This window comes from Nocardia sp. NPDC003482, from assembly GCF_053588115.1.
Window position 1 is genome coordinate 1 of sequence record NZ_JBSFPI010000033.1, and the last position, 57,180, is coordinate 57,180.

General features: G+C 69.0%; 51 protein-coding genes and 4 tRNA genes. 22 read left to right on the top strand and 33 right to left on the bottom strand.

What is annotated here, in order from left to right; genetic code table 11:
• Nucleotides 1–49: 49 nt before the first annotated feature.
• The 5 genes from ACWDSJ_RS34275 to ACWDSJ_RS34295 all read right to left on the bottom strand — a co-directional run bounded on the left by ACWDSJ_RS34275 (nt 50) and on the right by ACWDSJ_RS34295 (nt 2,092).
• Nucleotides 50–123, bottom strand: a tRNA-Phe gene (locus ACWDSJ_RS34275).
• 33 nt (nt 124–156) lie between these two features.
• Nucleotides 157–230: transfer RNA gene (locus ACWDSJ_RS34280), tRNA-Asp, on the bottom strand.
• 27 nt (nt 231–257) lie between these two features.
• A tRNA-Glu gene (locus tag ACWDSJ_RS34285) sits at nt 258–330 on the bottom strand.
• 113 nt (nt 331–443) lie between these two features.
• A complete protein-coding gene (locus ACWDSJ_RS34290) occupies nt 444–1,103 on the bottom strand; it encodes a TetR family transcriptional regulator (RefSeq protein ID WP_387367729.1) in 660 nt (219 codons plus the stop codon).
• A 916-nt stretch (nt 1,104–2,019) separates the two neighbouring features.
• A tRNA-Lys gene (locus ACWDSJ_RS34295) sits at nt 2,020–2,092 on the bottom strand.
• 543 nt (nt 2,093–2,635) lie between these two features.
• On the opposite strand from ACWDSJ_RS34295, the gene ACWDSJ_RS34300 reads away from it, so the two are divergent.
• From ACWDSJ_RS34300 to ACWDSJ_RS34320, 5 genes are all read left to right on the top strand, one after another.
• Complete coding sequence (locus ACWDSJ_RS34300) at nt 2,636–3,607, top strand: acyl-ACP desaturase (RefSeq protein ID WP_387367726.1); 972 nt, start codon at nt 2,636–2,638, stop codon at nt 3,605–3,607.
• A gap of 52 nt (nt 3,608–3,659) precedes the next feature.
• A complete protein-coding gene (gene dusB, locus ACWDSJ_RS34305; protein ID WP_387367724.1) occupies nt 3,660–4,808 on the top strand; it encodes a tRNA dihydrouridine synthase DusB in 1,149 nt (382 codons plus the stop codon).
• Nucleotides 4,809–4,925: 117 nt separating this feature from the next.
• Nucleotides 4,926–7,220 (top strand): LCP family glycopolymer transferase, encoded by a 2,295-nt coding sequence (locus tag ACWDSJ_RS34310; protein ID WP_450036938.1) that lies wholly within the window; start codon nt 4,926–4,928, stop codon nt 7,218–7,220.
• 51 nt (nt 7,221–7,271) lie between these two features.
• Nucleotides 7,272–7,943, top strand: coding sequence for a phosphate signaling complex protein PhoU (gene phoU, locus ACWDSJ_RS34315; RefSeq protein ID WP_387367718.1), 672 nt, complete (start codon nt 7,272–7,274; stop codon nt 7,941–7,943).
• 333 nt (nt 7,944–8,276) lie between these two features.
• Complete coding sequence (locus ACWDSJ_RS34320) at nt 8,277–8,708, top strand: hypothetical protein (RefSeq protein ID WP_450036940.1); 432 nt, start codon at nt 8,277–8,279, stop codon at nt 8,706–8,708.
• A gap of 79 nt (nt 8,709–8,787) precedes the next feature.
• On the opposite strand, the gene pstB is transcribed toward ACWDSJ_RS34320, so the two are convergent.
• The 6 genes from pstB to ACWDSJ_RS34350 all read right to left on the bottom strand — a co-directional run bounded on the left by pstB (nt 8,788) and on the right by ACWDSJ_RS34350 (nt 14,568).
• A complete protein-coding gene (gene pstB / locus ACWDSJ_RS34325; protein WP_387367712.1) occupies nt 8,788–9,564 on the bottom strand; it encodes a phosphate ABC transporter ATP-binding protein PstB in 777 nt (258 codons plus the stop codon).
• Between the two features lie 19 nt (nt 9,565–9,583).
• Nucleotides 9,584–10,486 carry a phosphate ABC transporter permease PstA gene (gene pstA / locus ACWDSJ_RS34330; protein ID WP_450036942.1) on the bottom strand — a complete coding sequence of 301 codons (903 nt, stop codon included), beginning with the start codon at nt 10,484–10,486 and terminating at the stop codon, nt 9,584–9,586.
• Nucleotides 10,486–11,466 carry a phosphate ABC transporter permease subunit PstC gene (gene pstC / locus ACWDSJ_RS34335; protein ID WP_450036943.1) on the bottom strand — a complete coding sequence of 327 codons (981 nt, stop codon included), beginning with the start codon at nt 11,464–11,466 and terminating at the stop codon, nt 10,486–10,488. Before pstC ends, pstA begins: the two co-directional genes overlap by 1 nt.
• Before the next feature lie 88 nt (nt 11,467–11,554).
• On the bottom strand, nt 11,555–12,676 hold the full coding sequence (pstS, locus tag ACWDSJ_RS34340; protein WP_450036945.1) for a phosphate ABC transporter substrate-binding protein PstS: 1,122 nt from the start codon (nt 12,674–12,676) through the stop codon (nt 11,555–11,557).
• Nucleotides 12,677–12,892: 216 nt separating this feature from the next.
• Nucleotides 12,893–13,801 (bottom strand): mycothiol synthase, encoded by a 909-nt coding sequence (mshD, locus tag ACWDSJ_RS34345; protein WP_450036946.1) that lies wholly within the window; start codon nt 13,799–13,801, stop codon nt 12,893–12,895.
• Nucleotides 13,798–14,568, bottom strand: coding sequence for a winged helix-turn-helix transcriptional regulator (locus ACWDSJ_RS34350; protein WP_387367698.1), 771 nt, complete (start codon nt 14,566–14,568; stop codon nt 13,798–13,800). The genes mshD and ACWDSJ_RS34350 overlap by 4 nt, the downstream gene beginning before the upstream one ends.
• A gap of 217 nt (nt 14,569–14,785) precedes the next feature.
• Between ACWDSJ_RS34350 and ACWDSJ_RS34355 the strand changes: the two genes are divergently transcribed.
• The 6 genes from ACWDSJ_RS34355 to ACWDSJ_RS34380 all read left to right on the top strand — a co-directional run bounded on the left by ACWDSJ_RS34355 (nt 14,786) and on the right by ACWDSJ_RS34380 (nt 18,778).
• Nucleotides 14,786–15,586, top strand: a complete 801-nt coding sequence (locus ACWDSJ_RS34355) for an LmeA family phospholipid-binding protein (protein WP_450036948.1) — start codon at nt 14,786–14,788, stop codon at nt 15,584–15,586.
• The gene (locus ACWDSJ_RS34360) at nt 15,583–16,035 is read left to right on the top strand and encodes a thioredoxin family protein (RefSeq protein ID WP_387367692.1); all 453 of its coding nucleotides are present in this window, start codon (nt 15,583–15,585) and stop codon (nt 16,033–16,035) included. The genes ACWDSJ_RS34355 and ACWDSJ_RS34360 overlap by 4 nt, the downstream gene beginning before the upstream one ends.
• A gap of 264 nt (nt 16,036–16,299) precedes the next feature.
• Complete coding sequence (locus ACWDSJ_RS34365; RefSeq protein WP_450036949.1) at nt 16,300–16,788, top strand: DUF4395 domain-containing protein; 489 nt, start codon at nt 16,300–16,302, stop codon at nt 16,786–16,788.
• 30 nt (nt 16,789–16,818) lie between these two features.
• Nucleotides 16,819–17,652 (top strand): sulfurtransferase, encoded by an 834-nt coding sequence (locus tag ACWDSJ_RS34370; RefSeq protein WP_387367686.1) that lies wholly within the window; start codon nt 16,819–16,821, stop codon nt 17,650–17,652.
• Nucleotides 17,653–17,657: 5 nt separating this feature from the next.
• The gene (locus ACWDSJ_RS34375; protein WP_387367683.1) at nt 17,658–17,963 is read left to right on the top strand and encodes a DUF1416 domain-containing protein; all 306 of its coding nucleotides are present in this window, start codon (nt 17,658–17,660) and stop codon (nt 17,961–17,963) included.
• A gap of 158 nt (nt 17,964–18,121) precedes the next feature.
• Entirely contained in the window at nt 18,122–18,778 is a 657-nt protein-coding gene (locus ACWDSJ_RS34380) for an FABP family protein (RefSeq protein WP_450036951.1), read from the top strand.
• 3 nt (nt 18,779–18,781) lie between these two features.
• Here ACWDSJ_RS34380 and ACWDSJ_RS34385 read toward each other — a convergent pair whose 3' ends face one another.
• The 6 genes from ACWDSJ_RS34385 to ACWDSJ_RS34410 all read right to left on the bottom strand — a co-directional run bounded on the left by ACWDSJ_RS34385 (nt 18,782) and on the right by ACWDSJ_RS34410 (nt 26,475).
• Entirely contained in the window at nt 18,782–19,363 is a 582-nt protein-coding gene (locus ACWDSJ_RS34385; protein WP_387367677.1) for a Uma2 family endonuclease, read from the bottom strand.
• 322 nt (nt 19,364–19,685) lie between these two features.
• Nucleotides 19,686–21,272, bottom strand: coding sequence for an ATP-binding cassette domain-containing protein (locus ACWDSJ_RS34390; protein ID WP_450036952.1), 1,587 nt, complete (start codon nt 21,270–21,272; stop codon nt 19,686–19,688).
• The gene (gene cydD, locus ACWDSJ_RS34395) at nt 21,269–22,942 is read right to left on the bottom strand and encodes a thiol reductant ABC exporter subunit CydD (protein WP_450036954.1); all 1,674 of its coding nucleotides are present in this window, start codon (nt 22,940–22,942) and stop codon (nt 21,269–21,271) included. The genes ACWDSJ_RS34390 and cydD overlap by 4 nt, the downstream gene beginning before the upstream one ends.
• Before the next feature lie 2 nt (nt 22,943–22,944).
• Nucleotides 22,945–24,024 (bottom strand): cytochrome d ubiquinol oxidase subunit II, encoded by a 1,080-nt coding sequence (gene cydB / locus ACWDSJ_RS34400; protein WP_450036956.1) that lies wholly within the window; start codon nt 24,022–24,024, stop codon nt 22,945–22,947.
• A gap of 11 nt (nt 24,025–24,035) precedes the next feature.
• A complete protein-coding gene (locus ACWDSJ_RS34405) occupies nt 24,036–25,484 on the bottom strand; it encodes a cytochrome ubiquinol oxidase subunit I (RefSeq protein ID WP_387367665.1) in 1,449 nt (482 codons plus the stop codon).
• Between the two features lie 109 nt (nt 25,485–25,593).
• A complete protein-coding gene (locus tag ACWDSJ_RS34410; protein ID WP_387367662.1) occupies nt 25,594–26,475 on the bottom strand; it encodes an aminodeoxychorismate lyase in 882 nt (293 codons plus the stop codon).
• Between the two features lie 203 nt (nt 26,476–26,678).
• Between ACWDSJ_RS34410 and ygfZ the strand changes: the two genes are divergently transcribed.
• From ygfZ to ACWDSJ_RS34430, 4 genes are all read left to right on the top strand, one after another.
• Nucleotides 26,679–27,794: a CAF17-like 4Fe-4S cluster assembly/insertion protein YgfZ gene (ygfZ, locus tag ACWDSJ_RS34415; RefSeq protein WP_450036958.1), complete on the top strand. Its 1,116-nt coding sequence runs from the start codon at nt 26,679–26,681 to the stop codon at nt 27,792–27,794.
• Nucleotides 27,791–28,468: an MOSC domain-containing protein gene (locus tag ACWDSJ_RS34420; RefSeq protein ID WP_450036960.1), complete on the top strand. Its 678-nt coding sequence runs from the start codon at nt 27,791–27,793 to the stop codon at nt 28,466–28,468. Before ygfZ ends, ACWDSJ_RS34420 begins: the two co-directional genes overlap by 4 nt.
• 107 nt (nt 28,469–28,575) lie before the next feature.
• The gene (locus ACWDSJ_RS34425) at nt 28,576–29,538 is read left to right on the top strand and encodes an asparaginase (RefSeq protein WP_450036989.1); all 963 of its coding nucleotides are present in this window, start codon (nt 28,576–28,578) and stop codon (nt 29,536–29,538) included.
• Between the two features lie 175 nt (nt 29,539–29,713).
• Nucleotides 29,714–29,926, top strand: a complete 213-nt coding sequence (locus ACWDSJ_RS34430; RefSeq protein WP_387367650.1) for a DUF3073 domain-containing protein — start codon at nt 29,714–29,716, stop codon at nt 29,924–29,926.
• 235 nt (nt 29,927–30,161) lie between these two features.
• Here ACWDSJ_RS34430 and purM read toward each other — a convergent pair whose 3' ends face one another.
• Nucleotides 30,162–31,253: a phosphoribosylformylglycinamidine cyclo-ligase gene (gene purM, locus ACWDSJ_RS34435; protein WP_387367647.1), complete on the bottom strand. Its 1,092-nt coding sequence runs from the start codon at nt 31,251–31,253 to the stop codon at nt 30,162–30,164.
• Between the two features lie 168 nt (nt 31,254–31,421).
• On the opposite strand from purM, the gene ACWDSJ_RS34440 reads away from it, so the two are divergent.
• Together ACWDSJ_RS34440 and ACWDSJ_RS34445 are read left to right on the top strand one after the other, a co-directional pair.
• On the top strand, nt 31,422–32,288 hold the full coding sequence (locus ACWDSJ_RS34440) for an alpha/beta fold hydrolase (RefSeq protein ID WP_450036962.1): 867 nt from the start codon (nt 31,422–31,424) through the stop codon (nt 32,286–32,288).
• Complete coding sequence (locus ACWDSJ_RS34445) at nt 32,275–32,877, top strand: TetR/AcrR family transcriptional regulator (protein ID WP_450036964.1); 603 nt, start codon at nt 32,275–32,277, stop codon at nt 32,875–32,877. The genes ACWDSJ_RS34440 and ACWDSJ_RS34445 overlap by 14 nt, the downstream gene beginning before the upstream one ends.
• Before the next feature lie 170 nt (nt 32,878–33,047).
• Here the strand turns inward: ACWDSJ_RS34445 and ACWDSJ_RS34450 are convergent, their stop codons facing one another.
• The 5 genes from ACWDSJ_RS34450 to purF form a co-directional block, all read right to left on the bottom strand.
• The gene (locus ACWDSJ_RS34450) at nt 33,048–34,808 is read right to left on the bottom strand and encodes an ABC transporter ATP-binding protein (protein ID WP_450036966.1); all 1,761 of its coding nucleotides are present in this window, start codon (nt 34,806–34,808) and stop codon (nt 33,048–33,050) included.
• Nucleotides 34,801–35,790: an ABC transporter permease gene (locus ACWDSJ_RS34455; RefSeq protein WP_450036968.1), complete on the bottom strand. Its 990-nt coding sequence runs from the start codon at nt 35,788–35,790 to the stop codon at nt 34,801–34,803. The genes ACWDSJ_RS34450 and ACWDSJ_RS34455 overlap by 8 nt, the downstream gene beginning before the upstream one ends.
• Nucleotides 35,790–36,800, bottom strand: coding sequence for an ABC transporter permease (locus ACWDSJ_RS34460; RefSeq protein WP_387368038.1), 1,011 nt, complete (start codon nt 36,798–36,800; stop codon nt 35,790–35,792). Before ACWDSJ_RS34460 ends, ACWDSJ_RS34455 begins: the two co-directional genes overlap by 1 nt.
• Before the next feature lie 86 nt (nt 36,801–36,886).
• Complete coding sequence (locus ACWDSJ_RS34465) at nt 36,887–38,470, bottom strand: ABC transporter substrate-binding protein (protein WP_387367633.1); 1,584 nt, start codon at nt 38,468–38,470, stop codon at nt 36,887–36,889.
• Between the two features lie 166 nt (nt 38,471–38,636).
• Nucleotides 38,637–40,241, bottom strand: coding sequence for an amidophosphoribosyltransferase (gene purF, locus ACWDSJ_RS34470; protein ID WP_387367630.1), 1,605 nt, complete (start codon nt 40,239–40,241; stop codon nt 38,637–38,639).
• A 112-nt stretch (nt 40,242–40,353) separates the two neighbouring features.
• Here purF and ACWDSJ_RS34475 point away from each other — a divergent pair, with 112 nt between their 5' ends.
• Nucleotides 40,354–41,673: a YhgE/Pip domain-containing protein gene (locus ACWDSJ_RS34475; RefSeq protein ID WP_387367627.1), complete on the top strand. Its 1,320-nt coding sequence runs from the start codon at nt 40,354–40,356 to the stop codon at nt 41,671–41,673.
• A 6-nt stretch (nt 41,674–41,679) separates the two neighbouring features.
• On the opposite strand, the gene ACWDSJ_RS34480 is transcribed toward ACWDSJ_RS34475, so the two are convergent.
• The 4 genes from ACWDSJ_RS34480 to purL all read right to left on the bottom strand — a co-directional run bounded on the left by ACWDSJ_RS34480 (nt 41,680) and on the right by purL (nt 47,038).
• On the bottom strand, nt 41,680–42,066 hold the full coding sequence (locus ACWDSJ_RS34480) for a sterol carrier family protein (protein WP_450036971.1): 387 nt from the start codon (nt 42,064–42,066) through the stop codon (nt 41,680–41,682).
• Nucleotides 42,067–42,129: 63 nt separating this feature from the next.
• A complete protein-coding gene (locus tag ACWDSJ_RS34485) occupies nt 42,130–42,819 on the bottom strand; it encodes a CPBP family intramembrane glutamic endopeptidase (RefSeq protein ID WP_450036973.1) in 690 nt (229 codons plus the stop codon).
• A 112-nt stretch (nt 42,820–42,931) separates the two neighbouring features.
• Nucleotides 42,932–44,689, bottom strand: coding sequence for an alpha/beta hydrolase (locus tag ACWDSJ_RS34490; RefSeq protein WP_450036975.1), 1,758 nt, complete (start codon nt 44,687–44,689; stop codon nt 42,932–42,934).
• A 57-nt stretch (nt 44,690–44,746) separates the two neighbouring features.
• Nucleotides 44,747–47,038, bottom strand: a complete 2,292-nt coding sequence (purL, locus tag ACWDSJ_RS34495) for a phosphoribosylformylglycinamidine synthase subunit PurL (protein ID WP_387367615.1) — start codon at nt 47,036–47,038, stop codon at nt 44,747–44,749.
• A 68-nt stretch (nt 47,039–47,106) separates the two neighbouring features.
• Between purL and ACWDSJ_RS34500 the strand changes: the two genes are divergently transcribed.
• Nucleotides 47,107–48,444: a glycosyltransferase 87 family protein gene (locus tag ACWDSJ_RS34500; protein WP_450036977.1), complete on the top strand. Its 1,338-nt coding sequence runs from the start codon at nt 47,107–47,109 to the stop codon at nt 48,442–48,444.
• Between the two features lie 219 nt (nt 48,445–48,663).
• On the opposite strand, the gene ACWDSJ_RS34505 is transcribed toward ACWDSJ_RS34500, so the two are convergent.
• Nucleotides 48,664–49,944, bottom strand: coding sequence for a M18 family aminopeptidase (locus ACWDSJ_RS34505; protein ID WP_450036978.1), 1,281 nt, complete (start codon nt 49,942–49,944; stop codon nt 48,664–48,666).
• A gap of 316 nt (nt 49,945–50,260) precedes the next feature.
• Nucleotides 50,261–50,698, bottom strand: a complete 438-nt coding sequence (locus tag ACWDSJ_RS34510) for a MarR family winged helix-turn-helix transcriptional regulator (RefSeq protein WP_387367606.1) — start codon at nt 50,696–50,698, stop codon at nt 50,261–50,263.
• A gap of 47 nt (nt 50,699–50,745) precedes the next feature.
• Here ACWDSJ_RS34510 and ACWDSJ_RS34515 point away from each other — a divergent pair, with 47 nt between their 5' ends.
• Nucleotides 50,746–51,816 (top strand): substrate-binding domain-containing protein, encoded by a 1,071-nt coding sequence (locus ACWDSJ_RS34515; RefSeq protein ID WP_450036981.1) that lies wholly within the window; start codon nt 50,746–50,748, stop codon nt 51,814–51,816.
• Nucleotides 51,817–51,871: 55 nt separating this feature from the next.
• Here ACWDSJ_RS34515 and purQ read toward each other — a convergent pair whose 3' ends face one another.
• Nucleotides 51,872–52,549, bottom strand: coding sequence for a phosphoribosylformylglycinamidine synthase subunit PurQ (purQ, locus tag ACWDSJ_RS34520; RefSeq protein WP_450036982.1), 678 nt, complete (start codon nt 52,547–52,549; stop codon nt 51,872–51,874).
• The gene (gene purS / locus ACWDSJ_RS34525) at nt 52,546–52,779 is read right to left on the bottom strand and encodes a phosphoribosylformylglycinamidine synthase subunit PurS (RefSeq protein ID WP_387367597.1); all 234 of its coding nucleotides are present in this window, start codon (nt 52,777–52,779) and stop codon (nt 52,546–52,548) included. The genes purQ and purS overlap by 4 nt, the downstream gene beginning before the upstream one ends.
• Before the next feature lie 87 nt (nt 52,780–52,866).
• Here purS and ACWDSJ_RS34530 point away from each other — a divergent pair, with 87 nt between their 5' ends.
• The gene (locus ACWDSJ_RS34530; RefSeq protein WP_450036984.1) at nt 52,867–53,511 is read left to right on the top strand and encodes an MBL fold metallo-hydrolase; all 645 of its coding nucleotides are present in this window, start codon (nt 52,867–52,869) and stop codon (nt 53,509–53,511) included.
• Here the strand turns inward: ACWDSJ_RS34530 and ACWDSJ_RS34535 are convergent.
• Together ACWDSJ_RS34535 and ACWDSJ_RS34540 are read right to left on the bottom strand one after the other, a co-directional pair.
• Complete coding sequence (locus ACWDSJ_RS34535) at nt 53,508–54,878, bottom strand: M20/M25/M40 family metallo-hydrolase (RefSeq protein ID WP_450036985.1); 1,371 nt, start codon at nt 54,876–54,878, stop codon at nt 53,508–53,510. The genes ACWDSJ_RS34530 and ACWDSJ_RS34535 overlap by 4 nt on opposite strands.
• Nucleotides 54,879–55,076: 198 nt before the next feature.
• Complete coding sequence (locus tag ACWDSJ_RS34540) at nt 55,077–55,964, bottom strand: LysR family transcriptional regulator ArgP (protein WP_450036986.1); 888 nt, start codon at nt 55,962–55,964, stop codon at nt 55,077–55,079.
• Between the two features lie 73 nt (nt 55,965–56,037).
• Between ACWDSJ_RS34540 and ACWDSJ_RS34545 the strand changes: the two genes are divergently transcribed.
• Complete coding sequence (locus tag ACWDSJ_RS34545; RefSeq protein WP_450036988.1) at nt 56,038–57,000, top strand: LysE/ArgO family amino acid transporter; 963 nt, start codon at nt 56,038–56,040, stop codon at nt 56,998–57,000.
• Nucleotides 57,001–57,180 lie beyond the last annotated feature (180 nt).

Genomic DNA, 57,180 nt, shown 5'->3' on the forward strand with positions numbered 1-57,180 from the left:
TATGAACGCGAAAATCCCCCCGAGCTGCATGTTCGCCGAGGGGATTACGTGGCCAAGGCCGGGATCGAACCGGCGACCTTCCGCTTTTCAGGCGGACGCTCGTACCAACTGAGCTACCTGGCCGGGGCACCCGAACCGAATGCCTAGCATACCGTGCGACCCTGACGGGACTCGAACCCGCGACCTCCGCCGTGACAGGGCGGCGCGCTAACCAACTGCGCCACAGGGCCTTGCTCTGCTCCACGGTGTCGCCACCGTACCCCCTACGGGATTCGAACCCGCGCTACCGCCTTGAAAGGGCGGCGTCCTAGGCCGCTAGACGAAGGGGGCCCGCCGGATGTCTCCGGTTCGTTTCTCAACGACTTCCGTTGGGAGCCCGCATAGCTTATGACAGCCGCCGCGGGAAACCCAAATCGGCTGGTCAATGGACCGAATGGGGTGGCCTACACGCTGAGGTCCTCCATCCGGGCGCCGGCCCGCCAGCCGGTGCGGCGGAACTCGTCGAGCCACTCGGGGGTGGCCATGGATTCGATGATGACCTCGAGCGCCTCGGTGAACCGGGTGCGCAGATCCACGCCGGGGCCGAGCAGGTCCACGATGTAGCGCTGACCCGCGAGCGCCGCGGTGAGGGTGCGGGTGAACCGGTCCGGATCGGCGTCCGGGCGCAGTTGCTTCTGCTCGATGGCCCGCACGGCCAGCTGCCGCGCGGCCCGCCCGAGGATGCGCCCGCCGCCGGCCTGGACGTCGCGGTAGAACTCCGGCTCGATGATGAGGCGGAACTCGGCCTGGATGATGATGTCGTTCTCCAGCCGCAACGCGACCTCGTCGACCAGCCCGCGCAGCGCGTCGAGCGGGCCGAGATCGGTTCGGGTGAGCCATCTTTCGGTGGTCGCCCGGTAGCGCTCGACGGCGGCCTCCAGCACCGCCCGCGCCAGGTCCTCCTTGGAGTCGAAGTGGAAGTACATCGCGCCCTTGGTGGCGCGCGACCCCTCCAGTATGCGGTTCAGCGATGCCGCGGCGTAGCCGCTCTTCCCGAATTCAACGGCGGCGGACCTGATGATCGCCGCACGTGTCCGGCGGGCCCGCTCTTGCTGCCGTGCCATGCTCGAAACGCCTCCGAAGCTACTTGCCGCCGCAGACCCCCTGGCAGGAACGGTCGTCGGCGCGAAGTTATGAGATTTTCAATTACTTCCACTCGGGCTACCGCCCGGTTTTCAAACTTTTGGTACGAAAAATGACGAGAAACCTGAAGCACACCAAGTGGTATAGTTCTCGACGCCCGGGTGCGCTGCAGGGGGTGCGCACCCGGGCGTTTTCTTCGTCTCGGATCTGCCTCCTGCGACACGGTCTCCAGGGCATCGCGAGCGGCCAGACCGGTCGCGACACGTTCGGGCACATCAATCATCGGCCGAATCCCGCCCCACCGACGCACACTCGGTTCCGTCGGAATTCACCGAGCGGTCACCGTACCTCGATTCACCGCGCGCCGTAGGGCGTACCGGCAAGTCAGTTCGCTGGATTGCGTTTCATCCCTTATGGCAAATAGCTCGCAACCGCGTGGGCGATTGGCGCCTTTCGCGAATTCCCGCGCGCCCCAGCGCCGTTCATCCCCGCCCGATCCGGCGGCGGTCCACCCGCCCCGGACCACCCTCGACCATCCCGTTCCCCACCGCCTCCGGGACCGCTCCTGCGACACTGTCATCCTCCGCTACCAATTGCGTTGCCACGCATCGTCTTTGAATGATATTTACAGTTAAAGCCACGAAACAAATTGGAGCCCCGGAGAATCTGCGGCCGCTCGCCGCGGCGAGGTTCCACCGGGTGTTCCGAAGCCCTATCGTCGGAAGCGGCCTTCGTGTATCGCCCGGCGCGCGGTTGCCGCGTGTCGACTCGCCGGGGAAGTGCCGCGGCGGCCATTACCGCGCGGAAATTGATCGATTGTCCGGCAGATATATGGCGAGCGCCACCGGTAGGGGTTCACGGATCGGCGCGGCGCACACGGCGTTCCGCGCGAGCGGGTGCCCCCACCAGGGCTCGAACCTGGGACCCACTGATTAAAAGTCAGCTGCTCTACCAACTGAGCTATAGGGGCTCGGCTGGGTCAGACTACAACACAGCCCCCGTATACCCCACATCGGACGCGACGCGCGCGGACGACGGTCGCGGGACAGACCCCTGTTCCCGGGGACAGCGAAATTTGGGCAATCTTGTTGCCACCCAGCACGTTCCGCGAACCGCCGCGGCGTGTCGCCGCGTGGCGGGCCCGGCTTCCGATCTTGCCGCAACCCCCGGGCAGTGCCGCCGCGCGGACGACGGGGCGGGGTGACCGGTCACAGCGGATGGTCTCGAAACGCTGTGAACTACCCGTTTGCCCTTGGCAGAGGCGGTTTTTCACAGGCAGGCTAACGTACAGCGGTGATGAGCGATACAACCGCGGTGCGGATCTCGCGCCTACACTCGGTATCGAACGGAATCGCCGCCGAGGAGGCCGTATGAGTTCCGTCACGGATACCGTCCGGTCGCTCGGATGCGTTTCGCATCACACTTACGGTGCCGTAAGGTATGAGGCCGCGACCGAACGGTCACAGGGGGTCGACGAGCAAGATCGCACGACAACAGCGAAGGGCGCACTTATATGGCAAGGGATCTGACTCAACTCGAACTGCTGACGGAGTTGGAGCCGGTTGCCGAACAGAACGTCAACCGCCACCTCTCCATGGCCAAGGAATGGCATCCGCACGACTACGTGCCGTGGGACGACGGCCGCAACTTCGCGGCCCTCGGTGGGATCGACTGGGATCCGTCCCAGTCCCGGCTGAACGAGGTCGCCAAGGCGGCCATGATCACCAACCTGCTCACCGAGGACAACCTGCCCTCCTACCACCGCGAGATCGCCGAGAACTTCTCTCAGGACGGCGCCTGGGGCACCTGGGTCGGTCGCTGGACCGCCGAGGAGAACCGGCACGGCATCGTCATGCGCGACTACCTCGTGGTGACCCGCGGCGTGGATCCGGTCGCCCTCGAGCAGGCCCGGATGATCCACATGACCAACGGCTTCGCCTCCCCGGCCGAGGCCGACGCCGGCTTCCTGCACTCGGTCGCGTACGTGACCTTCCAGGAGCTGGCCACCCGCGTGAGCCACCGCAACACCGGCAAGGTCTGCGAGGACCCCATCGCCGACCGGATGCTGCAGCGCGTGGCGGCCGACGAGAACCTGCACATGATCTTCTACCGCAACATGTGCGGCGCGGCCCTGGACCTGGCTCCCGATCAGGCGCTCGACGCGATCACCCTGATCCTGGAGAACTTCCAGATGCCCGGCGCGGGTATGCCGAACTTCCGGCGCAACGGCGTGCTGATGGCCAAGCACGGCATCTACGACCTGCGTCAGCATCACGAAGAGGTCGTCATGCCGGTGCTGAAGAAGTGGCGCATCTTCGAGCGCGACGACTTCACCGCGCGCGGCGAGGCGACCCGGGAGCGGCTGGCCCTGTTCCTCGAGAAGCTGAGCAAGGACGTCGTGAAGTTCGAGGAGCAGCGCGACCGCATGCTGGCCCGCGAGGCCGCCAAGCGGGAGCGCGAGTTCGCCGGATCCACCGCGGGCTGAGTCGGACCGGCGTGATTCCGGGCACTCCCGCGGCAATGGGAGACTGGAGTTCATGACCGTCGCGCTCGAGACCGGAAACGACCTGCGGATCGGCCCCTATCGGGTCGATCCGCCGGTCGTTCTCGCCCCGATGGCGGGGATCACCAATGTCGCCTTTCGCACGCTGTGCCGGGAGTTCGGCAGCGCGTCCTCGATCTACGTCTGCGAGATGATCACGGCCCGCGCGGTGGTCGAGCGGAACGAGAAGACGCTGCACATGATGTCGTTCGGGCCGGACGAGTCGCCGCGCTCGATGCAGCTGTACGGCGTCGATCCGAAGACCATCGGCGAGGCCGTGCGGGTGATCGTCGGCGAGGGCTGGGCCGATCACATCGATCTGAATCTGGGCTGCCCGGTGCCCAAGGTGACCCGCCTCGGCGGCGGCGCCGCGCTGCCCTACAAGCGGCGGCTGTTCGAGGCGATCGTGCGCGCGATGGTGAGCGCGGCCGAACCCGCGGGCGTGCCGATCACCGTGAAGTTCCGGATCGGCATCGACGACGAGCACATCACCTATCTGGACGCGGGCCGCATCGCGGAATCCGAGGGCGCGGCCGCGGTGGCCCTGCACGCCCGCACGGCGGCGCAGCGGTACTCCGGCGCGGCGGACTGGTCGGCCATCGCCCGGCTCAAGCAGGCCGTCACCACGATTCCCGTGCTCGGCAACGGCGATATCTTCGCCGCGCGCGACGCGGTCCGCATGATGGCCGAAACCGGTTGCGACGGAGTCGTTGTCGGCCGCGGCTGCCTGGGCCGCCCGTGGCTGTTCGCCGAACTCCAGGCGGCCCTGCGCGGCGAGCCGGTGCCCGCGGGCCCGAATCTGGGCCGGGTCGGGGAGATCCTCTACCGGCACGCCGCCCTGCTGGCCGAGCACTACGGCGAGGACAAGGGCATGCGCGATCTGCGCAAGCACATGGCCTGGTATCTCATGGGCTTCCCGGTCGGCGCCGAACTGCGGCGCTCCTTCGCCGCGGTGTCGACCCTGAGCGAATTGCGGGATCTGATCGGGCAGTTGGATCCGGCCGCGCCCTTCCCCGCGGACGCGGAGGGCCCCCGGGGTCGGCAGGGGTCGCCCGGTAAGGTCAGCCTCCCCCACGGTTGGCTCGACGATCCGGAGGATCGAGCGGTCCCGCTGGCCGCCGATGTCATGCATTCGGGCGGCTGAGGCGCGCTCGTCCGACGTGTCCGGTGGCCCCTCGTGGCTCAATCGTTATCATTGCGAAGGGCGCTGCCGTTGAACCGGCAAGCCGATCCCCGAGAGTGAGCAAAGCGAGGTTCGTTGGTGGGTGACGACGATCGGCGTGGGCAGCCGCCCGGGCCCGGAGGTCGCGCCCCCTGGGAGCGCTACGCCGCAACCGAGAGCGACCGGCCGTCCCGCCGCAACCGCCACGCCGAGGAGACCCCGTCCGCCGCGGGCCCGGTCACGGTGCACGATCTGGTGCAGAAGGTGGACAGCGAGCGCATCGCCGACCTCCCCACCGACAGCACCCTCCCCGCCCAGTCCACCGGAACCGATTCGGCCCCAACACGTTCCGCGTACCGCGCCCCCGCCTCCAACGAGCCGGCGGCTCCCCGTTCCGCGCACCGCGCCCCCACATCGGACGAACCAGCCGCCCCACGGGCCGGACGACGCGCGCCCACGGCCGACGATCCGGCCACCTCGCGGGCCGGGCATCGCGCACCGGCACCGGATGAACGAGCCGGGCATCGCGCGCCCGCATCGGATGAGCCAGCCAGCTCGCGGGCCGCACACCGCACGCCCGCATCGGATGAACCGGGCGCCCCACGGGTCGGACATCGGGCCCCCACATCGGACGAACCAGCCGCCCCACGGGTCGGGCATCGCGCCCCCGCATCGGATGAACCCGCTGCACCACGGGCCGGGCATCGGGCGGCCGGGGCCGACGAGGCCGGGGGTCAGCGGGGCGGGGCGCGCACGGCGTTGGTGGATCAGCCGACCGATATCCTGCCGTTGGCGGATCCGGACGAACCGCCGCCGGGGGTGGCGCGGGGGCGGGGGAAGGCCGAACCCGCGGTGGTCGGGAAGGCCGCGATGTCGCGGCTGGCGGCGAGCAGGCAGCGGCGGGTTCGGCGGGTTCGGTTGATCGCTCGGGGGACTACCGCGGCGGTGGCCGTGTTCGCGCTGGTGTTGACCGGGGTCGGCTGGAACTATCTGCGGGCCACCGACGGTGGTTTCAGCCGGGTGTCGGCGGTGGACGAGAACTCCAGCGACATCGTCAATCCGGCCGGTCAGCTCGGCGACGAGAACTTCCTCATCATCGGCAACGACACCCGCGCGGGCGCCGACGGTCAGATCGGCGCGGGCACCACCGACGACGCCGAGGGCGCGCGTGCCGACACCGTCATGCTGGTGAACATCCCGGAGAACCGGCAGCGCGTCGTGGTGGTCTCCTTCCCGCGCGATCTGGACATCTCCCGCCCGACGTGCGAGGGCTGGGACAACGAGAACCGCCGCTACACCGGCACCACGTTCCCGCCCGCGATCGGCGACAAACTCAACGCCGTCTACGCCCTCGGCGGCCCCAAATGCCTCACCTCGGTGATCTACAAACTGTCCGGCCTGAAGATCAACCACTTCATCGGCCTGGACTTCAGCGGCTTCCAATCCATGGTCGACACGGTCGGCGGCGTGGAGGTCTGCACGTCCAAACCGCTGGTCGACGACGAACTCGGGACCATTTTGCCCACGCCGGGCAAGCAGATCATTAACGGCTCGACCGGACTGGACTACGTGCGCGCCCGGCACGTACAGGGCGAGTTCCGCAGCGACTACGACCGCATCAACCGGCAGCAGCGGTTCATGTCCTCGCTGCTGCGCAGCGCGCTGTCGAACAAGACGCTGTTCGATCCGGGCAAGATGAACGCCTTCATCAACGCCTTCTCCGGCCACGCCCTGATGGACAACGTGAAGGTCAACGACCTGCTCACGCTGGGCCGCTCGCTACAGAAGGTCGACGCCGGGGCCATCACGTTCCTCACCGTTCCCACGGCCGGAACCACGTCCTACGGCAACGAGATTCCGCGCGAGTCCGATATCAGGGCGATCTTCAACGCGATCATCGACGACCAGCCGCTGCCGGGCGAGAAGAAACCGCTCACCCCGCCGCCGACCACCGAGGCGCCCGCTCCCAAGCGGCTCACCGCGGTCGATCCGAGCACGGTCTCGGTGCAGGTCTCCAACGGAACGAGCGTCGGCGGCACCGCGGCCACGGCCGCGAACAAGCTGGCCAATCAGGGCTTCCAGATCTACAACGTCGGAAACTATTCGGGCGCACCGGTTTCCACGACGAAGGTGCGCTACTCCGCCGGGCACGAGAGCGAGGCGGCGACGGTCGCCTCCGCGATCCCGGGCGCGACGCTCGAGACCACGTCGAGTCTGGGCAGCATCGTGGACGTGGTGCTCGGCACGGACTACGCGGGCACGGTCCGCGCGCCGGTCGCCTTCGGCGAGCCGCTGCCCGACGTGCCCACCTCCGCCGGTGGCTCGCCGGAGACCCCGGCGCCGCTGCCGTCGGATCTCGAACATGTCAACGCCGCCGATGACCTGTGTAAATAGTTCACTCACCGTTCGTGACTCGGTCAGTGTGAGGAACTACTGTTGGGTTCCATGCGTGTCATCTACAACGAACAAATGGCTGATCTCGCCAACCTCCTGGGCGAGATGGCGGGCCTGGCCGGCTCGGCCATGGAGCGCGCGACGCAGTCGCTGCTGCAGGCCGATCTGACGCTCGCCGAGCAGGTGATCACCGAATACGACCGGATCGCCGAGATGAACACGCTGGCCGAGGAGAAGGCCTTCGCCCTGCTGGCGTTGCAGGCGCCGGTGGCCGGGGACCTCCGGCAGGTGGTCAGCGCGATCCAGATCGTCGCCGACGTCAACCGCATGGGCGCGCTCGCGCTGCACGTGGCCAAGGTCGCGCGGCGACGGCATCCCAATCACGCCCTGCCCGAGGCCGTCAACGGCTACTTCGCCGAGATGGGCCGGATCGCGGTGAGCATGGGCGCGTCGGCCAAGGAGGTCCTCGAGACGCGCGACCCCGAGCGGGCCGCGCAGCTCACCGAGGAGGACGAGGCGATGGACGACCTGCATCGCCACCTGTTCACCCTGCTCATGGATCGCGAGTGGAAGTTCGGCGTCGCCGCCGCCGTGGACGTCACCCTGCTGGGCCGCTACTACGAGCGCTTCGCCGACCACGCCGTCGAGATCGGCCGCCGCGTGGTCTTCCTGGTGACCGGTGTGCTGCCGTCCGAGGTCGACGCCGAGGCCGAGCGCATCTAGTCCCGCCCGGGGTTCGAGCGCCCCGCCACGCCGATGAGGAGTGCGCTCGAATTCCCTCGCGAGCCGAAAACATGTTGCGAGACCAAGGTTTTGGGGTATTGTGTTGTTGTCCCGGTAATCGGTGATATGAGTCTGTTGGACGGGCTCGGAGTCTGGAGGGGATGGGGGGAAGCAATTCCAGTGCGGCGTTCGCCGCATTATCGGCAGTGAAAACGCCGATCTGACAGCGCATTTCGCATCTCCAGGCCGCACCGAACGATTTCCGATCGATCGGTGCCATACCGATGCCAGCGTGTGCGCGCATCGTCGAAATTCATGGGAGGGATTCGAAGTATGAGCATCGCACGAGGTTTCGCCGCATTCGGCGCCGTCGCGGCTGCGGCGATCGCGATCGGGTCGGCGGCGACCGGAACGGCCGGGGCCAGCCCCGTCGTCGGTCAAAAGTTCGGCGACTGCGCGTGGAGCGCCGACGTCATCTCGCTCGCCGGTGTGCCGATGGACGGCTACGCCAACACGTGGTACATCAAGACCGGACGAAACGACAACACAGAGAAGCCCTGCAGTTTCAATGTGTCGGTCCAGTTCAAACTGAAGGGCAGCGGGGCGATCAAGACCGCGAATTTCGGTAGTACGCGACCCGCGCAGGACATGCTGTTCGACGAGGGTCCGGCGCGCCCGATTTCGGTCAGTTTGCAGGTCTGCCAAGAAGGCGTCGGTTGTTCGGCGTGGGCGAGCCAGCACAGTACCTGGCCCGACGACCACTGACGAATTCGCGGGTATGACGAATGGTCCCGGATCACCGTGGTGATCCGGGACCATTCGTTTCCCGGCCGAAAGGGGAAGGTTAGCCGAACCGGCCGGAGATGTAGTCCTCGGTCTCCTTGCGGGCCGGGTTGGAGAAGATCTTCTCCGTCTCGTCGATCTCGATGAGCTTGCCGGGCTTGCCCTGGGCCTCGAGGTTGAAGAAGGCGGTCTGATCGCTCACGCGCGCGGCCTGCTGCATGTTGTGCGTGACGATGACGATGGTGAACTCCTTCTTCAGCTCGGCGATCAGATCCTCGATCGCGAGCGTGGAGATGGGGTCCAGTGCCGAACAGGGCTCGTCCATCAGCAGCACGTCGGGCGAGACCGCGATCGCGCGGGCGATGCACAGGCGCTGCTGCTGACCGCCGGACAGGCCGCCGCCCGGCTTGTCGAGGCGGTCCTTCACCTCGTTCCAGAGGTTCGCCCCGCGCAGCGAGCGCTCGGCGACCTCGTCGAGCTCCTTGCGGTTGCGCACGCCCTGTAGCTTCAGCCCGGCCACCACATTGTCGCGAATGGACATGGTGGGGAACGGGTTCGGGCGCTGGAACACCATGCCGATGGTGCGCCGCACGCCGACGGGGTCCACGGCCGAGCCGTAGATGTCCTCGCCGTCGAGCAGCACCGCGCCCTCGACGCGGGCGCCCGGGGTCACCTCGTGCATGCGGTTGAGCGAGCGCAGCACCGTGGACTTACCGCACCCGGAGGGACCGATGAAGGCGGTGACGCTGCGGGGCAGCACGGTCAGCGCGACATCGGCCACGGCGTGGAACTTGCCGTAGTAGATGTTGAGGTCTTTGACGTCGATCCGCTTGGCCATGTCGAATATCCGTTCGCTTCTATCGGTTTCGCGTGAGCAGCTTGTTGACGGCCGCCGCCGCGAGGTACAGCAGGGCGATCAGCAGAATGAGGGTGAGCGATGCGCCCCACACGCGCATGCGGCCCGCGGGTTCGGAGTTGGACAGTTCCTGATAGATGAGCAGCGGTAGCGACGCCATATTGCCATTGAAGATGTCGTAGTTGATCGACTTGGAGTAGCCGACCAGCACGAGCACCGGCGCGGTCTCGCCCATCACGCGGGCCACCGCGAGCAGCATGCCGCTGATCATGCCCGGAAGCGCCGTCGGCAGAACGATCCGCACGATGGTTTTCCATTTCGGGATTCCCAACGCGTACGACGCTTCCCGAAGCTCGTCGGGCACGAGCTTCAGCATCTCCTCGGTACTGCGCACCACCACGGGCAACATCAACAGCACCAATGCCAGCGACACGGCGAACGCGCTCTGCGGATAGCCGAGGGTGGCGATCCACAGCGCGAAGATGAACATGGCCGCGACGATCGACGGAACACCGGCCAGAATGTCGACCATGAACGTGGTCGTGCGGGCGAGCCGACCCCGGCCGTACTCGACCAGATAGATCGCCGCCATGATGCCCAGCGGCACCGCGATCACGGCGGCGACGGCGGTCTGCGTGATCGTTCCGTAGAGCGCGTGGTAAACGCCGCCACCGACCTGCTCGGGCAGCACGCCCTTCTGCGACCTGGTGAACCACCCCGTCCGGGTGATCGCCTCGAAACCCTTGCCCACCACCAGAACCAGCACCCAGCCGAGGGGGACGATCGCGATGGCGAAGCAGAGCCACATGACGAAGGTGGCGATGTTGTTGCGAATTCGACGGCCGGTACTGAGCTGTCGGAAGGCGGGCGCCTTGACCGGACGATCGAGCGTCGTGGAGGACATCAGCCGTTCACCTTTCCACCGGCCGCGATGCGAGCCAGCGCGTTGACGATGAAGGTCAAGGCGAACAGCACGAAGCCCGCGGCGATGTAGGCTCCGGTCTTCAAGGGCTCGCTGAATTCGGAGTACGCCGACGCGATCTTCGACGCGAAGGTGTAGCCGCCGTCGAACAGTGACCATTGACCGGGTTTGGCAGAGGTGTGCAGCACGACCAGAACCGCGATCGTCTCACCCAACGCGCGACCGAGGCCCAGCATCGAACCGGCGATGACACCGCTGCGACCGTAGGGGAGCACCGTCATCCGGACGACTTCCCATTTCGTCGCGCCGAGCGCCTGAGCCGCCTCGATGTGCGCGCGCGGCGTCAGATGGAAGACCTCGCGGCTCACCGACGTGATGATCGGCAGGATCATCACCGCCAGCACGACACCGGCCGTGAAGATGGTGCTGCCGCCGGAGATCGACACGTTTCCGGTGTCGAACAGGAAGAACCACCCCAGGTTCCGATTCAGGAACTGCTGCAGTGGATCGAGCTGTGGCGCCAAGACCAGCAGACCCCACAGACCGAACACGATCGAAGGCACCGCGGCCAGCAGATCCACCAGCATGGAGAACGGCCGAGCGAGGACCTTAGGCGCGTACTGCGTGAGGAACAGCGCGATGCCCACACCGATCGGAACAGCGATCACCAGGGCGAACACCGAACTCAACACCGTGACCATGAACAGGTCACGAATACCGAATCGAAGATGACCGGCATCGCGGGTGTTGAACTCCGCACTCGTGAAGAAGTTCGCCTCGTTCGCGGTGATCGAGGGCCAGGCCCGGATCAACAGGAACAAGGCGATCAACGCGATGGCGGCGACGATGATCGCACCGGCCGCGGTGGCCAGGTAGCGGAAGAGGGCCTCGGCCCGCTTGCTGTGGACCCTCTCGCTCTCGCGTTCGATCCGGCCCGGCCCGGTCTTGCTGTCGCTCGGCATGGAGGCAGTATCTCCGCCCGCCCGCGGGCCGGTCGAGTCCGACTGGCCCGCGGTGACTTCGTCGTGAACGGTCATGTGAGTTCCGCGATCAGGAGATGGCGTTGATGGCGGTGGTCAGCTTGGTCTTGAAGGAATCCGGGATCGGCACGTAGCCGGCCTGGTCCAGACCGTTCTGACCGTTGTTGATCGCCGAGGTGAGGAACGCCTTGACGGCCTTGCCGGTGTCGGCGTCGCTGTACTTCGAGCAGACGATCTCGTAGGTCGCCAGCATGATCGGGTAGGCGCCCGGATCGGTCGGCTTGTAGAACGAGCTGGTGTCGATGACCAGGTCGTTGCCCTGCCCGCTGATCTTCGCCGCGGCGACGGCCTTCTGGGCCGAGTCGACGGTCAGCTCGACCGGCTTGACGGCGGCATCGGTGAGGATGCGCGCGACCGACAGGTTCTGCGACTTGGCGAACGACCACTCGTTGTAGGTGATCGCACCCTTGGTGTTCTTGATCGCGGCCGAGGTGCCCTCGTTGCCCTTGGCGCCCTCACCGATACCACCGGCGAACGCCTTGCCCGCGCCCTTGCCCCACGCGCCGTTGCTCGCGGCGTCCAGGTATTTCTGGAAGTTGTCGGTGGTGCCCGACTCGTCGGAGCGGAAGATCACGTGGATGTCGGAATCCGGCAGCTTCGACGCGCTGGCCGTGTTCAGCTTCTGGATCTCCGGCGCGTTCCACTTGGTGATCTGGCCGTTGAAGATCTTGGCCGCGGTGGGACCGTCGAGCGCGAGATCGGTGATGCCGTCCAGGTTGTAGGTCACGGCGATCGGGCCGAACACGGTCGGCAGGTTCCAGGCGGGCGCGCCACAGCGGGCGGCGGCCTTGTCGGTCTCCCCCTTCTTGGCGTCCAGCGGGGAGTCCGAACCACCGAAATCGGTTTGGCCGCCGACGAATTCGTTCACACCCGCACCGGAGCCGCTGGAGGTGTAGTCCAGGTTGAAGCCGTCGCAGTTGGACTCGTAGGCGTTGACGAAGCGGTCCATGGCGTTCTTCTGCGCCGAGGAACCGCTGGCCTTCAGCGACTTCTTGCCGCCGCAGGCGACGCTGACCTTGCTGCCATTGTCGCCGCCCGAGTTCGAGTTGTCGTCGCTGCCACACGCGGACAAGGTCAGGGCAGCGCTCGCGGCCAGCACGCCGACCAGGGCGCTGCTGCGCTTGAGATTCACCTAATTCCTCCGGGAATCATCGGTACGCGCCCGATCCCTCAACGACCGGGCGGGTGCTGTGGCGCGCGCGTTCGCGGGGAACTTGCGCACCAGGCAGCGGAGAGCCGCCCACAGCCAACCTAGATTCGACCGGTTGACAGTTGGACCAGGGTAAGTGAACGCGGGGTGAACAACCCGGCGCGATTGCGTCTTATATGTGTGACATTTGCCGCAGAGTTACTGGCGGGCGGCATAAGCCACGTCGACATGGGCCGGTTCGAAGCCGAGCCGGGTGTAGGTGCGCACGGCCGCGGTGTTGTCGGCCTCGGTGTAGAGCAGCACCTCGGCCAGGCCGCGCTCGCGCAGGTGGTGCAGGCCCGCCAGGGTGAGCAGGCGGCCCAGCCCGCGCCCCTGCGCACCTGGGTCGATCGCCACGACGTAGACCTCGCCGACGGGCGGATTCTCGTCGTCGTGCACCTTCGTCCAGTGGAAGCCCAGCAGCCGGTCCGGCTCGGCCGGATCGAAGGCCAGGAACAGGCCCTTGGGATCGAACCAGGCGGCCTCCCGGCGGACCGCGATCTCCGATTCGCTCCAGCCCCCTTGTTCGGGGTGCCAGTCGAAGGCGGCGTTGTTGACGCGTAACAGTTCGGCGTCGTCCTCGGGCCCGGCGTAGGTGCGAATCGTGATGCCCTCGGGCACCGCCAGTTCCGGTAGCTCGGGCGTTGCCAGCGAGCGTCGCATCTGCCACAGCTCGCGCGCGACGGTCAGCCCCAACCGCCCCGCGACGGCCCGCGCCGGGGCGAGATTCCCGTGCGCCCACACCCGCGCGCCCGGCCCGCCCGCGGCCAGCACCGCCGCCACGAGCGCGGCCCCGATGCCCCGCCCGCGCGAACGCGGATCCACCACGGCCTCCGCCATCGCGGGGTGATCCCCGTGCGCCGCAACGAGATTCGCGTATCCGGTCACCACGCCGTCGCGCTCGACCAGCAGATGCCGGGCGGCGGCCGGGCGGGTCAGCGAGAGGATCGCCTGTTCGGAAACGGGTGCGACGCCGTCGGCGGCGGCGGCCCGCTCGACGGTCTCGGCGACGCGGCGCGCGGTCTCGGGGGCGACCTCGTCGGACCAGCCGGTCAGCGGCGCGGTCACGACAGCGACCCGTTGACCTGCGTCAGCTGCGAATCGTCGGTGCCGTCGGGATTGTCGTCCTCGTCCGGAAAGGCCGGGGCCGCATCGCCTTTCGCCGAGCGCGCCGGGCGCACGGCCTTGTACCCGACATTGCGGACCGTGCCGATGAGCGATTCGTATTCGCTGCCGAGCTTGGCGCGCAGCCGCCGCACGTGCACGTCGACCGTGCGGGTGCCGCCGAAGAAGTCGTAGCCCCACACCTCCTGCAACAGCTGGGCGCGGGTGAACACCCGGCCCGCGTGCTGGGCGAGGTACTTCAGCAGCTCGAATTCCTTGTAGGTCAGATCGAGCGGGCGGCCGCGCAGCCGGGCGGTGTAGGTGCCCTCGTCGATCACCAGTTCGCCCAGGGTGATCTTGCCGCTGTTCTCCGGGCTCGCGGCCCCGCCGTTGCGCGCCACCAGCAGGCGCAGCCGGGCGTCGAGTTCGGCGGGCCCGGTGCCGGGCAGCAGGATGTCGTCCAGACCCCAGTCGGCGTTCACCGCGACCAGACCGCCCTCGGTCAGCACGGCCACCACCGGAACCGACGAGCCGGTGCTGCCGAGCAGTCGGCACAGCCCGCGCGCGGCGGCCAGGTCGGTTCTCGCGTCCACCAGCGCGACGTCGGCCGTCCCGGCCTCGAGCAGCGAGGCCACCTCGGTCGGCGCGGGCCGGACGTTGTGCGGCAGCAGCGACAACGACGGCAGCACCGACTCCGGATTCGGGTCGGAGGTCAGCAGGAGCAGCTCCATCAGCTCTCCTCCCAATCTCGGCATGTCCGCGGCAACCTCGGTGTCATTCGCGATTCCATGCTCGTTCGCACAGGTAATCCGTGCCTACATTAGCGCGTGCACGCCATCGACCACGCATTCCGGGCAACCGACGCACCCCGCGGGCTCGAGCCGCGCTCTGTACCAACCGATATCGTGCGTGCATGCGTTGTTCACCCGGAATCGAGGGCCGTCGTCCATGCGCAAGGTGATCGTCGGGGTGCTGCTGGTGCTGGCGCTGGCGGTGGTGGCCGATTTCACCGCGGCGGCCTACACCGAGTACCGGGTGTCGCGGGCCCTGCGCGCGGGCGGCGATCTGAGCGCCGACCCCGAGGTCACCATCCACGGTTTCCCGTTCACCGTCCAGAGCTGGCGCGGCGACTACCGCAACGTCGAGATCCGGGCGCGCGCCAATCATCCCGAGATTCCGGGCGAGATCCTGGTCGAGGCCACCCTCAACGGCGTGCACATCCCGGTCGACGACCTGGTCGGCGGCAATCTGCGGGCGGTGCCGGTGGATCGGGTGGCCGGGCGGATGCGCATCGACTCCCTGGAACTGGGCCGCTTGCTCAACATCCCCAACCTCTCGCTGACCGGACCGCCCGCCGACAAATCCGACGGCACCGGCGGCTCGGGCGGCACGGGAATGACCACCCAGGGCAATACCTATCTGCTGACCGGGACGATCGCGCTCGGCCCGGAGGCACGCAGCACCGCGCGGGTCAGCGTCAAGGTGAACCTGCTGCTCGACGGCGACCAAGTGCGCGTGGTCGCCACGGATATCTATCGTGGTGAGGAGGCCGACACCACGACCGCCGCGCTGAACAGCCCGGATCTGGACAAGACCGCGGTGCTGGCCCGTTTCACCAGGACCATCGACACCCGGGATCTGCCGTTCGGCGTGCATCCCACCAAGGTCCAGGCGCTCGGCGGCGACATCATCGTCGAGGGCGAAGGCGAGGACATGACGATCGATATGAACAGGTTTGCCCGATCATGACGCAGATCACGATTCTGGTGCTGGTACTGGCCGCCGGGCTCGCGGTGGGCCTGGCCTACCGCCTGCGCGAGGGCCGCGTGCGCACCTCGTCGCGGCGCATCGAGACCTCCGACGACACCCGGACCGAACTGCTCGCCGCGGTCGGCGTGCGGGGCGAGGCTCCCGCAGTGGTGCACTTCTCCGCCGAGTGGTGCGGCCCGTGCGCGGCGGTCCGGCGGGTGGTGGCCGGGGTGGTCGCCGATCTGTCGCAGACCCCGCAGCCGCCGCAGGACGTCGAGGTCGACATCGACGCCGAACCCGCGCTCGCCAAGGAACTCAACGTCCTGTCGCTGCCGACGACCTTCGTCTTCGACGCCCGCGGCCGGGAGCGATTCCGCATCTCCGGGGTGCCGAAGGCGGGTGACCTGCGCAGCGCGCTCAGCCCGCTGACCGTGCCCGAAGCCGCTTAGGTACGCGAGTTCCGGACCCCGGGTCCAATTCCCGCGCCGAACCGGGTAAACTGCTTCTCGTGCAAACCCGCCGAGAGCTGATGCTCACCCGACGCCGCACGGTCGATCTGTGCCGGCTCGGCGGTTGTTGCTGCCTGTGCATCTAGCCGGTCGGCCTTTCGCACCCTCCTTCTGACGCCGACCGGTTTTTCCACCGTCCGATGATCCCGTTCTTCCACCGGATCCGTTGACAGCCGAAATCGATTGCAGCGCAGGAGTTTTCCGATGTCGGAGCACACCGCTACCCCCTTATCCCGAATCCCCGAGGGCCACGTCGACGTGCGCGGCCCCCGCTTCGCGGCCTGGATCACGACCGGCGTGCTCGTGCTGGTCCTGATCGCCGCCGCGTTCTCGACCCCGCTCGCCGCGGTCCTGATCGGCGTGCAGACCGTCGTCTTCGCGCTCGGCGCGCTGAACGGTCCCCGGCGCAGTCCCTACGGATGGCTGTTCGCCAAGGTGGTCGCGCCGCGCCTCGGCCCGGCGCCGGAGACCGAACCGGCCGCGCCCGTGCGGTTCGCCCAGCTGGTCGGCTTCGTGTTCGCCGCGATCGCCTTCCTGGGCTTCGCGTTCGGCAGTGGCCTGGTCGGTACGATCTTCACCGCCTTCGCCCTGTTCGCGGCGTTCCTGAACGCGGCCTTCGGCATCTGCCTGGGCTGCCAGCTCTACCCCTTCGTCCAGCGGCTGATCCCCCGCCCCACCGACTCCCCGTCCTAGCCCGGCAAGTCACATCTCGAAAGGAACAACATGGCTCGCTCCGATGTCCTGGTCTCCGCAGACTGGGTCGAAGAGAACCTCAACACCCCCGGCGTCGTGATCGTCGAGGTCGACGAGGACACCTCCGCCTACGACACGGGTCACATCGAGGGCGCCGTCAAGCTCGACTGGAAGCAGGACCTGCAGGACTCGGTGCGGCGTGACTTCGTCAACCGCGAGCAGTTCTCGGATCTGCTGTCGGCGCGCGGCATCTCCAACGACGACACCGTCGTCCTCTACGGCGGCAACAACAACTGGTTCGCCGCGTACGCGTACTGGTACTTCAAGCTCTACGGCCACCAGAACGTCAAGCTGCTCGACGGCGGCCGCAAGAAGTGGGAGCTCGACGGCCGCCCGCTGTCGCAGGACGCGGTGAACCGCCCGGCCACCACCTACAAGGCCGGCGACCAGGACCTGTCCATCCGCGCGTTCCGCGACGAGGTCATCGACGCGATCAACAGCAAGAACCTGGTCGACGTCCGCTCGCCCGACGAGTTCTCCGGCAAGATCCTCGCCCCCGCGCACCTGCCGCAGGAGCAGAGCCAGCGGCCCGGCCACATCCCCGGCGCGATCAACGTGCCGTGGAGCAAGGCCGCGAACGAGGACGGCACCTTCCGCTCCGACGAGGAGCTGAAGCAGATCTACGGTGACGCGGGCCTCGACGACGGCAAGGAGACCATCGCCTACTGCCGCATCGGCGAGCGGTCCTCGCACACCTGGTTCGTGCTGCACGAACTGCTGGGCCACCAGAGCGTCAAGAACTACGACGGGAGCTGGACCGAATACGGCTCCCTCGTCGGCGCGCCGATCGAGTTGGGAGCGTAATCATCATGTGTTCTGCACCTACCCAGGGTCAGGCCTTACCGGCCAACGTGGACGTGGAGAAGGAGACCGTGCTGACCGGTCGCGTGCTCGACGGCGAGGGCAACCCCGTCGGCGGCGCGTTCGTCCGGCTGCTGGACTCGAGCGACGAGTTCACCGCCGAGGTCGTGGCCTCGGGCACCGGTGACTTCCGCTTCTTCGCCGCGCCGGGCGAGTGGACCGTGCGCGCGCTGTCGTCGGCCGGCAACGGCTCGGCGAAGGTGACGCCCGAGGGCGCCGGCATCCACACCGTCGACGTCACGGTGGCGAAGTAGCGCGATACGTCACAGGAAACAGCCCCGGGAGCGTTGTTCCCGGGGCTGTTTCGTTAGACTCCATTCGTGGTCCTTGCCTTCGAGATTCTGCTGGTTCTGGTCTCCGTCCTGATCGCCTGGTTCGGGCTCTACGTCCTCTACCGGCTGTTCACCGAGTCGTGAGCGACGAACCGAGCGACAACACGACAGACGCGCATCGCAGCGGCGACCAGGCGGTCGCCGAGGCGGCCGAGCGCGCGAAATCCACTGGGGCGCGCAACATTCCGCAGCTGCCCGATCTGCCCCTGCCCACCGACACCGCGAATCTGCGCCAAGGCCCGGACCTGAGCTCGTCCATGCTCGCCCTGCTGCCGCTGGTCGGCGTGTGGCGCGGCGAGGGCGAGGGCAACGACGCCGCGCGCGGCGACTACCACTTCGGTCAGCAGATCGTGGTCTCCCACGACGGCGGCGACTACCTGTCCTGGGAATCCCGGTCGTGGGTGATCGAACCCGACGGCTCCTACGGCGGCCCGGATCTGCGCGAGGCGGGTTTCTGGCGGGTCGGCATCGACGGCGACGACGAGGTGATCGAGCTGCTGCTCACGCACAGCTCCGGCATCGTCGAACTGTTCTACGGCCAGGCCCTCACCCAGTCCTCCTGGGAGCTGGCCACCGACGTGGTGATCCGCAGCCAGTCCGGCGCGGTGGTGGGCGGGGCGAAGCGCCTCTACGGCATCATCGAGGGCGGTGACCTCGGCTACGTCGAGGAGCGCGTGGAGGCCGACGGCGCCCTGAAGCCTCGCCTGTCGGCCCGCCTGCAACGCTACATCGGCTGACGCTCAGCGGGCCGCGACCCCGGCCAGTTCGATGTCCACCTCGAACGGATCGGTCAGATACAGCCGATCGTGGAAAATGCCCGTGCCCGTATAGCGATTCGCGTTCGGATCCAATTGGAACGTGTGCACCACCGCGTTCGCGCCGTCGCGTTCTACCCGCCAGTAATGCGGAATCCGGGCCTTGGCGTATTTGGCGGGTTTGGTGTCGCGGTCGCGATCCTCGGAATCCGGGGACACCGCCTCGACCACGATGACCACATCGTCGGCGAGATAGTAGGACGAGGGTTCGTCGCGCTCATAGGCTTCCGCGGTCACCACCACGACATCGGGCACGGGCATCTGCCGATCGTCGAGTTTCACCGCCATCTCCCAATCGGCCCGCAGTTCCTCCGGGGCCTGCCCGTCCAGTTCCTCCTCGAGCAACAGCACCGCCCGGCTGTGCCACTTCGTCTGTGGCGCAACGAAGATCAAACTTCCGTCGATCAGCTCGGTCCGTTTGGGCAACCCCGTCAATCGCAGGAAGTGCTCGACGGTGAACCCACCCGTCGGCGGAATCAACCACTGCGGCACAGCCAGAGTCGTCATGGCCTCGAGCCTAAGGCACACGGCCGCGCGACGCGGCCCATGCCCGAATATGGAACGACCCCCGAGCCTTATCGCGGAGATCGGAATCTCGCGCGATCCCGATCGGACTCATCGGGGGCTCGGGGGTCGGGTGGCTGCCTGGGATTCGCTCGGCGCTCGCGCGAACGGGAATCCGTTGTGCAGCGGTGGCGCCTAGCTGACAGCCACCTCACGTGTCCTCGAAATACTCATTCTTCGAACCACCTCCTTTCCCGTGTACAAACGAATCTAGTCACAGCGGCGGGGCTCGGCAACGGATTTTCTCGGAGGGCGAAAAGGCAGGTCAGCGGGGGTTTGCCGGAACACGGTCGCGCACGGTGGCGCGGCCGGCGGCGTCGAGGGTGACGATCGTGTCGGCGCGGTGATCCGCCGGTAGCCGGTGGGTGACGACGACCACGGTGCGATCCGGCTCGACCAGGCCGCCGTGCTCGTCGAGGAGCGCGCGCAGCAGGTCGGCGCCAGCGGCGTCCTCGAGGTGTTCGGTCGGTTCGTCGAGCAGCAGCACGCGGGCGGGCGAGATCAGCGCGCGGGCGAGCAGGAGGCGACGGCGCTGGCCGCCGGAGACCGCGGCGGCCCCGCCGACCAGATCGGTGTGCACGCCGTCGGGGATCGAGTCCAGCCAGTCGCCGAGACCCACTGCGCGCAGGGCGGTTTCGGCCTCGGCGGCGGTGAGGTCGGGGCGTGCGACGCGCAGGTTCTCCAGGACGGTGGTGCCGAACAGGTGGGCGTCCTCGGCGAAGAACGTGACGCCGGGGCGGGGGGTGTCGAACAGCCCGGCCCAGGTCATCAGCAGGGTCGTCTTACCCGCCCCGCTCGGGCCGACGACCGCGATCCGCCGACCGCCGGGCAGTGCTGGCAGCGCGCGCGGCGGGGGTTCGGGCGATTCGGCGTGCCGTTCCAGCGCCTCGATCCGGGCAAGTGCCGCACGGCCTTTGGTGAGCGCCTGCGCGGCGGCGGGCAGCGCGGCCACCGCCTCGAAGGCCGACAACGGCAGCAGCACCAGCACGGTCAGCGCCATCGGCGTGAGCGCGGGCGGGGCGGAACCGTTGCCGTACAACAGGATTCCTATGAGCAGCGCGCCCAGCACGCTGACCCCGATCGACAGCGGCGTCGCGGCGGCGGCCCAGGCGCTGTGCGAGGCGGCCCGGTCCTCCGCCGCGACCGCCCGCCGCCCGGCCGCCCGCGCGCGGTCCATCGCCTCGGAAAGCCGTCCGGCGACCCGCAATTCGGCCGCGTGATCGAGCACGGCGACCGCCGCCGCGGTGAACTCTCCCCGATCCGCCCGCACCGCCTCCTCGGCCTCCCCCGCGGCCCGCGCCGACAGCCACGGCGCGAAGATCCCCGCCACGGCCAGCGCGGCCGCGAGCACGAGCGCCGCCGCCGGGGAGATGGTCGCCAGCAGCCCCACCGCGCCCGCCGACACCACACCGGCCACCGCGATCGGCACCAGCGCCCGCACCACGACGGCCCCGAGATCGTCGATATCGGCGCCGGTTCGGGTCAGCAGCTCCCCCCGCCGCAGCCGCGTCGGATCCTCCGCGTCCCGGGCCCGCCCGCGCCACACGTCGGCGCGGGCGAGCGTCCCGTACACCGCGGCCCGCGCGGTCGTCATCGCCCGCAGGGCCACATCGTGGGTGGCGAGCCGCTCCACGTACCGGAACACCCCCCGCGAAATGCCCAGGGCCCGAACGGCCACCACGGCCACACTCAGATCCAGCACGGGCGGCATCTCCCACGCCCGCGCGATCAACCAGGCCGCCAACGCCGCCAACCCCAGCCCACTGCCCAGCGCCAGCACACCCCACAGCACCGAGACGACCACCCGCCCCGGCGACAACTCCAACAGCCGCCACATCCGCCGAAGACTCATCGCGCCACCACCCCCGCGTGAACTGGCACCGTGTGATCGGCGATGGCGAGAATCGACGGCCGGTGCGCCACCACGACGACGGTCGCACCCGCCCGTGCCCGTGCGGTGAGCGCCGCCAGCACGGTGGCCTCGGTGTCGGCGTCGAGATGCGCGGTGGGCTCGTCCAGCAACAGCACCGGCCGATCGGCGGCCAGCACGCGGGTGAGGGCCAGGCGCTGCCGTTGCCCCAGCGACAGGCCCAGACCGCCGGTGCCGACGGGGGTGTCCCATCCGTCCGGCAGGTCCCGCAACACGCGATCGAAACCCGTTGCGGCGCAGGCGTCGCCGAGTTCGTCGACCCGAGCCCCGTAGAGTTCGAGGTTCTCCCGCAGCGTCCCCGGCATCAGCACGGGCCGTTGCGGCAGCCACGCCAGCCGCCCCCACCACCGATCGGGCTCCAGCTCCCGCACCGGCACGCCGTCCACGAGCACGCTTCCCCGGTCCGGCGTCAACAACCCCAGAATCGCTTGCAGCGCGGTCGATTTGCCGCTGCCATTGGGCCCGGTGAGTACGGTCACCGCACCGGGCCGCAGGACCGCGGACAGTCCCTCGGGCGCGAACCCGTCGCGGGACTCGACCGCCAGATCGCGAATCTCGATGTGCCCCAGGAACTCCGGCAGATCCCGAGATCCCGCCGAAAACCCTTCCCCCGCATCGTCTTCCAGCACCGCGAACGCCCGCTCCCCCGCCGCCACCCCGTCCTGCGCCGCGTGGAACCGCTCCCCCACCGCCCGCAACGGCAGATACACCTCCGGCGCCAGGATCAGCCCGACCAGCCCGGCGTACAACCCCATGTGCCCGAACACCAGTCGCATCCCGATCGATACCGCCACCAGCGCGACGCACAATGTCGCCAGCAGCTCCAGCACCATGGACGACAGGAACGCCACCCGCAGCGCCGCCATCGTCCGCCGCTGCAACGCCTCTCCCAGCGCGCGCACCCGCGTCACCATGGTCGGCCCGCCGTCGCCCCCGGTCTCCCGGCCCAGCGCCCGCAGCGTCGGCATCCCCGCGAACAGATCCAGCAGCTGTTCCGACAGCCGCGTGGCGGCGCTCAGCGTCGCCGCCGCCCGCCCCTGCGTCATGAGCCCGATCAACACCATGAACAACGGGATCAGCGGCAGCGTGATCAGAATGATCACCGCGGCCGTCAGATCGTGGAACGCGATGACCGCCAATACGATCGGCGGCACCAGCACCGCCAGCAACAGCGCGGGCAGATACCCGGTGAGATAGGCCCGCAGCCCGCTCAGCCCGTTCCCGACCACCACCGCCAATTCGCCCCGCCGCGAATCGAGTTCGCGCGGCGGCAGTTCCGCCCCCGCCGCCAGCACCGCGCCCTCCAGCTCGGCCACCACTCGCGCGCCCGCGCGGTGCGCGAGCCGGGACTGCCACCAGGTGGCCGCCACCCGAGCCGCCACCGCCAGCGCGAACACCGCCACGGTCCCGGACCACGCACCCAGGCTCCGCCGCCCGGGATCGGTGATCACCCCGGCCAGCACCGACGCCAGCGCCAGCGCAGCCACCACGACGCACACCGTGATCACCAGCGAAAGCGCCACGCTCACAAGGAGATACCGGCGCGCCGAGCGGGCGTACCGCCACAGCCGGGGGTCGATCGGGCGAGCCATGATCAGTCCCGCACCGGCTCCGGGGCGGGGGCCGCGCGGAACGGCAGCCCGGTCGGCGCGGGGATCTGCTCGGCGGTGATGCGCTTGCGGAACACCCAGTACGTCCAGCCCTGGTAGAGCACGACGACCGGAGTCAGCACCACGGCCACCCAGCTCATCACGACCAGCGTGTAGTGCGTCGAGGACGCGCTCACCGTGGCGTGCCCGTCGATCGCGCGCCCGTCCACGGTCAGCCCGTAGGCGGCATCGATGGTCGAGGGCAGCACGTGCGGGAACAGCGCGCCGAACAGCAGCGCGACCGCCGCCACCACGGTCAGCGCGGTCCCCGCGAACGCCCATCCGTCCCGGCCGCGCAGGACCGCGGCCCCGGCCAGCACCAGCCCGAACACGGCCAGCCCCACCAGGATCCACGTCCAGCCCTTGCCGTAGGCGAGCTGGGTCCACAGGCCGAACGCGCCCACCACGACCACCACCGGAACCAGCAGCGTCCGGGCGATCCGATCGGCCCGCGCGCGCGCCTCGCCGCCGGTCTTCAGGCCGATGAACACCGCCCCGTGCAGCGCGAACAGCAGTCCGGTCGCCGCCGCTCCCAGCAGCGCGTAGGGTCCGAACAGGTCGAACAGGTTCCCCTCGATCCGCTTGTGCGCGTTCAGCTTCACCCCGTGCACGATGTTGGCGAAGGCGAGCCCCCACGCGATCGCGGGCACGTAGGAGCCGAAGACGATCGCCGCGTCGCACCACGACCGCCAGCGCGGATCGTTGATCTTGCCGCGGTACTCGATGGCGACCGCTCGCACGATCAGCGCCACCAGGATCAGCAGCAGCGCCAGGTAGAACCCGGAGAACAGGCTCGCGTACCACTCGGGGAACGCCGCGAACATCGCGCCGCCGCCCACGATCAGCCACACCTCGTTGCCGTCCCACACCGGCCCGATCGTGTTGAGCACGGCCCGTTTCCGGTTCTCGTCGCCGCGCCCGATCACCGGCATCAGCATGCCGACCCCGAAGTCGAAGCCCTCCAACAGGAAGTACCCGGTGAACAGCACCCCGATCAACAGGAACCAGAATTCCGGCAGACTCATCACCGCACTCCTCAGTACGCGAAGGACAGTTTCTCGACGGCGGCCTCGGCCGCCTCGGTCTCCTCGGGCGGCGTCTCCTCCGGCCCCGCGACCACATACCGGCGCATCAGGTAGAACCACACCACCGCCAGCGCCCCGTACAGCAGCGTGAACACGATCAGCGAGAACAGCACGGTCCCCGCGGCGTTCCCGGATACACCCTGCTGCACCGTCATTCGGATGTCGAGGTCACCGGTCGGGTTGGGCGCGACCACCCACGGCTGGCGGCCCATCTCGGTGAACACCCAGCCCGCGCTGTTGCCCAGGAACGGCGTCGGTATGGCGAGCAGGCTCAGCCACGCGAACCACCGCGCCCCCGGCACCCGGCCGCGCCGGGTCACCCAGAAGCCGAGCAGCGCGATGGCCGCAGATCCGGCCGCCCAGCCGATCATGGCCCGGAAGGTCCAGTAGGTGACGAACAGATTGGGCCGGTAGTCACCGGGCCCGTACTTCTCGTTGTAGGCGACCTGAAGGTCCTTGACGCCCTCCAGTCGCACATCGCTGAACCTGCCCTCCGCCAGCCACGACAGCACGCCCGGCACCTCGAGCACGTGGCTCACGCTGTCGCAGTTGTTGTGCGTGCCGACGGTCAGCACCGAGAAGTCGGGGTCGGTCTGGCTGTGGCACAACGATTCCGCCGAGGCCATCTTCATCGGCTGCTGTTTGAACATCAGCTTGCCCTGCACATCGCCGGTGTAGACCAGCGCGACCCCGGCCAGCAGGATCACCCACATGCCCATCCGGGCGGCGGGCCGCCAGATCTCCCGCGCCGCACCGACATCCCCGCGCCGGACGTGGCGGACCATCCACCAGCCGCCGATACCGGCGACGAAGGTGCCCGCGGTGAGGAAGGAGCCCGCCACCACGTGCGGGAAGGCCGCCAGCGCGGTGTTGTTGGTGAGCAGTTGCCAGATGCTGTGCAGCTCCGCGCGACCGGTCTCGGGATTGAAGTGCGCGCCGACCGGATGCTGCATGAACGAGTTGGCCGCGATGATGAAGTACGCCGAGGCGTTCACCCCGATGGCCACCAACCAGATCGTCGCCAGGTGAACGAGTTTCGGCAGCCGCGTCCAGCCGAAGATCCACAGGCCGAGGAACGTCGACTCCAGGAAGAACGCCACCAGCCCCTCCATCGCCAGCGGCGCGCCGAACACGTCGCCGACGAAGCGGGAGTACTCGCTCCAGTTCATCCCGAACTGGAATTCCTGCACGATGCCGGTGACCACGCCGAGGGCGAAGTTGATCAGGAACAGCTTCCCGAAGAACTTCGTCAGCCGGTACCAACGCTCCCGGCCGGTGATCACCCAGGCGGTCTGCATCGCGGCGACCAGCGGCGCGAGGCCGATGGTGAGCGGCACGAAGATGAAGTGATAAACGGTGGTGATCCCGAACTGCCAACGCGAGACGTCGACGACGTTCATCCGGCCCTCCTGCCGTACTACGACCTGTCGTAGTAAAGGCTACGCCGGATGGAACCACGCACAACGAGTCTTGGGTCACGACACTCCGGGGGGTTTCGCCACCGGTTTGCTACGGCGTCCAGTCGCCGAGTTTCCACTCCCGGGCGACGCCGCGGTCGACGAGTTCGACGATCTCCTCGGCACAGTCCGGCGGCGACATCCGCAATCCGTCGAGCGACGCGACGCGGGCGGCGAGGGTGACACTGCCCAGCAGCCAGACGCTTTCGGCGGTAATGAGATCGGCGGTGAAGAACGATTCGTAGCGGCACTTCCACCCCGCCTTCTCCGCCTCGGCGAACAGCGCGCGCTGGGTGATGCCGGGCAGCACTCCGCTGCGGGCGGGCGGGGTGAGCAGTTCTTTGTCGCGCTGGATCACCACGGTCGATCGCGGCCCCTCCAGGACGCGATGTTCGGTGGTGGTGAAAATGACGTCGTCGGCGTCCATGCGTTCGGCGAAACGCAGGGCCGCCATATTCGTGGCATAGGACAACGTTTTCGCGCCGAACAGCAACCAGGGCGCGTTCTGGGCGAGATCGACCGAGATGCCCCGCGTCAGCGTGATCACCGAAACGCCTTCGGCGCGAGCCCGATTCACACGTTCCGGCACGGCCGCCACGAGCGCGAACGAGGTGCCGCCGGGCCCGGCGACGCCGTCGCGGCCCCGGGTCAGGACCAGGCGCAGCATTCCCTCCCGGTCGCTGCCCCATTCCTTGACCGCGGCCTCCACCGCGCCGCGCCACCGGCCGAGATCGGGTTCGGGTAAATCCAATGCCTCGGCCGATCGGCGCAGCCGGGCCAGATGCAATTCGAGCGCGTTCGCCTTACCGTCCCGCACCAGCACTGTTTCGAACACACCGTCGCCCCGCAGCACGCCGATGTCGTCCGCATGAATCGACGGCTCGTCGGGATTTCGGACCACACCGTCGAGGGTCACCAGAACTCGATCCACCATGCGAGGAAGCCTAGGCGAACGGGCCCGCTCGTGAGGGGCGACCGAACCGGCCGAATTCGGGGATCGGGAGCCGAAGGAAAAACGCAATTATGCGTGATACCCATCACATCTGGTCGGTTGTTCGCGCATGAAGCAATCACACAGCAGCGCGCGCGATCGACCACCTCGGGCGCGCGACCCGACCCAGCACCTATTGTTGAGACGTGTCCGTGGTTCTTCCGCCCAGCCCGTTACTGATCGTGCCGGGGGCCGTCGCGGGTCCGCCCGACACCCCGGACGCCGCCGTCGCGTGGCACTACGGCGACCCCTTCGCCGAACAGCGGGCCGCCGCGCAGCGCGTGGCGGTGGTCGATCGTTCGCACCGATTCGTCGGTTCCATCACCGGCCGCGAGCGCCTGACCTGGCTGCACACCATCTCCAGCCAGCACATCGCCGATCTGGCCGACGGCCGCTCGGCGGAGAATCTGGATCTGGACCTCAACGGCCGGGTGCTGCACCACTTCGTGCTCACCGATCTGGACGACACGCTGTGGTTCGACACCGAGGGCGAACGCGGTCCGGACCTGCTGGACTATCTGCGCAAGATGGTCTTCTGGGCCGACGCGAATCCCGAGGCGCGACCCGAGTACGCCGTGCTGAGTCTGCTGGGCCCCGAGGTGGATTCGCTGCTCGCCGCGCTCGGCATCGCCGAACTGCCCGAGACCTACGCCGCGACGCGCCTGCCCACCGGCGGCTTCGCGCGCCGGATGCCTTGGCCCACAAGCGAATCCCTCGACCTGGTGATCCCGCGCGCGGAACTGCCCACCTGGTGGTCCCGGCTCACCGACGCGGGCGCCGAACCCGCGGGCATGTGGGCCTACGAGGCGCTGCGGGTGGCGGCGCTGCGCCCGCGGATAGGGGTCGACACCGACGACCGGACCATTCCGCACGAGGCCAACTGGATCGGCGACGTCACCGAATACGGTGCGGTGCACCTGAACAAGGGCTGCTACCGCGGTCAGGAGACCGTCGCCCGGGTGCACAACCTCGGCAAACCGCCGCGTCGCCTGGTGCTGCTGCATCTCGACGGTTCGGCCGACGCCCGGCCCGCCCCCGGCGATCCGGTCACCGCGGACGGCCGCGCGGTGGGCCGCCTCGGCACGATCGTCGACCACTTCGAGTGGGGGCCGATCGCGCTGGCCCTCGTGAAGCGATCCGTCCCGGTGGACACCCGGCTCACCGCCGGGCCGATGGCGGCCTCCATCGATCCCGATTCCGTCCCCGCCGACGACGAGCCCCAGCCGGGCCGCGTCGCCGTCGACCGGCTGCGCGGCCGATGAGCGACCGCGCGGTGGGGCAGACCGGTCGCGTGCTCGCGGTGTGCGTCGTGCACGCCGAACGGGAGCTGCCCGCCAAGGTCAGCCGGGTCGGCCGCACCGCGATCGATAAGCGTCCGGTGCCCGGGCGGATTCGCGCGCACGCGCTCGGCCTCGCGGGCGATCACGTCTGTAACACCAAGGACCACGGCGGAATTCATCAGGCCGTCTACGCGTACGCCGACGAGGACGCGCGGCGCTGGGGCGCGGAACTGAATCGGGACCTGGCCCACGGCTGGTTCGGCGAGAACCTGCGCGTCAGCGGTCTGCCGGTGAGCGACGCGGTGGTCGGCGAGCGCTGGTCGATCGGCGACGCCCTGCTAGAGGTGAGCGCCCCGCGCGTGCCCTGCGCGACCTTCGGCCACGTCAGCGGCGAGACCCACTGGGTCAAACGATTCACCCTGCGCGCCGACACCGGCGCCTACCTGCGCGTCCTGACCGAGGGCAGCATCGGCGCGGGCGACGAGGTCCGCGTCGAGCACCTCCCCGACCACGGCGTCACCGTCCGCGACGTCTTCACCGGCGCCGACCCCGACCGCCTGCGCCTGCTCCTGACCGCCGAGCCCACCATCTCCGACGACATCCGCATGCAGATCGCCCGCCACGCCCGCCGCCGGCCGGAACGGACCGACGCATGACCGACCCCGTACGACCGGCCGCCGCGGGAACGGACCGACATACGCCCGGCCCCGTACCACCGGCCACGGCCGGAACGGATCCCAACCTCGGTGGGGCGGACGGGCGGATGAGCGTGGACCTCGTGGAGGTCGTGCGCTCCGGCTTCCGCGAGTGCGTGCACCGCGGGTCGGTGGTGATCCTGGGGGCCGACGGCGAGCCCACGCTCACGCTCGGCGCGGTGCACTCGCCCATCTTCCCGCGTTCGACCAATAAGCCGATGCAGGCGATCGCCTTGCTACGCAACGGTTTTCGGCCCGTCGACGACGCCGAGCTGGCCATCGCCACCGCCTCGCACTTCGGCGAACCCGACCATGTGCGCCTGGTGCGGCGGCTGCTCGACCGCTTCGGCCACACCGAGGATCAGCTCGAGTGCCCGCCCGACCTGCCCTCCGACGAGGTGGCCCGGGCGGCCGCGCTGGCCGGATCCGACCGCGCCGCCGCGGCCCGCCGGATCTATATGAACTGCTCGGGCAAACACGCCGCCATGCTCGCCACCTGCGCGATCAACGGCTGGCCCCGGCAGGGTTACCTGGACCCGGCCCACCCGCTGCAACGCGCGGTGACCGCCACCATCGTCGAACTCACCGGCGAACCGGAGACCGATCTGGGCATCGACGGCTGCGGCCTGCCGATCGTGCCGGTGTCGCTGGTGAATCTGGCCCGCGCGTACGCCGGATTCGCCACCGCCGCTCCCGAATCTCCGCAACGCCGGGTCGCCGACGCCATCCGCGCGCATCCGCGAGTGATTTCCGGCACGGACGGACCCGATCTGCTGACCATGACCGCCACTCCCGGACTGGTGTGCAAGATCGGCGCCGACGGGGTGCACGCGGGCGCGCTGCCGGACGGCCGGGCCTTCGCCTACAAGATCGACGACGGGCACGACCGCGCGCGGATGCCCTTGACGCAGGCGATTCTCCAGCGGATGGGCGTCGAATGGACCGCCGCGCACGCGGATTTGGCGGCCCCGCCCGTGCTCGGCGGCGGTGCCAGGGTGGGTGTGATTCGGGCGATTCCCGGCGTATTCTGAGGCTCGCGCGGCAGAGGCGACAACCGGGCAAACTCGGCCAGTTCCCGAGTCATCCCCCACTCCTGGAAGCGCGACCGCCGGACACACGCTAAAGTGTCTGTCAGGAAGAGTATTAATTCGAACGGGGCCGCCAAACCACCCCAGGCCGCCCCGCAGTGACGCGAGGGGGTCAGCCATGGGCCGTGGCCGGGCTAAGGCAAAGCAGACCAAGGTCGCCCGCGAGCTCAAGTACAGCTCGCCGACGACCGACTTCGCGAGCCTTCAGCGCGAGCTCTCGGGACACTCCCGCGACAAGCAGCGCGGTGGAGTGCTTTCCGACGAGCACGACGCGGACGACGCGCAGTCGCGCTGGGAGGAAGACGACTACGACGACGATTGGCGCCGCTGACCCGGATCGATATGCGAAGGGGGAGGCCTGAGATGGCCTCCCCCTTCGCACGTCGATGTGAATCCGGCGCCCTCGCCTCCGCGAGTCCCGATCCGCATAGCTGAAGGTTCGCCCGCATCCGTTCCGGCGTCTGCTGCGCATACCGGCCGCCGCCTCGACGAGCGTCGTATCACCGTGTGCCCGAACGGTTTTCGCGGCTCCCGCTCCCGGGAACCGCGAAAACCGAGGGTCCGGCTCAGAACCGGGGGTGCTCGCCCACCAGCGACACGCGCTCCCCGTCGGCGTCCCGCGACTTCTTCACCGTGCCGAGGGTCCAGCATTCGATGTGCCGCGCGGTCAGCACCGCGAGGGCGCGATCGGAATCCTCCGGCGCGACCACGGCCACCATGCCGACGCCCATGTTGAAGGTCTTCTCCATCTCGGCCCGGTCCACCCGGCCGCGCTGCGCGATCATCTTGAACACCGGCGCGGGATTCCAGGTGCCGCGATCCAGTTCGGCGACCAGCCCGGCGGGCAGCACCCGGGCCAGGTTGGCGGCCAGCCCGCCGCCGGTGACATGGGCGAAGGTCCGCACATCGGTCTCCGCGACCAGGGCCAGGCAGTCCTTGGCGTAGATCCGGGTGGGTTCGAGCAGTTCCTCGCCGAGCGTGCGGCCGAACTCCTCGACGTGCCCGGCGAGCGACATCCGATCGATCTCCAGCAACACCCTGCGGGCCAGGCTGTAACCGTTGGAGTGCAGCCCGGACGAACCCATGGCGATCACCACGTCGCCCGGCCGCACCCGATCGGGTCCGAGCACGGCGTCGGCCTCGACCACGCCCACCCCGGTCGCGGAGATGTCGTAGTCGTCGGCGCCCATCAGCCCCGGATGTTCGGCCGTCTCGCCGCCGAGCAGCGCGCACCCCGCCTGCACACAGCCCTCGGCGATTCCGGCCACGATCTGCGCGACGCGCTCGGGCACGACCTTGCCGACCGCGATGTAGTCCTGGAGGAACAGCGGTTCCGCGCCGCAGACCACGAGATCGTCGACGACCATGGCGACCAGATCCAGGCCGACCGTGTCGTGCTTGTCCATCGCCTGCGCGACCGCGATCTTGGTGCCGACCCCGTCGGTCGAGGCGGCCAGCAGCGGTTCGCGATAGCCACCCTTGAGCGCGAACAGTCCGGCGAATCCGCCGAGTCCGCCCTGCACCTCGGGCCGGGTGGCCTTGCGCGCCAGGGGCGCGAACAGCTCGACCGCGCGGTCGCCGGCCTCGATATCCACGCCGGCCGCGGCGTACGAGGCGCCACCAACCGGGCTGTCCACACTCGGGGTCTGCTCAGTCATTTTCGGGGAAAGCTCCAAACCGAATCGGCGGATAGATGCCTGATCACGCTACCGGAGACGGATAACGAGACTGCACCTGTCCAGCCCGGCGAACGAAAACGGTTGACATACATTCGGAATGTATGTGAGTCTGAGCCCGTCCCCACCCCCCAATTCCCGGAGGCAGTCATGGGAATCAGCCCCGAACTCGGCCCGGCCCACCAGGTGGAGCTGCCCGGCGGCCGCGTCAACTATCACGAGACCGGTTCCGGCGCACCGGTCGTCTTCGTGCACGGCCTGCTGGTCAACGCCGATCTGTGGCGCAAGGTGGTGCCCGGCGTGGCCGCGGCGGGCCATCGCTGTCTCGCCCCGGATCTGCCGTTCGGCTCGCATTCGATCCCGGTGCCGGACGCCGATCTCACCCCGACCGGGGCCGCGGATCTGCTCGCCGCGTTCCTGGAGCGGCTCGATCTGCGCGAGGTCACCCTCGTCGCCAACGACACCGGCGGCGCGATCACGCAGATCATGCTGACCCGCAACCGAACTCGCGTCGGCCGCGTGGTGCTCACCAATTGCGACGCCTACGACGAGTTCCTGCCCATGCCGTTCAAGCCGCTGCCGCTGCTCGCGGCCGTGCCGGGCGTGGTCACCCTCGCCACCGTCGCGATGCGGCTGCGGGCGCTGCAACGCTCGCCGCTCGGATTCGGCCTGGTGGCAAAGCGTCCCGTCGCCCCGGAGATCGTCGACTCCTATCTGCGGCCCAGCCGCGAGTCCGCCGCGATCCGCGCGGATCTGCGCCGGTTCCTGCGCGGGATCCACAAGCGCTACACCCTCGCCGCCGCCGAGCAATTCCCCACCCTGGACCTGCCGGTGCTGCTGGCGTGGGCGCGCGAGGACAAGGCGTTCAAGGTCTCGTTCGCCGAACGGCTGGCCGCCGATCTGCCCCGCGCCGAACTGCGGTTGATCGATGATTCCTACACCTTCATCGCCGAGGACCAGCCGGAGTTGCTCACCGAGTTGATCGTGGAGTTCACTCGGCTGCATGCCGCGACGTAGTCAGGAGGACCGTTCCCGCGCCACCCGCGCCGCCCTCGAGCAGGCCGGTCGCCGGTTGTTCGCCGAACGCGGGTACGCCGGGGTGTCGGCCGCGGAGATCGTCGCCGCGGCCGGGGTCACCCGGGGCGCGCTGCAACATCACTACGGCGACAAACGCGGCCTGTTCGTGGCCGTGCTCGAACAGCTCGAGGCCGACAACACCGCCGAGATCACCAGGGCGGTGGCCGAATTGCCCGATCCGGCCGATCTGCGGGCCGCGATGGCCGCGGGGCTGCGCGCCTTCCTGACCCTGTGCCGCCGCCCGGAGACGCTGCGCATCGCCCTGTCCGACGGCCCGGCCGTGCTCGGCTGGCAGGGCTGGCGCGAACTCGAGAGCCGCCACGGCCTCGGCCTGATCACCGGAATGCTCGAGGAGGCCGACCGGGCGGGCCTGATCGCGCACGCCCCGGTCCGGGTGCTGGCGCAGCTCATTCTCAGCGCGGTCACCGAGGCGGGCATGATCATCGCCCACGCCGAGGATCCCGAGACCGCCGCGCTCCAGACCGAGCAATCGGTGTTGCTGCTGCTGAGCGGCGTGCTGCGGAGCTGACCCGGATACGGCGAACACCCGGTCGACGGCGTCCGGCACCGGCCGTCGGACCGGGTGTTCCCCGGGACCGGTCGTGCCGGGCACACCGGGAAGTTCGTTCGGGGCGAACTCCCCGGCGGCACAACCGGTTCGGTCCCCCGCCATGACGGCGGCGGAGGTCTGCGGGCAGGTTACCCGCTGTGGTCGCTCGCGAACATGGCGGCCGTGGCCGCCCGGCGCCGCCGCTGTTCCACCGGATCGGGCACGGGGACCGCCGCCACGAGCCGCTGCGTGTACTCCTCGGTCGGGTTGCGCAGGATCTCGTCGCGGGTGCCCTGCTCGACCACGGAACCGTTGCGCAGCACCGCGATCCGCCCGGCCAGCTGATCCACCACGGCCAGATCGTGACTGATGAACAGGCACGCCCACCCGTGTTCCCGCTGCAACCGCGCGAACAGCTCGAGCACCGTCGCCTGCACCGAGACGTCCAGGGCGCTGGTCGGCTCGTCCGCGATCAGCAGATCGGGATCCAGGATCAGCGCCCGCGCCAGGCTCGCCCGCTGCCGCTGCCCGCCCGAAAGTTCGTGCGGGTAGCGGTTTTCCGAGCCCGCGGGCAGTTGCACGTCGTCGAGCAGCCGCCGCACCCGGCCGCGCAGCTCCGCGCCCTTGGCGGTGCGATGCACCAGCAGCGGCTCGGCCACGCACTGCCCCACGGTCATTCGCGGATTGAGCGAGGTCGCCGGATCCTGGAACACGACGCCGAGCCGTCGGCGCACCGGCCGCAACCGGCGCTCCGACAGCCCGGTCAACTCCTGCCCGAGCACGGTGATCCGCCCGGCGGACGCGCGTTGCAAACCGGCCACGCAGCGCCCGATCGTGGACTTGCCCGATCCGGATTCGCCCACCAGACCGAGGGTTTCGCCGCGCCGGATCTCGAGGTCGACCCCGTCGACGGCCCGGAAGGCCGCCCGCCCCAGCGCACCCGGGAACTCGACCACCAGATCCGAGACCGCGAGCACCACCTCGGCGTCCGGGGTCACCGCCGGATTCTCGGCGGCGGGCCGTTCGGCCGTGATCGCGGAGATCCCCGTCTCCGGTTGGGGCGCGACGGGAGACATCGGTCCGTCGGTCGGGCGCAGCCCCGCCCCCAGATGCGGCACCGCGGCCAGCAGATCGCGGGTGTACTGCTCGGCCGGATGCGCGAAAAGGTCGTCCACCGAGGCGGTTTCGACCACCCGCCCGGCGCGCATCACGACCACCCGATCGGCGAGGTCGGCGACCACGCCCATGTTGTGGGTGATGAGCACGATGGCCGCGCCCAGTCGGTCGCGCAGATCCCGCAGCAGTTCCAGGATCTCGGCCTGCACGGTCACGTCCAGGGCGGTCGTCGGCTCGTCGGCGATGATCACCTTCGGCTCGCACGCGATGGCGATGGCGATCATGACGCGCTGCTTCTGCCCGCCCGACAGCTGATGCGGGTAGAAGTCCACCCGCTGCTCCGGATCGGGCAGCCCGACCAGCCGCAGCAACTCCACCGCCCGCGCCTTGGCCGCGGACCGGCTCAGCTCGCGATGCGCCCGCAGCGCCTCGCCGATCTGGAAGCCGACGGTGAACAGCGGATCCAGCGCCGCGCCCGGCTCCTGGAACACCATCGAGATCGCGCCGCCGCGCAGGGCGGTCAGCTGCTTGTCCGACATCGAGGTGATGGTGTCGGAGCCGACCGTCACCAGCCCGCGCACCCGCGCCGTCTCGGGCAGCAGGCCCAGCGCCGTGCGCGAGCTGACCGACTTCCCCGAGCCGGACTCGCCGACCACGGCCAGCACCTCGCCGGGGAAGACCTCGTAGGACACGTCGGAGACCGCGTGCACGGCCCCGGCGTCGGTCGCGAACGTCACCGACAGCGACCGCACGGTCAGCGCCGGATCCCGCTGCGGCGCAACGGTTTCAGTCATCCGAACCCTCCTCGGCGGCGGGCGCGGCGACCCCGCGGCGGGTGCGCAGCAGCGGATTGAGCACCTCGTTGAGGCTCTCCCCGACCAGCGTCATGCCCAGCACCACGAGCACGATGGCCACGCCCGGGAACACCCCGGTCCACCAGATCCCGTTCGACACGTCGGCCAGCGCCTTGTTCAGGTCGTATCCCCACTCCGACGCCTGGGTGGGCTCGATGCCGTAGCCGAGGAACCCCAGGGCCGCCAGCGTCAGGATCGCCTCCGAGCCGTTGAGGGTGATGATCACCGGCAGCGACTGGGTGACGTTGGGGAAGATGTGCCGGAACAGGATTCGCCCGATCGGCGCCCCGGTGACCCGCGCGGCGTCGACGTACGGTTCGGTCTTCACCGCGACCGTCGCGTTGCGCACCACCCGGAAGTACTGCGGCACATAGATGACCGTGATCGCCACGGCCGCCGACAGCACCCCGCCGAAACTCGACGACTGCCCGCCCGCCACCACGATCGAGACCACGATGGCCAGCAACAGCGTCGGGAAGGCGTACATGGCGTCCATGAACAACACCAGCACCCGGTCCACCCAGCGCCCGACGTAGCCGGACAGCAGACCCAGCGGCACGCCGACGATCAGCGACAGCACCAGCGATATCGCGATGACCCACAACGCCGTTCGCGCCCCGTACACCACGCGGGAGAACACGTCCTCCCCGCGCACCGAGGTGCCGAACCAGTGCTGCGCCGAGGGCGCCTGCTGCCGCGCGAAATCCGTTCCGTGATCGGAGATCTGGGCGAAGTCGTACGGCGCGATCAGCGGCGCGAACACCGCCACGAGCACGAACAACCCGACCAGCCCGAGCCCGAAGATCAGCGTGGCCCGCTGCAATCCGGAGGTCATGGTGAACAGCCGCAGGCCCGGCAGACCCCGGCGCGGCACCGTCGGGACGAGCGCCGGTTCGGCGGCGATCAGTTCGGGGGCGGTCATCAGAACCTCACCCGCGGATCGATCAGCGCCACCAGCACGTCCACCACGAAACTCATGACCGCGACCACCAGCGCGAGGAACGCCACGATCCCCTGCACCGCGACGAAGTCGCGGGCCTGGAGATACTGCGCGAGCTGATACCCCAGACCCTTCCACTCGAAGGTGATCTCGGTCAGCACCGCGCCGCCCAGCATCATCGCGATCTGCATCCCCATCACGGTCACGATCGGAATCATCGCGTTGCGAAAGGCGTGCCGCCCCACCACGATTCGCTCGCTCAGCCCGCGGGCCCGCGCGGCGTCGACGAAATCGCTGCGCAGGGTCTGGATCAGATTGATCCGCACCAGCCGCAGGAACACCCCCGCGGTCAGCAGGCCCAGCGCGACGGCGGGCAGGATCGCGTGTTTCACCACGTCCCACAGGTAGCCGCCGTCGCCGTAGAGGATCGCGTCGATCACCAGGATGTTGGTCTTGGGCGAGACGTGCTGCAACGCCAACTCCACACCGGTGCTGGCCCGCCCGGCCACCGGCAGCCAGCCCAGTTGCACCGCGAAAACCAGCTTGAGCAGCAACCCCACGAAGAACACGGGCGCCGCGTACACCAGGATCGCGAACAGCCGCAGCCCCACGTCGGCGGCCTTGTCCCGCCGCCGGGCCGCGTACCGGCCCAGCGGCACCCCGACGAGGAAGGCCACCAGCAGCCCCCACACCACCAGCTCCAGCGTGGCCGCGCCGTAGCTGACGATGATGTCGCCGAGGGCCCGATTGTCCTGGGAGCGACCGAAATCCCCGCGCGCCAGCCCCGAGATGTAGTCCCAGTACTGGCTCAGGATGGGCCGGTTGAATCCGGCCGCCTCCTTGCGGGCCTCGATCTGATCCGGTGGCAGCCGCCCGCCCAGCGCGGCGCTGATGGGATCGCCCACCACCCGCATCAGGAAGAACACGATCGTCACCAGGATCCACGCCGTCGGCACGATCAGCAGCAGCCGCACGCCCAGGTATCGGACCAGGGCGCCGTAGCGGGAACCATTGCGCGCCAAACCTTTCCGTGGAGCGGGAGCCGGGGTGGGCGGCTCCTGCTCGACCGCCGCCGTACTCACTTGCTCAGCACGCCGTAGCGGAACTTGGTCGACGGATCGAGGGTCGAGTCGACGCCCTGCACGCTCTTGGTCGCGACCGCGATCTGCTTACCCGACAGCAGCGGCAGCGTCGGAATGTGCTTCTCGGCCAGGTCCCGCTGGATCTGCTGGATCTGCGCGACCCGCTTGTCCTTGTCCGGCTGAGTCACCTCGGCGGCGAGCGCGGCGGTGATCGCGGGATCCTCGAAGTGGTTCTGCAGGAAGTTGTTCGGCGCGAAGAACGGGGTCAGGTAGTCGTCGGAATCCGGGTAGTCCGGGAACCAGCCCATCTGGAACACCGGATAACCGTCGCGGGCGCGTTCCTTCTGGTAGGACACCCACTCGGTGGACTGCAAGTTGATCTTGAACAGCCCGGTCGCCTCGAGCTGGGTCTTCACCGCCGCGTACTCCTCGGAGCTGGAGGAGCCGTAGTGATCCGGGTTGTACTGGAGGTTGATCTGCACCGGCGTCGCCACGCCCGCGTCGGCGAGGAACTTGGCGGCCTTCGCCTTGTCGGGCTTGGCCCCGTAGAGATCCTTGAACGCTTCGGTCGCGCCCGGGAAACCCTGCGGCACAAAGGAATACGCGGGGGTGTAGGTGTTCTTGTACACCTGGGTGGACAGCGCGTCGCGATCGACGCTCGACGCCATGGCCTTGCGGACGGCCAGCTTCTGCTCGGGGGTGTTGCCCGGCATGGTGTTGAAGTTGAACACGATGTAGCGCAGCTCGCCGCCGAGGCCCTCGTGGATGGTGACCTTGTCGCTGTTGCGCAGCGACTCCATATCGGTCGGGGTCAGGCTGCGGTAGGCGACATCGATGGTGCCGTTCTGGATGTCCAGCTTGAGGTTGTCGCTGGACGCGTAGTAGTTGGCCGTCACGGTGCTCGTCTTCGGCTTGCCGAGCAGCCCGTTGTAGTCCGGATTCGCCTGGTACTGAACGAGTTTGTTCTTGTCGTAACTCGAGATGGTGTACGGCCCGGAGAACGGCTTGCCCGCCACGATCGCGGTGTCGTCCATGATCTTGTCGGCGGGGAAGACCTTCTCGTCCACGATGGGCCCGGCCTGGGTGGGCAGGATCGCGGGGAAGGTCTGATCGTTGGCGGCCTTGAGGGTGAAGGCCACCGTGCTGTCGTTCACGATGTCGGTCTTGTCCAGATTGCCGAGCAGCGCGGCCGGGCCGTTGGGATCGTTGATCTTCAACATCCGGTCGAAGGAGAACTTGACGCTGCGCGCGGTGAGCGGATCGCCGTTGGCGAACTTCAGCCCCGGCTTCAGCGTGCAGGTGTAGACGGTCGGCGTGGTGAACTCGCACTTGTCGGCGGCATCGGGCTTGGGCGTGGTGTCACCGGGGGCGAAGTTCATCAGATGCTGGTAGACCTGCGTCTCCGGCACATACGAACCCTGGTCGTACGCGGCGGCGGGATCCAGGGAGAAGATCTTGTCGGTCGTCCCGATGACCAGTCCCTTGTCGCCGCCGTCCCCAGTGCGCCCGGAACCGCATCCCGTCAACGCCACCAGGGTGAGACTCGCAACCCCTACCAACGCAAGGCATTTGCTTCGCATGACTGTCCCAACTTCTCGCATCGCGACGCGCGCGGCCCGGATCGCGGGCCGCACGCGTCAGCGGTGAACTTCGATATGGCGGGGACAGTACCGCCACGGCGTTGCGGATATGTTGCGTTTCGCAACAATTAGTTTCAGAGCCTGGTCAAACGCCCAGGAAGAGGGTTCAGGGACGGCTGAGCGCGCTCGCGTTGGCGTTGTCGCCCAACAGTTCCGACTCCGACTTGCCGCTGAGCATTCCCTCGAGGACATTCTTGCCGATGGCCGCCTCGGTGGGCAGCGGAATCGGGTAGTCGCCGTCGAAGCAGGCCGAACACAGCCGGGAGGCGGGCTGTTCGGTCGCGGCGATCATGCCCTCGCGCGAGATGTAGCCGAGCGAGTCCGCGCCGATCGAGCGGCGCACGTTCTCGACCATCTCCTCGAGCGAGTCCTCGGTGCCCGCGCCGTTGGCGATCAGCTCCGCGCGCGAGGCGAAGTCGATGCCGTAGAAGCACGGCCACTTCACCGGCGGGGAGGCGATGCGCACGTGGATCTCCAGCGCGCCCGCCTCGCGCAACATCCGGATGAGCGCGCGCTGGGTGTTGCCGCGCACGATCGAATCGTCCACGACGATCAGGCGTTTGCCGCGGATCACCTCGCGCAGCGGGTTCAGCTTGAGGCGGATGCCCAGCTGCCGGATGGTCTGGCTGGGCTGGATGAAGGTGCGCCCGACATAGGCGTTCTTCATCAGGCCCTGCCCGTAGGGGACGCCCGAGCCCTGGGCGTAGCCGACCGCGGCCGGGGTGCCCGACTCCGGCACCGGGATGACCAGATCGGCCTCGACCGGATGCTCCTGCGCCAGGCGGCGGCCGATGTCCACGCGGGTGGCGTGCACCGAACGGCCGGAGATGGTGCTGTCGGGGCGGGCGAGATAGACGTACTCGAAGACGCAGCCCTTGGGTTCGGGCGCGGCGAAGCGCAGCGAGCGCACCCCGTCGGCGTCGATCGCCAGCAGTTCGCCGGGCTCGATCTCGCGGACGAACGAGGCGCCGACGATGTCGAGCGCCGCGGTCTCGCTGGCAACCACCCAGCCACGGTCGAGCCGGCCCAGGCACAGCGGCCGCACGCCGTGCGGATCGCGCGCGGCGTAGAGGGTGTGCTCGTCCATGAAGGTCAGGCAGAACGCGCCGCGCAGGGTCGGCAGCAGTTCCATCGCGGCCTGCTCGATGCTCTTGTCGGTGGCGGCGTGCGCCAGCAGCGCGGTCATCACGTCCGAGTCGGAGGTGGCGGCGATCGAGCCGTCCGGCAGCCGGTTGGACAGCAGCCGGGATTGCCGTGCGCGCGCGGCCAATTCGGCGGTGTTGACCAGATTTCCGTTGTGGCCCAACGCGATTCCGGTGCCGACCGCGGTGGTGCGGAAGATCGGCTGGGCGTTCTCCCAGGTGGTGGATCCGGTGGTGGAGTACCGGCAGTGCCCGATGGCGACGTGGCCGGGCATGGCCGCCAGCGTCTGCTCGTCGAAGACCTGGCTCACCAGGCCCAGATCCTTGAACACCAGCACCTGCTGACCGTCGGCGACGGCGATGCCCGCGGCCTCCTGGCCGCGGTGCTGCAACGCGTACAAACCGTAGTAGGTGAGCTTGGCCACATCCTCGCCCGGAGCCCAGACACCGAACACCCCGCACTCCTCGCGGGGTTCGTTCTCGTCCTGATCCGGGGCCGGGTGCGGCGGGCACGCGGGCTCGGAAAGCAGCAGGTTGGGGCTTCGGACCGACAGATCGGCGTTGGTCACCGTTTGCTCCCTGTTCGGCGGGCTGGGGGCAACGATCATTCTACGGGTCACCCGGCGGAAACCTCCGGCGGGATCATCCGGATGGCAGACCGTTTGCTGCTACGGTGCGACCGTGCCGACCACCGAGAGCGCGGATGCCGGTTCGACTCCCCGGCGTCTGACCCCGATCCGCTGGACCTTCCCGATCATCGTGGTGACGCTGCTCGCCTCGCTGCTGGGCGTGATGTATCTCGACTACGTCGTGGACCCGGAGAAGAATCTGCACGACTTCCCCGTCGCACTGGTCGATCTCGATGTGGGCGACAAGCTCGACATGAACGGGCAGCAGCGCGAGGTCGACTTCGGCAAGCAGGTCGTCGACGGGCTGCGGCAGGCGGTGCCCGCCGACAAGATCGATCTGCGGGTGCTCGGCCTGAACGAGGCGCAGTTGCAGATGCAGTCGGGCCAGATCTACGGGGCGATCGTCATTCCGGGCGACTTCTCCAAGCGGCTGGGCAATCTCGGCGTGGGCAGCGTGGTCGCGGGCGATATCGAACGGCCCATCATCACCCTGCAGACCAATCCGCGGATGGGCGCGTTCGCGACGGCCATCCTGCAACGCTTCGGCGACGAGGCGCTCACCCAGGTCGACGCGCAGGTCGGCAAGCAGCTCACCGAACAGGTTGCGGCGCAATTGAAGGCGACGCCGGGCGGCGCGCCCGCGCCGGAGCTGTCCGGGGCCGCCCGGATCACGCTGGCCCATCCGATCGATGTGACGATCGAGCAGTACCGGCCGCTGCCGGGCGGTTCGGGTGAGGGGCTGACCGCGTTCTTCTACAGCCTGTTGCTGCTGCTGGTCGGCATGGTCGGCGCGATGATCATCCATCAGCTCATCGACTCGGCGCTCGGCTATCTGCCGACCGAGTGGGGGCCGTGGTACGTGCACTATCCGCGCACGCCGATCTCGCGGGTGCGCACGCTGCTCATCAAGTGGGCGGCGGTGGCGGTGATGTCCGCGCTCGTGTCGGGGGCGTTCCTGGGCATCGGCAAGGCACTCGGCATGCCGATCGAGAAGCCGCTGGCGTTGTACCTGTACGGGGCGTTCGTGATCCTCGCGGTCGGCTTCACCTGTACCTCGGTGCTCGCGGCCATCGGCACGGCCGGGCTGATCGTGAACCTGATCGTGTTCATCATCCTGGGCCTGCCGTCCTCGGGCGGCACCGTGCCGATCGAGGCGACGCCGAAGTACTTCGGCTGGCTGGCCAACTTCGAGCCGATGCACCAGGTGTTCCTCGGCGTCCGGTCGATCCTCTACTTCGGCGGCAGCGGCGCGGCGGGCGCCACCCGCGGCATCTGGATGACCGTGCTGGGCTTGGCCATCGGCGTCGTCCTGGGCCTGGTGATCACGCGCTTCTACGACCGCAAGGGCCTGCAACGCCGCCCCGCCGCCTGAACCCGATCACAACCGCACGAGGGGCAACCACCGGGCCAGCTCCGCGGCCCGGGTCCCCGACGCGCTCACCGCCCCCGATTCGACCGCCTCGGTGAACTCCGCCAGCCCCGTCACCAGCAACAACCAGGTCCGCGGATCGGTCTCCACCACATTCGGCGGCGTCCCCCGCGTATGCCGCGGCCCCTCGATGCACTGCACCGCCACGAACGGCGGCACCCGCACCTCCACCGAATGCCCCGGCGCGTTCCCCGCCAGCGCCCGCGCCGAATTCCGCACGGCCGCCGCGAGTTCCGGGCGCGCGGGCGCGGGCGCACCCTCGTCACGCAACCAATCCCCCACCACCGCGAGCGACTCGCGCACCGCGGCGGGATCCACATCCGGTCGTCGAGCCACGCCCCGAGACTATCGCCGCCCCGATCCCGACCTCTCGACCAGCCCGAAGACGTTCACCCGACGCTACGTTCTCGGCAGGTGGCCCTGGGGCGCGGCCAGGGCGGGGGCGAGCGCACCGCCCCCGTTGACGGCCAGGTGCAGCAGTGCCGGGGCGAGGATGCCGCCGGTGCGTCGGGCGAGCCAGCCGAAGAGCAGGCCGGACAGTCCGGTGCCGAGGACCGAGGCGGGCACGCTGTCTCCGGCCGCGCGGGCGGGGGCGACGTGCCAGAGTCCGAAAGTCGTTGCGCCGAGCCATAATCCGAGGCGAGGACCGGCCAGCTCGTCGAGCAGCGGATCCAGGGTGCCGCGGAAGATCAGCTCCTCGCTGTAGACGGTGCCCAGCGGAATGTGCACGGCCACCCATTCGGCGCGGGAGACCTCGGGCGCTCGGGAGGCGAATCCGGCCAGCCGTGCCCGCAAGGCCGGAACCGCGAGCGCCACACCGTATCCGGCGACCACGACGGCCGGGGGTCCGAAGGTCGCGAGCGGATGCCGGGCCGGTCGGCCCAGCCGGACGCCCGTGCCGAACGCGCGAGCGTAGCCGGTGGCGAAGGCCGCGCTGGCCGCGGTCCGCACGCGAATGCCCGCGTTCAGGCGCGGCAGCAGCACGTTGTGCCACAGCAGCGCGGCACCCACCGCGCCGACGGCCCGCGGCAACCGGCGCGCGATCGGGCCGCCGGTCGCCCTCCCGCCCGTCCTCGAGACGCCGGTCACCCGCCCATCCTCCGCGGCGCGGTATGGTCGCCTGCCGCAGGGCGCGGCGGACGGTCCTGTTCGGCAGGGGTGAACCGCGGGGCCGCAACGACTTTCGTCTCGCAACGCGAATTCATTTGGTGGCCCGTTCGTAGGCGGCCGACAGTTCGACCTGGGCGCGGATGGCCTCGACCTTCTCGGGCGTGAGGTCCGGCGGCGGGGCGATCGCGGCCCAGCCGTCCAGCACCAGCGTGCCGTAGCTGTGGCCGTGTCCGGCGCTGACGGCCTGGGCATTGGTGAGATCCGCGGCGACCTGCCAGAACGTCACGAACGGCCACCACCGCATCTGGGTCGACACATCCGACCCGCGCGGCTCGGACAGCCAATCCGGTTGCGAGAAGATCAGATTGGGCGACCACCACACGATCGGATCGGAGGCGTGCTGGAGGTAGGCGATGCGCGGCCGCCGCCAATCCGCCGACGGCTTGTCCAGATCCGTTGCGGTGGAGGCGAATCGGACCACCAGCCCGTCGGCGTACACGGGTTCGACCTCGCGCGTGCCGGGATCGCGGCGCGAGACGAACTGCTCCCACAGCCGATTCGAGTTCGGCGGCCCGACCCACAACGCCCCGTCCACCTTGCTCCGCAGATCCGCCAGCCCGTCGAAGGCCGCCTCCGACCCCTGCGAGCCCAGGCTCTCCCCGTACACCAGCAGCTTCGGCCGGGCCTCCGGCGGTCTGCGCGACCAGGCGGCGTAGATGGCGTCGAACATCTTCTTCCCCGCCGCGGCCACCTTCTGCCGGTCTGCCAGGAACGACAGCACGCTGGGCAGATACGAGTACTGCGAGGCCACGATCGCGGTATCGCCGTGGTACAGGTACTCGAGCGAATCGGCGGTCTCGGAGTTGACCCACCCGGTTCCGGTGGTGGTCACCACGGCCAGCACCTTGCGGTCGAAGGCGTGCGTCCGCTCGAGTTCGGCGACCGCCAGATCCTCCTGCGTCACATCGTCTTTCGCCGAATCCAGCCCCACGTACACCCGAATCGGCTCGCGCGCGGGCGTTCCCGAGACCGCGCCGATCCGGAAGGCGTCGGGTCCGTGCGAGACGAACCAGCGTCCCTCCGAACCGAGCGTGTCCCATTTCGCGAAAGACGCCGCGCTGCCGGACCTTTCGGCCTTCACCGGCTGCACCGCGTACGGCGTCATCTTGTCGTTGCGGACGCTGAACGCGGAGTTGGCCACCGCGAAGAACGCCCGCGTCGCCACGCCGTTGAACAACGTCACCACCAGCACGACCAGCACGATCGCCCCCACGGTCGGCGCGAACCGCGGCGGAATCCGCACCCACCGGCTGAGCTGCCGTGCCAGGAACCGCACGGTCTCCCGCACGGTCCGATACACCGCCACCGCGATCGCCCCGACCGCCAGGCTCAGCGCGCCCGTGCGCAGATACGCCGCCCGGGTCGTGCCCTCCATATCCATCAGCGCGTAGATCTGCCGCTGCCAGTCCGCCGACAGCACCAGCATCCGGATCGCCGCCAGCACGCACAGCGCCAGCACGGCCACCTTGATCAGGTACCGCCAGCGCAGCGCGGGCGCGGCCAGCGGGATGTGCGGCCGCACCCACTTGCGGAACAGCCATTCCAGGACACACCCCACGCCGTACCCGATCGCGGCGTTGAGACCGCTGATCAGCCCCTGGAACAACCAGTCGCGCGGCAGCAGCGACGGTGTCACCGACCACGCGAAGAACAACGTCGCCACCACCAAGCCGACATAGTTCAGGCCGATGACGTCCTTCTCGACCCGCCGCGCCAGCAGCGCGCCGCGCCGGGCCACGACGGCGCCGCGGGCACGCAGCGTCGTCAGGGTGTCGGCGGTGTCGAGCATCCGTCAAGTATGCGGGGCGGGAGCCGCCAACCCGGGGATGTCACGGCGTGAGGAGCGCTACTGCGCGTGCCCGAACAGCCGCGGCAGCGTGCCCTCGTGCGCCTCGCGCAGTTCGGCCAGGGTGATCGAGAACTGCCCCTGCACCTCGACCGAATCCGAACCCTGATCCACCACGCCGATGCGCGTCCACGGCAGCTCCCGCGCGGTGCACATCTTGGTGAAGCGGGTCTCCTCCGACCGCGGCACCGCGACCAGCACCCGCCCGGCCGATTCGGAGAACAGCGTCACGAACGGGTCGGCGCCCTCGGGAAGCAGTACCCGGCATCCGGTCTCGCCCGCCAGCGCCGCCTCCACGACCGCCTGCGCCAGCCCGCCCTCGCTGAGATCGTGTGCGGCACTGATCATTCCGTCGCGCGAGCCCGCGGTCAGCACCTCGGCCAGCAGCCGTTCGCGGGCCAGGTCGACGCGCGGCGGCACGCCGCCGAGGTGATCGTGGACGACCTGCGCCCAGATCGAACCGCCGAACTCGTCGCGGGTCTCGCCGAGCAGGATGAGCGTCTCGCCCGGTTCGGTGCCGAATCCGGTCGGGATGCGCCGGTGCACGTCGTCGATGACGCCGAGCACGCCGACCACCGGCGTCGGCAGGATGGCCGTCTGCCCGGTCTGGTTGTAGAAGCTGACATTGCCGCCGGTCACCGGAATGCCCAGGGCCACACAGCCGTCCGCGAGCCCGCGCACGGCCTGCTGGAACTGCCACATCACGCCCGGATCCTCGGGGGAGCCGAAGTTGAGGCAGTTGGTGACGGCCTTGGGCGTCGCGCCCGTGGTCGCGACATTGCGGTACGCCTCGGCCAGCGCCAGCTGCGCGCCCGCGTACGGATCGAGTTTGGTGTAGCGGCCCGAGGCGTCGGTGGCCAGCGCGATGCCGCGGCCGGACTCCTCGTCGATGCGGACCACCCCGGCGTCGGCGTTCTCGGCCAGCACGGTGTTGCCGCGCACGTACCGGTCGTACTGCTCGGTGATCCAGCGGCGGCTGCACAGCTGCGGGCTGGACACCATGGTCAGCAGGGTTTCCCGCAGTTCGTCGGCGGTCGACGGGCGGGCCAGGGCGTCCGGGGTGTCGGCGATCAACGCGTCCTGTTCGGCGGGCCGCTCGACCGGGCGCTCGTAGACCGGGCCCTCGTGGGCCACCGTGCGCGGCGGCACGTCGAGCACGGTCTCGCCGTGCCAGGTGATCACGAGCCGATCGCCCTCGGTGACCTCGCCGATGACGGTGGCCAGCACGTCCCACTTCGCGCAGACCGCCATGAACGCGTCCACATTGTCCGGGGTGACGACCGCGCACATGCGCTCCTGCGATTCGCTCGACAGGATCTCCGCGGGCGTCATATCGGCCGCGCGCAGCGGCACCCGGTCGAGTTCCACGCGCATCCCGCCGTCGCCCGCTGCCGCGAGTTCGGAAGTGGCGCAGGCCAATCCGGCCCCGCCGAGATCCTGGATGCCGACCACGAGCCCGGCGTGGTACAGCTCCAGACAGCATTCGATGAGCACCTTCTCCGCGAACGGATCGCCCACCTGCACGCTCGGCAGCTTCTTGCGGCCGGTGCCGGACTCGTCGCCGGAGAAGGTGTCCGACGCCAGCACCGACACCCCGCCGATGCCGTCGAGACCGGTGCGCGCGCCGAACAGCACGATCTTGTTGCCCGCGCCCGACGCGAATGCCAGATGCAGATCCTCGACCCGCATCACCCCGGCGCACAGCGCGTTCACCAGCGGGTTGCCCTGATAGGACGGGTCGAATACGGTCTCGCCGCCCACATTCGGCAGACCGAGCGAATTCCCGTAGCCGCCCACGCCGCGCACCACGCCGTCCACGACGCGGCGGGTGTCGGGGTGGTCGACCGCGCCGAACCGCAGCTGATCCATCACCGCGATCGGCCGCGCGCCCATGGCCATGATGTCGCGCACGATGCCGCCCACACCGGTCGCCGCCCCCTGATAGGGCTCCACGTAGGACGGGTGGTTGTGGCTCTCCACCTTGAACGTCACGGCCCAGCCGCCGCCGATGTCGACCACGCCCGCGTTCTCGCCGATCCCGGCCAGCATGGACCGCCGCATCTCGTCGGTGGTGGTCTGGCCGAAGTAGCGCAGGTGCACCTTGGAGGACTTGTAGGAGCAGTGCTCGCTCCACATCACCGAGTACATCGCCAGCTCGGCGTCGGTGGGCCGGCGGCCGAGAATCTCCCGGATGCGGGCGTATTCGTCGTCCTTGAGACCGAGTTCCTTGTAGGGCTGGGCGGTATCGGGAGTTGCTGCGGCGGCGCTGACGGTGTCGACGTGGGCTGTCACAGGCGCAGTCTAATCGGTGGCCGACCGGCCCCGGCCAGCGCGTTCCCCGGACCCGATACCCTTAGCGCGTGAATGATCGATCCAGGGTCGCGGATCCGGACGAACTGCCCGTGACGGATTCGGCTCGGCAGTCCACCGCGAATCTGGCGGCGCGCCAACGACGTTTGCTGATAGTTGCCTCGGCGCTGTTCGTGGCCTCGGCGATCGTGTCGGTGCTGACCAAGCAATGGCACGGTTACATCGATCTCCAGGTGTACCGCAACGGCGCCCGGGTCTGGCTGGACGGCGGCGACCTCTACGGCCCGATGCCCAAGGTGGCCGGGATCGGGCTGCCGTTCACCTACCCGCCGCTGGCCGCGCTGTTCTTCGCGCCGCTGGCCCTCATGCCGTTGCACTGGGCCGAGGTGCTGGTGCTGGCCACCTCGATCACCAGCCTGGGGCTCACGCTCTGGGTGGTGCTGAGCCGGCTGCGGCCGAATCTGGATCGAACCACCAAGTGGGCGTTGGTGATCGGCGCGATCGCGCTGTTCGACCTGACCGAGCCGATCCGCCAGACCTACAACTTCGGGCAGATCAATCTGGTCCTCATGGCCGCGGTCACCCTGGACGCGTTGGTGCGCAAGCCGTTCTGGCCGCGCGGCATGCTCATCGGAATCGCGGTGTCGGTCAAGCTGATTCCGGCTGGTTACCTGCTTTACTTCCTGCTCTGCCTGGACTGGCGCGCGCTGCTGCGCGGCGACCGCACCGTCCTGCGCGGCGAGCCCGCCAAGGCCATCCTCACCCTGCTGCTCTCCGCCGCGGGCGCGATCGCCCTGGGCTTCCTGCTGTTCTCGCACGACTCGGCGAACTACTGGTTCCACACCATGCTCGACACGGGTCGCATCGGCCCCCCGCAGTTCGCGGGCAACCAGTCGCTGAAGGGTTTCGCCTTCCGCCTGGGCGTCTCGGACTCCACGGCCATAGCCGTCTGGCTCCTGTCCTCCCTCGCGGTCCTGGTCCTCGCCGCCGTCTGGATGCGCCGCCTCATCGCCGCCGACCGCCACCCCGCCGCCCTGATCGTCAACGCCGCCGCCATCCTGCTCGTCTCCCCCGTCTCCTGGTCCCACCACTGGGTCTGGATCGCCCCCGCCCTCCTGATCACCGCCGACGCCCTCACCCGAGGCCACCGCACCCCCACCCTCCGCCTCGCCACGATCGCGATGACCCTCCTCTTCCTCATCGGCCCCCAATGGCTCCTCCCCCACCACCACGACGCCGAACTCACCTGGTCCTGGTGGCAACAACTCCTAGGCAGCTCCTACGTCCTCACCACCGTCACCATCCTCACCCTGGGCGCCCTCCGCCCCCAATCCCCCACCCCCACAACCCCTTTTAACCCCCCAAGAGGCTTGGGGCCTCAGGGCTGAGCGAACCCAGCCGCACCCCTTATTCGGATCCGCACCCGTTCCACAGCCCCGAAGAGGGTGCGGATCCCAACAAAGGGTGCGGCTGAGCTGGCGTACCCAGAGAGGCTGTACACCTCCGTGGTTGAGCGAACCCAGCCGCACCCTTTATTCGGATCCGCACCCGTTGCAGGGCCCTGAAAGGGGTGCGGATTCGAATAAGGGGTGCGGCTGGGGTGGGGGTCAGGGGGTGAGGAAGGCGGCCAGGGCGGCGGCGTAGGCAGGGATGTCGTGGGCGCCCATGAGTTCTCGGGCGGAGTGCATGGCGAGTTGGGGGGCGCCGACGTCGACGGTGGGCATGCCGGTGCGGGCGGCGGTCATGGGGCCGATGGTGCTGCCGCAGGGGAGGTCGGCGCGGTGGACGTAGCGTTGCAGCGGGACCTCGGCCTCGGCGCAGGCCAGGGCGAAGGCGGCGGTGCCGACGGCGTCGGTGGCGTAGCGGAGGTTCTGGTTGACCTTGAGGACCGGGCCGCCGTTGACGCGGATGCGGTGCAGGGGCTCGTGCCGTTCGGGATAGTTCGGATGCGTCGCGTGCGCCATGTCACCGGACGCGCACACCGAACCGGCAAGCGCCGCAAGGTATTCCGACCGCCCGCCGCCGCGCGCCAACACGATCCGCTCCAACACCGCGGGCAGCAGATCCGACTGCGCGCCGCGCTCCGACTGACTGCCCACCTCCTCGTGATCGAACATGGCCAGCACCGGCGTCACCGCACCCGCGCTCTCCGCGGCCGCCAGAAACGCTTGCAGCCCCGCGTAACACGTCCCCTGATTGTCCAGCCGCGGCGCGCTCACCAGATCCAGATCCCGCCCCACCAACCGGCTCGGCGACAGATCGTGCGTCATGAGCTCCCAGCCCAGCACGTCGTCCGCGGCCACCCCGGCCCGCTCGGCCACGTAGTCCAGGAACGACCGCGGCTCGTCCCCCACTCCCCACACCGCGTTCACATGCCGCTGCGGATCGAGCGTGACCCCGCGCCGATCCTCGGCCAGATGGATCGCCAACTGCGGCACCCGCAACAACGGCTCATCGATCCGAACGAGCGTGTGCCCCATGCCTTTTCCGGACCGAACGGTCAATCGCCCGGACACCCCCAACTCCCGATCCAGCCACGAGTTGAGCAGCACCCCGCCGTACGGCTCGAGCGCGACCATCTGCCACCCCGCGATCGCGAGATCGACATGCTGCTTCACCCGCAGATTCGGACTGTCGGTATGCGCCCCCACCACCCGGAACGCCCCCGCCGCGTCGGCCGCCGCGCCCGCCCACGCCACCAGCGACCCACCGCGCACGACGAAGTACCGCCCCACCCCCGCGTCGGCCCACGGCCGCGACTCGGGCAGTTCGGTGAACCCGGCCGCGGCCAACTCGGCCGCGACGGTACGCACGACATGGAACGGGGACGGCGACGCGTCGACGAAGGCGCACAGCCCGGTCGCCGTCGCTGAGGTGGAAACCGGCATACCGGCGATCCTAGACACCCCGCGGACCGGAACAGGTACCACCCGGAAGGAATGTGCACGTTAACATGCCGAGAAATGCGCCTCAGGGAATGCGATCTCGTCCCGTTCGCCCCTTTCCCGGCCGGCGCTCCGGCGGCTCGGGAAAGGGACATGGGATGAATTTCGACGGCAACGCTTAACGACCCGGGAATCGCGCCGACAATTCCCGACCCGCACTCACACTTCGGCAATAAGTTCCAGAGCTCTTACACTCCCCGACAAGAAAGAGCGCCGGATCAATAGTTACGGAAGGCAAGCACCTGGCAACCACCGGGCCTCAGTCGGCCACCGGCATCTCCGCGACGAGCTCCAGCAGCCGCATCAGGTCGGTGTGGTTGCGCGCCCCGATCCGCTTGCGCAGGTCCTCCTCGGCGCGCCGCTCCTCGGCCCGGACCGAGTCGACCAACTCGGCGCCGCGCTTGGTCAGCCCGATCAGGATGCGACGACGGTCGTCCTCGGCGGCGATCCGGAAGATCAGCCCGCGCTCGGCCAGCGCGTCGGCGTGGCGGGTCGCCGACGAGGGCGGCAGCTGCGAACGGGCAGCAAGCTCGCTCATCGTGATCCCGGCCTGGTCGGACAAATTGGACAGCATCGACCACTGGTCTGCTGAAAGCTGCCTCGCGCACAACGCGGCATCGAGGTGACGCAGCCAACTGCGCTCGGCGGCGCGCAGCGCTCCATGCAAAGTGGAAAAGCCGCTTAGAATGGTCGACATATTTTAACCCGCCCATCATTTTCGCTCGGACAAGAAGAGGGTACCGAATGTTCCCGTTCAGCGAGAGTCCGGACGACGTGATCGAAGTCTTGAACATCGTTCCGCTCCAGGGCCCGGCGGGAATTGTGGCACCGTCCTGCGAGGCCGCAATTGCGCTCGCCGTCGGAGAAATCAACAGTGGCACAGGAATTCTCGGCCGCGAGGTGCGCGTGACCACGGTCGACGGCGGCCGCGCGCCGCGCGAGGTGGCCCGGGAGGTCTCGGCCCTGCTGGCGACCGGCATGGTCGACGCGATCACCGGCTGGCACATCTCGGCGGTGCGCCGCGCGGTCGCCCGCGCCGCCGACGGCCGGGTGCCCTACCTGTTCGCGACCACCCACGAGGATCTGCCGAACGAGCCGCCGGGCGTGCTGATGATCGGCGAGAACCCGGCCGGGCACATCCTGCCCGCGATGGCCTGGCTGGAACGGCAGTTCGGCGTGCGCCGCTGGGCCATCGTCGGCAACGACTACATCTGGCCGATGGCCACCGGCCGGGCCGTGCGCCGGGCCCATCAGGGCGCGGTCACGCTGGAGAAGTACTTCCCGTTGGGCACCGAGGACTTCGGCGCGTTCCTGCGCGACCGCCGCCTCGACGACGCCGACGGCATCGTGCTGCTGCTCGTGGGTACGGACGCGGTGCGGTTCAACCAACAGTTCGCCCAAACCGGCCGCGCCGACCACCAGGTGCGGGTCAGCCCCGGCATCGACGAGGGCGTCCTGCTGGCCGCCGGACCCACCGCCAACGACAACCTCTACATCGTGTCCAGCTTCTTCCCGAACGACCGCAGCGGCGATCCGGACCGGCTGGCCCGCTACCACCGCCTGCACGGCACCTTCGCCCCGCAGCTCACCTACTTCGGCAACACCGGCTACGAGGCGATGTACACCATGCAGTCACTCGCGCACAGCTGCGGTTCGCTCGAGGTCTCCCGGATGCAGGCCGCCCTGGAGAACGGCGTGACCCTCGAAACCCCTTCGGGCGGAAGGACTTTCCGCGGCAATCACTCCATGCAGTTCAACGCCCGCATCGCCCGCGCCGTGGGCGTGGACCTGCACATCGTCGACAGCGTCCACTAGTCCCCGGCGAGCGTATCCCGCACCGCGACAACCGAATCGGCCGACCGAACGAACCCTACGCCGCGACGAGCGAGTCCAGCACCGACAGGAAGATCCCCAGCCCGTCGTCACTGGGACCGGTCAGCGGCTCGGTCGCGTGCTCCGGATGCGGCATCAGGCCCACGACGCGGCGGTCGGCCGAGCAGATCCCGGCGATACCACGCTGCGATCCGTTGGGGTTGTCACCGGCATAACGGAACACCACCCGGCCCTCGCCCTCGAGTTCGTCGAGCACCCGGCGCGACGCCTGGTAGCGGCCCTCGGCGTTCTTGACCGGGATCAGGATCTGCGCGCCCTGCTCGTAGCGGGAGGTCCACGCGGTGTCGGTGCGCTCGACCGTGAGCCACTCGTCGCGGCAGATGAAGTGCAGACCCTCGTTGCGGGTGAGCGCGCCCGGCAGCAGCCCCGCCTCGCAGAGCACCTGGAAACCGTTGCAGATCCCCAGCACCGGCAGGCCCTTGGCGGCCGCGGCGACGACCTCGCCCATCACCGGCGCGAACCGGGCGATCGCACCCGCCCGCAGATAGTCGCCGTAGGAGAAGCCGCCGGGCACGACCACGGCGTCCACGTCCTTCAGGTCGGCGTCGGCGTGCCACAGGCTCACCGGCTCGGCCTGGGCCAGGCGCACCGCGCGGGCGGCGTCGACGTCGTCGAGCGAACCGGGGAAGGTGATGACCCCGATGCGGGCGGTCACAGCCGCACCACCTTCCAGTCCTCGATCACCGTGTTCGCGAGCAGGCTCTCGGCGATCTTCTCGAGGTCGGCGTCGCTGACGCTGTCGTCCACGTCGAGTTCGAATCGCTTGCCCTGCCGGACATCCGAGACGCCAGGGAAGCCCAGGCGCCCGAGGGCGCCGACGATGGCCTGCCCCTGCGGGTCCAGGATCTCGGCCTTCGGCATCACCTCGACCACGACTCGTGCCACGCGCTTGCTCCTCACGCTGGTGGGGGATTACCTGGCCAGCGTAGTCGGGGCGGGCCGCCCGCGCCGAGCCGGGTATACCGTGAACCCATGCGCATAGCCCACTTCGGACATTCCTGCGTTCTCGTCGAACTCCACGACACCAAGATCCTGTTCGACCCGGGCACCTTCTCGCACGGCTTCGAGGGCATCGAGGGGCTCGACGCGATCGCGATCACCCATCAGCATCCCGATCACATCGACGTCAACCGGATCGATGCGCTGATCGAGAAGAACCCGCAGGCCACACTGCTCTCCGACCCGCAGACCGCGCAGCAGCGGGGCGGCGAGTGGCAGGCCGTGCACGCCGGGAACGTGCTCACCGTCGGCAAGGTGCAGATCACGGGCGGCGGCGGTCGGCACGCGGTCATCCACCCCGACATTCCCGTGATCGATAACACGGTCTTCCAACTGGGCACGCCCGACGATCCGGCGGAGTTCGTGCATCCGGGCGACTCGCTGTGGGTGCCGCCGGTGCCCGTCGGCGTGCTGGGCCTGCCCTCGGTCGCGCCGTGGATGCGGATCAGCGAGGCCGTGGACTACCTGCGCGCGGTGGCGCCCCGCACCGCGGTACCGATCCACTACGGGATCATCGCGGACGGGGCCCAGGGCATCTACTTCGGCCGCCTGGCCGAAATGGGGCCGCCCGACACCGAATTCAAGGTGATCGAGCCGGAGGACCACGCCGAGTTCTAGCGGGCGTAGTTCAGCAGGAACAACGCCTCGGTGAGCGCGATGCGCTCGAGTTCGGCCGGGTCCACGCTCTCGTTCGGGGCGTGGATGAGGCACTTCGGTTCCTCGACGCCGAGCAGCATGATCTCCGCGTCCGGATAGGTCTCGGCGAAGGTGTTGCACAGCGGGATGGACCCGCCCTGTCCCTGGGTGGTCGAGGCACGCCCGAAGGCGGTGTGGAAGGCGGCCTCCATGGCCCGGCGGGCGGGACCGCCGGTGGTGGCGCGGAAGGGCGCGGCGAGTCCCTCGGTCTCGAGAGTGACCCGCGCGCTCCGCCCGATATGCGAATCCACATGCGCGGTAAGGGCTTTCAACGCCTGTTCGGGTTCGATGCCCGGCGGGATGCGCAGGTTCAGCCGGGCCCGCGCGGTGGGCTGGATGGCCGCCGCGGAGCCGACGACCGGCGGCACGTCGATGCCGATGACGGTGAGCGCCGGGCGAGCCCAGATCATGTCGGCGACGGTGCCGTCCCCGAGCAGTTCGACCCCGTCGAGCACCCCCGCGTCCACCCGGAACCGGTCGGCCGGGTACTGCTCGCCCGTCCACCGCTGATCGGCGGGCAGACCGGCGATGGTGGTGTTGCCGTGCTCGTCGCGCATGGAGGCGAGCAGGTGGATCAGCGCGGCCAGCGCGTCGGGCGCCGCGCCGCCGAACATTCCCGAATGCAGCGGCCCCGCAAGGGTTTCCACGGTCAGCACCACGCTGACCATGCCCCGCAACGTCTGGGTGAGGGTGGGAAGGCCGAGCGCGAAGTTCCCGCAGTCCCCGATCACCAGCGCGTCGGAACGCAGCAGCTCGGCATGGGCCGGGACGAACGTCTCCATCCCCCCGGTGCCCTGCTCCTCCGACCCCTCGGCCACCAGTGTGATGCCGACCGGAAATTCCTTGTCCCCCAACGTCTCCCGCAACGCGCGCAGGGCCGTGAGGTGCGCGACGAGGTTGCCCTTGCAGTCCGCCGCCCCACGCCCGTACCACCGCCCGTCGCGCTCGGTGAGCTCCCAGGCCGGACTGATCCAGGCACCCTCGTCCATAGGCGGCTGCACATCGTAATGGCAGTACAACAGCACCGTCGGCGCCCCCGCCGGAGCCGGATGCCGCGCGACCACCACCTCACTCCCGTCGGACGTCTCGTACAACTCCGCCTCCGCCAGCCCCACGTCGGCGAAGGCATCCCGCGTCCACCGCGCGGCCCGCCGACACTCCTCGATCGGAAACACCCGCGGGTCGTACACGGATCGATACGAAACCAACTCGGCCAGATCACTTTTCGCCCTGGGCATGAGCGCCCGCACCCGTTCCCGCAGGGCGGATGCCTCGGAGATGTCGGTCATGGGGTCCACTCTGCCATTCGATTCATCGGGGCGATGTGGTCACCGCACATTCGGCGCTCGGATGCGACGGGGACCGCGTCGCTCGGCGGGGGTTCAGGGCGCACCGCCATGATCGTCTCGGCGTCGGTGCTCACGCTGACGTCCGCCACGCGCCCGCCGCCGCGACCGTCCCGGCGATGTCGCTCACGACTCTGCCCCTCACCGCAGCGACGCGACTGCCGCCGCGGCGATGGTGTCGGCGATCGCGCTCAGTACGGGTGAGTCGAGGCGCCATTGCTGCCAGTAGAGGGGGACGTCGATGTGCGGGGACGGGTCGAGGACGACCAGGCGGCCGGAGCGCAGGTCGGATTCGGCCTGGAGGTCGGGGAGCATGCCCCAGCCGAGGCCGAGGCGGACGGCCTCCGCGAAACCGGAGGAGGAAGGGATGTAGTGACGGGGTGGGTCGAGGGGGCGGCGGGCGCGGCGGCGCATGAGACGGTCCTGGAGATCGTCCTTGCGGTCGAAGACGACGACCGGGGCGGCGGCGAAGGCGCGCGCCGTGGCGCCCTCGCCGAACCACGCGCGGGCGAATTCCGGTGTGGCCATGGCGCGGTAGCGCATGGCGCCGAGTTTGCGGACGGTACAGCCCTGCACCGGTTCGGCGGCGGCGGTGATGGCGGCCATGACGGTGCCGTCGCGCAGCAGCCCGATCGTGTGTTCCTCATCCTCGCGGTGGATCTCGAAGCAGACGCCCGCCGGGGCGTCGGCGAGGGCGGGCATCACCCAGGATTCGAGGGAATCGGCGTTGACGGCCAGTGGAATTCGGATCCGTTCACCGGATCGCGCTGTCCCAGAACCCAATTCGCGTGCGGTATCGCCGGTGAGCAACTCGATCTGCCGAGCCAGCCGCAGCACCGCGAGCCCCGACTCGGTGGCGCGCACAGGCTTGGTGCGCTGCAACAGGATTCGGCCGACCGCCATCTCGAGCGCCTTGATCCGCTGACTAACCGCTGAGGGCGTCACCCGCAGCCGCCGCGCCGCGGCCTCGAAGGTCCCCTCCGCCACCGCGGCGTCCAACGCGCGAAGCTGATCCAGTTGCAGATCCATGCTGAGAAATTCTAATGATGCGTGAAAATCTTTAGCTGGACCCGGCTACATCAGGCCCATAACGTCGAGAAACGTGAACGTCTCCGCGGCCGCCCTGGCAGCCCTGTCCGGCCTGGGTTTCGGCCTCTCCCTCATCGTCGCCATCGGCGCCCAGAACGTCTTCGTCCTCCGCCAGGGCATCCGCCGCGAACACGTCCTCCTAGTGGTAGCGGTTTGCGCCCTCTCCGACCTCACCCTGATCACCGCCGGCGTCGCAGGCTTCGGCACTCTGATCACCTCGAACCCCACCATCCTCACCGTCGCCCACTACGCGGGCGCCACCTTCCTCCTCGCCTACGCCGCCCTGGCCCTCCGCCGCGCCTTCAAGGCCACGAGCCTCATTCCTGATGGGGACCTCGAACCGAACGGCGGTGGGGGCGCGGAACCCATCCCCGCCGACGAGTTCACCTCGCGCCGATCCGCCGCCGACGAGCACGTCACACGCAACCCCTCGGGCAACGTCCTCGACCTATCGCATCGATACCCGACCGGTCACAGCCAAAGCTCCCCACCCCCAGCGAAACTCGACTCGCCACTAGCCGATTCATCGACCGATCGCCACTTATCCCCAGCCATCCACAGCCGAGGCTCCTCGACCACAACGGAACTCGGCTCGCGCAAAGTCACCGCGTTATCGCATGATCGCCATCCACCCTCGATGGTCGCAGGCCAAATCTCCTCGGCCGCAACACTTCACCCCCCACGCCCAACCACCACCCGCACAGCCACCCTCCTCACAGCCCTAGCCCTCACCTGGCTAAACCCCCACGTCTACCTGGACACAGTCGTCCTACTAGGCTCCTACGCCGCCACCCACACCCCCCACCACTGGTACCTGGCCGCAGGCGCCATGACCGCCAGCATCCTCTGGTTCACCACCCTCGGCTACGCCGCCCGCCTCCTCCGCCCCCTCTTCGCCCACCCCACCTCCTGGCGAATCCTCGACACCGCCATAGCCCTGACCATGACCACCCTCGCCCTAACCCTCCTCCCCTGAAGCCCCCACCCCAAGCGCACCAACCCAGCCGCACCCCTTATTCGAATCCGCACCCCTTTCTGTGCCCCACAACGGGTGCGGATTCGAATAAAGACATCCCAGGGTCTTTGGGTGTCAAGCGGGGGCCGGGTTGTGGGTGGGCCAGGCGGTGGTTTCGTTGTAGGGGGTGTGGGTGGTGAG

Coding starts and splice junctions, on each gene's coding strand:
- ACWDSJ_RS34300 (WP_387367726.1), top strand. CDS start 2,636: ATGGCAAGGGATCTGACTCAACTCGAACTGCTGACGGAGTTGGAGCCG.
- ACWDSJ_RS34450 (WP_450036966.1), bottom strand. CDS start 34,808: ATGACTGAAACCGTTGCGCCGCAGCGGGATCCGGCGCTGACCGTGCGG.
- pstC (WP_450036943.1), bottom strand. CDS start 11,466: ATGCCGAGCGACAGCAAGACCGGGCCGGGCCGGATCGAACGCGAGAGC.
- ACWDSJ_RS34320 (WP_450036940.1), top strand. CDS start 8,277: ATGAGCATCGCACGAGGTTTCGCCGCATTCGGCGCCGTCGCGGCTGCG.
- ACWDSJ_RS34370 (WP_387367686.1), top strand. CDS start 16,819: ATGGCTCGCTCCGATGTCCTGGTCTCCGCAGACTGGGTCGAAGAGAAC.
- ACWDSJ_RS34355 (WP_450036948.1), top strand. CDS start 14,786: ATGCGCAAGGTGATCGTCGGGGTGCTGCTGGTGCTGGCGCTGGCGGTG.
- ACWDSJ_RS34515 (WP_450036981.1), top strand. CDS start 50,746: ATGTTCCCGTTCAGCGAGAGTCCGGACGACGTGATCGAAGTCTTGAAC.
- ACWDSJ_RS34445 (WP_450036964.1), top strand. CDS start 32,275: ATGCCGCGACGTAGTCAGGAGGACCGTTCCCGCGCCACCCGCGCCGCC.
- ACWDSJ_RS34350 (WP_387367698.1), bottom strand. CDS start 14,568: ATGGAGCTGCTCCTGCTGACCTCCGACCCGAATCCGGAGTCGGTGCTG.
- ACWDSJ_RS34430 (WP_387367650.1), top strand. CDS start 29,714: ATGGGCCGTGGCCGGGCTAAGGCAAAGCAGACCAAGGTCGCCCGCGAG.
- ACWDSJ_RS34365 (WP_450036949.1), top strand. CDS start 16,300: ATGTCGGAGCACACCGCTACCCCCTTATCCCGAATCCCCGAGGGCCAC.
- ACWDSJ_RS34385 (WP_387367677.1), bottom strand. CDS start 19,363: ATGACGACTCTGGCTGTGCCGCAGTGGTTGATTCCGCCGACGGGTGGG.
- ACWDSJ_RS34490 (WP_450036975.1), bottom strand. CDS start 44,689: ATGCTCGACACCGCCGACACCCTGACGACGCTGCGTGCCCGCGGCGCC.
- ACWDSJ_RS34455 (WP_450036968.1), bottom strand. CDS start 35,790: ATGACCGCCCCCGAACTGATCGCCGCCGAACCGGCGCTCGTCCCGACG.
- cydB (WP_450036956.1), bottom strand. CDS start 24,024: ATGAGTCTGCCGGAATTCTGGTTCCTGTTGATCGGGGTGCTGTTCACC.
- cydD (WP_450036954.1), bottom strand. CDS start 22,942: ATGGCTCGCCCGATCGACCCCCGGCTGTGGCGGTACGCCCGCTCGGCG.
- pstA (WP_450036942.1), bottom strand. CDS start 10,486: ATGTCCTCCACGACGCTCGATCGTCCGGTCAAGGCGCCCGCCTTCCGA.
- ACWDSJ_RS34510 (WP_387367606.1), bottom strand. CDS start 50,698: ATGTCGACCATTCTAAGCGGCTTTTCCACTTTGCATGGAGCGCTGCGC.
- ACWDSJ_RS34405 (WP_387367665.1), bottom strand. CDS start 25,484: ATGAACGTCGTCGACGTCTCGCGTTGGCAGTTCGGGATCACCACCGTT.
- ACWDSJ_RS34360 (WP_387367692.1), top strand. CDS start 15,583: ATGACGCAGATCACGATTCTGGTGCTGGTACTGGCCGCCGGGCTCGCG.
- ACWDSJ_RS34540 (WP_450036986.1), bottom strand. CDS start 55,964: ATGGATCTGCAACTGGATCAGCTTCGCGCGTTGGACGCCGCGGTGGCG.
- ACWDSJ_RS34375 (WP_387367683.1), top strand. CDS start 17,658: ATGTGTTCTGCACCTACCCAGGGTCAGGCCTTACCGGCCAACGTGGAC.
- pstB (WP_387367712.1), bottom strand. CDS start 9,564: ATGGCCAAGCGGATCGACGTCAAAGACCTCAACATCTACTACGGCAAG.
- dusB (WP_387367724.1), top strand. CDS start 3,660: ATGACCGTCGCGCTCGAGACCGGAAACGACCTGCGGATCGGCCCCTAT.
- ACWDSJ_RS34535 (WP_450036985.1), bottom strand. CDS start 54,878: ATGACCGACATCTCCGAGGCATCCGCCCTGCGGGAACGGGTGCGGGCG.
- ACWDSJ_RS34425 (WP_450036989.1), top strand. CDS start 28,576: ATGAGCGTGGACCTCGTGGAGGTCGTGCGCTCCGGCTTCCGCGAGTGC.
- ACWDSJ_RS34420 (WP_450036960.1), top strand. CDS start 27,791: ATGAGCGACCGCGCGGTGGGGCAGACCGGTCGCGTGCTCGCGGTGTGC.
- ACWDSJ_RS34390 (WP_450036952.1), bottom strand. CDS start 21,272: ATGAGTCTTCGGCGGATGTGGCGGCTGTTGGAGTTGTCGCCGGGGCGG.
- purM (WP_387367647.1), bottom strand. CDS start 31,253: ATGACTGAGCAGACCCCGAGTGTGGACAGCCCGGTTGGTGGCGCCTCG.
- phoU (WP_387367718.1), top strand. CDS start 7,272: ATGCGTGTCATCTACAACGAACAAATGGCTGATCTCGCCAACCTCCTG.
- ACWDSJ_RS34465 (WP_387367633.1), bottom strand. CDS start 38,470: ATGCGAAGCAAATGCCTTGCGTTGGTAGGGGTTGCGAGTCTCACCCTG.
- ACWDSJ_RS34290 (WP_387367729.1), bottom strand. CDS start 1,103: ATGGCACGGCAGCAAGAGCGGGCCCGCCGGACACGTGCGGCGATCATC.
- ACWDSJ_RS34505 (WP_450036978.1), bottom strand. CDS start 49,944: ATGCCGGTTTCCACCTCAGCGACGGCGACCGGGCTGTGCGCCTTCGTC.
- ACWDSJ_RS34530 (WP_450036984.1), top strand. CDS start 52,867: ATGCGCATAGCCCACTTCGGACATTCCTGCGTTCTCGTCGAACTCCAC.
- ACWDSJ_RS34410 (WP_387367662.1), bottom strand. CDS start 26,475: ATGGTGGATCGAGTTCTGGTGACCCTCGACGGTGTGGTCCGAAATCCC.
- ACWDSJ_RS34440 (WP_450036962.1), top strand. CDS start 31,422: ATGGGAATCAGCCCCGAACTCGGCCCGGCCCACCAGGTGGAGCTGCCC.